The following is a 49,796-nucleotide window of genomic DNA, read 5'->3' as shown; positions in this document are numbered from 1 at the left end:
ATCACTGCCTGCGGAAGGCGGGCGGCTGCCTGTGGACGCCCTTGTAAGACCAAACCAAACATGGGTTTGGAGAGGCATCGACGGATGAAGCGGGAAACTCCGAAGACGAATAAGACCGTCATTGTTTTTAGAAGTTGGAAGCTCCAACTTCAGCGAAGCAAGTTGGGGTACTTCACCCTAAAGGAATACTGTTGTAGAAACCGTCCATGTTTGGTCTCTACATAAATGATGCGTCCTAACCGCTATGGCGATTGCTATAATTTTGCTATGGTGTTGGGTTTCACTATCGTTCAACCCAACCTACTGGACTAGAGCCTTCTGCCTTTTAGTTTTCCTTGAACAGCGAGTTAAACTGGGCTTTGAGCGACGGCATATCTGCGATTCGTGACACCAGTACATTTGCGTTCCCGGCACCCTCTAGACGATCTTTCCAGTAGCGAATCCTATCCGGGTGATTCATCCAAAATTGAATTACAGTATCCACCGCTCTATCCATATCCCATCCTTTCTGAGTCGGAACGGTTTCAACCGATTCTAAGAAGGCGTCCAGGGTACATTGATAGGTTCCTAAGTATTCAACACCTGGGGCGGTGGCTTTTTGACTAACCTGCTGTTGATGATTAAAAAAGTCTAAGACGGGCGAAACGCCTAGGATATCAAATGTATAGTTCATGGGATTCGACCTCTACTTTTACAGCCTTTATCCCCAATAATAATCAAAGCGATTGATTTTAGATTATCATTGTGAACAATTTTATAAAAAATTTATTTAACGGTCGAGGGCAAGTTCAAGTGAGTCGTAAAATTAGCACTCCATGTCATGGAGTGCTAATAAAAACCAGAACAAATTCGGTGGTTTAGCAACAACTAAAAGAGCCAATGAGCAGCAAAAGCTTAATGATGCAAGGGATGGTGCGATCAAACATCACCGCTTTGGAAGTGCGTCGGGAGGGGTCTTTCCCCTAGTTAATTAACCAGGTGAAGTTTCAGGGAAACGCCGTCACACCCTTGTGTCAGATGTATCGTCACTATTTTCGCGATCGCCTCAGAAGTTCATCAGAGATTCGCGATCGCACACTCAAGAATTTGCTACACTTAGATGAAAGTATAATTCTATCCAATTCCATGTTATTATCCAAGGCAGTGATAAGCTATTCAATGGGTAATAGTCGGGGTTGAAAGGGATACCATGAAGCTGAAGAAGGACAAAACTAAGTTTATCCTACTTGACCTTATTGCTTAAAGGACGAATTTTAATTATGAAGAAAATATTGGGTATCTTTATAAAAGAATTCAGGTTTATTTGTCAGAGTATTTGTTTTCTGTTGCTGTTAATTGTCTCGGTTTTATGGATTCATACAGATGTGGCTCATGCCCATCGACCTCACGACGATGTATATCACGTTGAACTATCGCCTACCTATAGTCAAGATCAAACTTTATTTATTACAGTTCGAGGCAACTTACTCAAGTCAACGGATGGAGGCGAGAGTTGGCAAAGGGCATGGAAAGGATTAAATAATCGAGCGAATTTATTTGCTGTATCTGTTTTCCCTGAAAACCCCAAGACTCTATTTGTATCATCTTTAGGGAATGGCATCTATAAATCTCAAAATCAGGGTGTTTCCTGGACTCAGGTGAACCAGGGTTTGGACAATCTAAGTATAGACTTACTTTCGATTTCTCCACAATCTCCAGATATTGTCTTAGCGGCGGGTGAAGAAAAAGGACTTTATAAAACTAAAGATGGTGGAGAGAATTGGTATTCGGTTATCAACAGTGACGCCAAAATCACAGCATTAGGCTTTTCTCCAGCTCAAACTAATCAGGTTTTTGTCGGCGATACTCAAGGAATTGTTTATCTTTCCCAGGATGCCGGTGAGACTTGGAAGCAAATGTCTACTTTGGCGGAGAGTGGCTCTATTACTGCCCTAGCTTTTTCTCCCAATTTTGCTACCGATAATACCGTTTGGATCGGCACGGAAAAGGAGGGTATTTTTAAAACAGAAGATAGTGGCGCTTCTTTCTCAAACGTTAACCAGGGTTTATCCGATCCATCTATTCGAGATATTACTATTGTTTCTAATGGCGAAAAGGATATAACCTTATGGGCGGCGACATGGGATGATGGTGTTTTTTACTCCCAAGATGGTGGAACCGTTTGGCAGAAGTCGAGCAAAGGTTTAACAAAAAGTCCCCAAGCGGATGAACGTCAATTTAGCAAACCTCATTTCAATGACTTAGAATTTTCCAATACCTTTAGCCAGGATAAAACCGTATTTTTGGCTGGGTTTAACGGAATATTTAAATCAAACGATGGGGGTAAAGTTTGGCAAGAACTAGATGCGTTGTCAGCACGGTTGATTGTTGGGCTTGCCATATCACCGGATTATGCCAACGACTCGACAATTGCGGTTGTTAATTATGTCGGAGAAGCCTACATCAGCCAAGACCAAGGGGTGACTTGGCAACCGATGAAGAAGGGGTTAGAAATCCCGCGTTTTACCCAAAGTTTCGAGGAACCTCTGGACGATCCACGCCGATACTTTGATATTGGATTTTCTTCTAATTATAAATCAGACAACACCCTATTTTTGGGGTTATTGAGGGATTATTTTGTTAAATCGACCGATCAGGGTAACCATTGGGAAATTGTTAATTTAAAAAGGGTTCCCGGTAAGTTTGTTCGGGGAACAATCATTGCCGTATCTCCCAATTTTGCTGTCGATCAAACGCTTTATTTATCCACCAATCAAGGGACTATCTATCAGTCAACCGATGCAGGGAGCAGCTTCTCGATTTTACAGAATTTAGACTATCGAGTGACGGCTTTTGTTATCTCACCCAATTTTGCCTCAGACAAAACCCTTTATGCTTCAGGGTTTGACGGAGTATTTAAGAGTGTTGATGCCGGAAAAACGTGGCAAAAGACAACGAATAATATTGACTCCATGGAGAAAAGTTGGCTGGAATTAGCAATTTCGCCGAACTATGCCGTCGATAAAACCCTAATTGCCGGAACAAACCAGGGTCTTTTCAAAACCCAAGATGGCGGTAAAACCTGGATCAAATTCGCCGGGACAACGTATGGAGAAGATGGATACATTGAGGCGGTTGCCCTATCACCCAATTACGCTAATGATCAGACATTTATGATTACTGTAAGAGGAAAAGGAACTTTTCAAACTGTTAATGATGGTGAAACCTTCACTCAGATTGATGATAAACTGTATTTAGCTAGAGTTGATAATGTACCCTCTGCCTCTGTGCCGATTAAGTTTTCCCCGGCTTACGCTGTGGACCAGACGATTTATGGTTTTGGTTCAGTGGCGGCGAAGGTGTTTAAGTCAACGGATGCTGGGAATACCTGGGAAACCATGGCAATACCAAGCCAGGACTATGGTTATAATCCATTCACGTTTTTGAGTCTTGCTCTCTATGTCCATAGCACTAATCTCTTAAAAATCATCGTAGCTGGTGTGATAGCTGTAATCACTTATTTTTTAACGGGGAAACTAGGCTTGGAGAAAAAATTACCGTTGAGTAAACTACAGATCAAAGCAGTTAGTTCGTTTTTGGTATTTGTTGTTTGCTTACTGCTGATTAAGATTTTGTTGTAGGCTTGCGTCTGAACCCGATTTATTAGACTAACTATTATTAGACTAACTAAAGGTTTTGCTTACACCGCTTTTCCCTCCTGCCTCTTCCCCCCTACCACAATACTTCTTCAGCAGCCCCTAATTCTTTTCTAGTTGCCATAGCCAGGGAGCATCCGCCTGATACACAGGTTTTATGGTGTAGTGCTGATTGTTTTCCAGTGTTTCTTTGAGATCATCAGAAGGTTGATACAAGAAGTAATTGCTAAAACCCTCAGCAGGTTTAACTATTTTATCTTTACTGCTCAACTGAAATTTTACGTCAGACTTTAGATCGTAGCTTAATGTCATCACTTTATCCCAACTGACATCAGTGATAACTAGCGGGTTCGTAGCCTGATTGATCAAAACAGCAATATCGGGATTTTGTATATATCTAGAAGGATCATGATTCCACCACAATTTTTTTGGAGAGATATTAGCACAAGACCAAATGCCTATCGAAAATAATGCAACCATAGTAATTTGCCCTAGCTTCTGCTTCCAGTTATTAACTGAAGTAGAGGTTATTCCGATAGTCAGTAAGTATGCAACTGATATGTCAATTACTAAGTAAAAGGGTAAGAGATATCGAGTAGTGCCGGATCGTCTCCCACCTAAAATTAGATCTGGTAGGATGAGGGGGAGTGTTGTACTACCCATCCAAATTAAGATAAATAACCAAATCTGCTTAGAAGTATGACGACAGATAAAATAGATAGAGTATCCAGTCAGAGCCAGAATTGGGATAACAGCGACCAGATAAAAAAATGGATTGACAGATATTACGTATTCAAAGTCAAAACTCAACTTTTGGAAATCTATAAAAATCAGAGTAATATTTTGAAACCAGTTAAACACTAACTCGATAATTCCATGTTCATAAGGTCTGTTTGACCAATCTGTTCTTCCGCGAATTTGATGTAACCTAAGAACAATGATGGCTAGCCATGGAGAAAAAGCGACAATTGCAGCTACAAAGGAAAATAGATATTTTCTAACGATTTCATTAAAATGAAAACGCTCAATAGCAATAACATAAATTCCATGCCCTATAATCAGAAACAAGGAAAAAGGCGATGTATACAATGCCAAGATAGCCGTGAGGGCATAAATCCCCCAACTCATTTTAGTGTTAACTCGCAACGCTCGTAACAGAACCCAGCTTGATAGTAAGCTTGTCAATGTCCACAAACTATAAGGGCGAGCTTCCTGGGCAAAAAGTACATACAAAGGTGAGACAGACATCAAAGCCATTGCTATCCATCCCACAAGTGATGAGTTGAATAATTCTCGGCATAAGAAATACACACAAGGAAAGGCTAGCAAGCTTAACAAAACAGCTAGACTTCTCGTCACGGCGATTGAACTACCGAATAATTGTGCCCACAAACGTGCCATCACAAAATAAAGGGGTGGCAGTTGGGCTTCTTCTTTCGCTAGACCTTTGAGTGTACCAATTATATTTTTTTCCGGATTAGGACTCTGATATTTCCGCAAATCTTGGATACTCAGTATTTGACCGTTGTAGATTTGCTCTTTGACTTCTTGCTCTGTGTATCCCGAAACCCGTAGCAAGGTGAAAACTTCATCTTTCCAGTAAATTTTTTGGGGTAAATTAGCAAATCTAAAAAATACTCCTAATATTAACAATATAGCTATTAATAGATTTAACCATTTCTTGTTAAATAGGTTCATTTTTTTCCTGATCACCTTTTTAATTTTATTGATAGTGCCGATTATCTGATTATAAGAGCATTATACTTAGCTTTCAATCGTGCGGCAATAGTTAGACAAAGTAGCACAACATTCTTCAAAAGAGCGCATACCCTTTTCTTCTAAATCTGGAGCAACTTGAGTTTCGAGTTTTCTCTGTGTTCTAACAATGCGACCGATTTTGATATTTCCTTTATAATCTCCTACATCGCGCATCCCGGTTGTTTTAAGGATTTGATAGTCTTCGGAAAATCCCTGTTTCGTGTCTAGAAAAATTTTCAATGCTTCAAAAACTAAATCCGTATGCTTCAAAAGCTGAGCATGAGTAATAAATAAACTACGTTTTTTGCTATTGATTAGCTTAGCATAATCTTCTAACCTAGATAAGCGTTGAACGTAATAGTCCAGGACTTGTTCCTGATTAAGATGTGGTTTAAGTTCAGCGATACTGGCTAAACTTCTTTTCGGTTCTCTTAACAAAAAAAGACTGTAGACATTTTCTGAAACCAGAAAATTATCATCCAAGAACTTGTTGTTGTGTAAAACTTTGTCCAAGATGTAGGTTTGGTACATACTTAAGCTTTTTATATCTTGGATTTTTCTAAATTCTTGGGCTTGCCAATAAACTTTTAACATTAAACGCTTAAAATCAGCTTCCGAAGTATATTGAATGTGAGTTTCTCCATAGCCGATTATATCAGGGTTAGAATTTAAAATATGAGTTAATAAGGAAGAACCGGATCGCATGTGGCTCAATATGAACAGGATACGATACGGTTTACTTCTACCAACTATAGCGTATGGATCTTGAGGGGTATTGATCCTAAATTGGTGGTAATTTTGAATGATGTCATTCTTTAAAACTCGAATGAATTGACGTATCTTTATAATCTTTTCCATTGGATTTGTATATTTTTCTTAATTGTATAATAAGAGGGAGCAAAAAACTATATGACAACCCATTTGCCTATAGCCCCATCTGTTGAAAAAAGCTAGATCAATTAATAATCTGCTGCTTCAAAATTCAGGAGTTCCGACCATTCATCTAGAACCAGGTCATAGTGACCCGCTTGTCCCTGGGGATACTTCCCTTGCTCGACGAGTTTAATTAGATTAGGCAGTGCTTGGATATAGTCAGAATCATGTTTGGGCGGATGTAACGTCCAGGCTTGAGTTGAGGATAAATCTGCCCGGACAAAACTTGTATCTTCTAGCTTTTTACTCGTCATCGGCTCGAAGGATTCAATCGCACCTTGAATGGGTTTAACCTGGCGGCGTAACTTGCGCTCAACTTTAGCACATAATGATTGAAAGGGCTGAGGTAACTGTCTCGACAGCATCGGGTAATATTTCCACATCAAGGGGATGGGGGCAAGTTGGGCAAAGCGTTTTCGGTCAACGAGGTATGCCCTCATACTAAAAAATTTGTGGGCATAAAAGCCGCGTTCATCTTTGATAAAAGGATTAGGATGAAAGGATTTACCCTCTGGGTGAGGCGGACCACAACGGGGACGTATTGTCGCGATTGTGGGGATTGATGCCATTAACTGTATGGCGTCGCTAATCCAGTCATAATCGGCGTTTTGGTGTAAAAGCATGTCTGCATCAAAATGGAGGTAATGATCCGTGGCGGATGCTTCTATACAGTACAGCGAGGCATAAACAGTTGAACCTTTCCAATTGTGTGTATGGTTGAGCATCTGCTGGGCTTGCTCAGTACCAAAATACTTTTGATAGACGTTTTTAATTTGTGCTGGACTATAATCTATCTTGACGATTTTGTCGATGAACCCTTGGTCAATGAGAGTTTGGCAGGCTAATTCCAATTGTTGTTGAGTTCCTGTATTGTATCGATGACGCTTATCTCCACTCAGCGGCGCTGTATCCATTGCCAAAACCCGTTCGGTAAAGGGGTAATGACAGGTGCGAATCAAATGGGGAATCGTTTGTAGCATGTAAGGTACATCTGTTCTAGCTACAAGCACCCATAGTGACACTGGAACATTCATCAGCCTCCTCCCCCATCGTTTTCTACGTTGGAAATTATTGGCTTAATTTTAACTGGTTTATTTGGGGTCTGTTGAATAATCCCTCGTATTCATAGCCAGGATAGATTAATACCTAATTCTAATCAAGCAAACTGGCTAACAGTGCTAGATACATCCATGCCATAGGTATACCAATAAACAGTCCGGCAATCGTCCAGCCGCGTTGATGGGCTTTGAATTGCTCAATGCTGCGCCATTTTCTACTTTTCCAAGCCCATTCATTCCCCTTTGCACCTAACATGATTGCCATTAACCATCCCACTTGGGGGACTAATGCCAACAGTCCAATCCAAACTTTATTGGTGAGGGGCCACAAGTAGGGCATGAAAAACGCACCCCAATTCCAGCCTTTGATTTCATCGGGGACAGGGATTAAGGCGTCAAATAAACCGCCACAGCCTGAATTGTTAATAAAGGCGGTGGGAGTCGCTTGAATAGAATGGCGCATTGTCTTACCCGATTCCAGGGCGTTGAGCGCAGCAGCAGCACTTTTAAATCGCTGTTCTAGTGCGGGTTCGGTTAGGGTTTGCATCCAACTGACTAGACTGGGATTGAGGTTCACTCGGTCTTCAAAGCAAATGCGTAAATTCCGTTGGGGCAAATCAGCCGGGGCTGTACCTGTGAGCAGATGAATCAGCGTCGCGCCGAGGGCATAGAGATCAGAGGAGGGAACTGCCCGACCGCCAAACTGTTCCATGGGAGCATAGCCATAAGTTCCCACTACGGTAAATGTAGCACCTTCTGTGGTTGCTCGATCCTGCACCGCACCAAAATCGACTAAATAGATATGCCCATCCTCACCCCAAATCACATTGCTGGGCTTGATATCGCGATGGAGTACGGCGGGATTAAGTTGATGCAGAAACTGGAGAATGTGCAGGAGTTCGCGGGCAATTTTACGGATATCGGCTTCAATAAATCGCTGACCCTGACTCATCAAGGTTTTCAGGGAAACGCCAGGAATATAGTCTTGCACTAAGCCGAACCACAGCGATCGCTCATTGATGTGAAAATAGTCTCTATACTTGGGTATGCGGGGATGCTTTAGCTGTTTGAGGATCTGTGCTTCCCGTTCAAATAGCCGTAAATCGTCCCATTGCACCTCACCGCCAAAGGTTAAGAGTTTCACAATCACGGGTTGAGGCACAGATAGGGTTATATCATCTGCCAGCCAGGTTTGACGCCGAGGATTGTCACCGAGTTTTTGCTTAAGTTGATAGCGATCGCGTAAGATCTGTTGGTGTAGCATATCGCCTTGGATTAGTTAAAGACTTATGTCTCTAATCTAACCCTTACCTGGGTGCGGTTCATCAAACTCACATCATCTTTGGCGTCCACGGGTTGGGTTTGTCTGGTTCCCAAAAAATTGGGCAAAATCAGACCGAGCGCAATACTGGCAATGATCAACTGGAGTAAGGTCAAGCCAGCTATACGACCATAACGCACGCGATCGCGCGATGACTGCGCCAGATTTCTCTGTGAGTCTCTACCTGATTTTAAACTCAATAGCCCTTGACGCGCCCCAATAAACCGTCGTTCTGGTGCCGGTTCTGTCAGACGTGCCAACCATTGGGAAAAATGGGGAGTGAGATTGACACAATGGCTAAATTGTAAGCGCATCTGATGTTGGGGTAAATCAGCCGGTGCTATTCCCGTTAACAAATGAATTAATGTCGCCCCTAATCCATAGAGATCCGAGGCGGGAACCACTTTTCCCCAAAGTTGTTCTGGTGGTGCATAGCCACTGGTTCCCACTACTGTAAATGTTACACCTTCTGCTGTTGCTCGGTCTTGTACGGCACCAAAATCAACCAGATAAATCTGTCCATCCTGACCTAAAATTAAATTACTCGGTTTAATATCACGGTGAAATACAGGGGGCGAGAGTTCATGCATATAAATAAGAATCTCTAAAATACTCTCGGCAATTTGACAAACGTCCGCTTCTGTAAATCGTTTTCCCTGATCTAATAGCGTTTGCAAAGAGTCCCCAGGAATATAGTCTTGGACTAAGCCAAACCAAGGTAACCCCTCGCCCAGTTGCTTTTCGATGGTAAAGGAACCGCGATAATCGGGAATTCGGAGATGATTAAGATGCTGAAGAACTTGCGTTTCTCGTTCAAATAGCTTTAACTCATCCCAATGCATCTGAGGATTAAACGCTAACAGCTTCACCACGACGGGTTGCGGCGGTGACAGGCAAATATCTTGGGCTAACCAAGTTTGACGCCCTGCATTTTGTCCTAATTTTTTTTCGAGTTGATAACGTTGTGCTAACAGTTGTTTTATCATTTGTCATTCCTTATTAGATAGGAAACAGGGAATTGATAATTGATAATTGATAATTGATAATTCAGAAAAGCCATCCTTGAAGTTCCTGAACTAGCCAGCGCCGCTCGTTTTCGGTTAAGGTTTCACCGAAGGAATAGGAAATCATCCAATTTTCGAGCCGGATCTCTGTAAAGGGAATCAATTGGATGCTTTTGATGTCAGCAACTTGACCGATATGACGCTGATAGGTTAACCCAAACAGTTCTCGTTCAATAATGAAATGTTCTTGAGTCAAGTCAAGACAATAACACCCGAACAGATGACGCAAATTATAGGCGACTTCATCTTGCACTTTGCCTAACTCCTGGTTGGTATCCCGCCAGAGCCATCCCATAAACGCAACTAGGGGGAGCAGGACAAGAAATAACGTGCCATTCTGGGATAAGGTGGAAAATAGTCCGATGCCTAATCCTAAAAAGATTAACCCGAATAGTAATAAAAGCGGGAGTGAACAAGCCGTGAGCAGTAAGTCACCCCCTAGTTTGAGAATATCCAGGAGCGATCGCTTGGGTTGGGGAATTTTCAGGCTAAGCTGCTGGGGTGATTTCTTCAGCTGAACGCGGCTACCCTTAGGTTGAGGTAGATTAGTTAGGGAACGTTGGGGATAACGATGGTGATTCAGCGCTAAGAGCGCCTCAGCCGCGCTCCTAAATCGCTCGTCTAAATCTGGTGCACTCAAGGCGTCTATCCAACGAATCAACTGGGGATCAACCGAAACGCGATCGCTCCATTGAATCCGTAAATCTTGTTGGGGTAAGTCAGCTGGGGTAATCCCAGTGAGTAAATGAATTAAGGTTGCGCCTAAAGCGTACAAATCCGAGGCGGGTACAGCCTTTCCCCAAAACTGTTCCAAGGGAGTATAGCCCGTCGTTCCCACCACCGTAAACGTTACCCCTTCTGTCACCGCCCGATTTTGCACCGCACCAAAATCGACCAGATATATTTGCCCATCATCCGCCAAAATTAAGTTACTGGGTTTGATATCCCGATGTAGCACCGGAGGCTGTAAGCCATGCAAATAACTTAGAATCTCTAACACCGATTCAGCAATACCCTTCACTTGCTCTTGGCTGAACCGTTTCCCTTGATCTAATAATTGCCGTAAGCAAGTCCCCGGAATGCATTGTTGGACTAATCCGAACCAATACAAGCCCTCTCCTACCTGACTATCCAAAGAAAAATAATCCCGATAGCGGGGAATTTGAGGATGGGTTAGCTGTTGGAGAACCTGGGCTTCGCGTTCAAACAACTTAAACTCATCCCACTGCATCTGAGGGTTAAATGCCAACAGCTTAACAATCACCGATTCTGGCGGGGATACAGAATGGTCAAACGCCAACCAGGTTTGGCGTCCAGGGTTATTGCCAAAGGGATGGTGAAGGTGATAGCGATCGCATAAGACCTGTTGTGCTTGCAGCATTTCCCGTGTAAGTCCTGATCAAGCCTATTTCTCTAATTTAACCGTATTCCTATCGGTTCATCCTCTCTCAGGAGATTATCAAAATCGCCCCTACTGGCAACTATTTTATCCCTCATTTACTTGAAAACCGCTGCAAATCGGCTATCCTAACCTAGGATATCGTTCACCAGAAAACCCACTATGAACAGGAAAAATCGCGTTAGCAGTCGTCATTTTTGGCAAATGTGTGCTAGTCAGCTAGTTACAGCGAGTTTATTCACCCTAGCCTTTCCTACTACTCCGGTGAGTGCTGGTGTCGATCAGTTTCAAATCTGCGCCGCAGAACTCTTGCGTGCGGGTATCTCTAGGGAAAATGCAGCAAGAACTTGTGCTGAGGCGCTTTATCCCAAGGATTTATCTTTGTGTGTCCTGAAAATCGAGGAGTTAACGCCAGTTGCTGCTGATGAAGCCTTATTTGCTTGTATGCGCGTCCGGCGTCCCCAGGAATTGGCAAGCTGTATGGTTAATATTAACCAGCGTACTCAAGGCTCTGATCCACTCTTGGTGCTAGCAAACTGTCGCAGCACTATTCGCCCCTTGCGTTTTTCCGAATGCGTAATTGGTTTGAGTCGCGAAATTGATTTTTCTTTGCCAAGTGCGCTAGCCACCTGTATTGATGCTGAGGATTTTCCCCGTTAACGTAGTCGCGGAAGTCCTCACCCTCAACCAAGTAGGGTGAGGATGGACAGCGGAAAATCGGAGGTACGGAGATTTTCAAATTGTACTGGTTAAATGTAATTTTTTAGTGTTAAAATGACAGCAACCCTCCTAGGTCTACCTTCTAAGGCATGGGAAGACAGATGGTCGATGCTCGGTGTGATAGAGATGTAGTCCTTGCGCGTTAATGAACTCGACCACCGTTCGCTTTTATGGCGTCCTCCAAAAGAATAGCGCAAGATGCCATTAGGCATTATTCGGTTAGCACTCTAACCATAAACCGCTCGCAACCAAGCGGACTGACAAAATATCACTGTCTGCGGAAGGCGGACGGCTGCCTGTTGACGCTGAGTAAGACCATCACGCCTATTGAGTTCTGGACTTTCTACTCTTAGAAATTAGGAAGTACCCAACGTGGCATCGACGGATGAAACGGGAAATCCCGTTCGCGTAAGCGTGGCGTAAGCCAAGACGAATAAGACCGTCCTTGTTTAGCTAAGTTGGAAGCCCCAAATAAGAGCGAAGCAAGTTGGGGTACTTCACGTAGGGGCGTTAGCGACATAAGGAGCGTCACGACTGAATGGGAATTTCAATCACAAACTCTGTACCGTTTCCCATTTCACTCGTGACAAGTAATTGACCTTGGTGCTTTTCCACGATGATTTGGTAACTAATCGTCAATCCTAAACCCGTTCCAGAACCGACTGGTTTGGTGCTAAAGAAGGGATCGAATATCCTGTTTCGTATATCTTCTGTTATTCCTAATCCGTTATCGGCAATACGGATAATAATATTTGTCTGTTCGACAATCTCTGTACTAATCCAAATCCTAGGGGTTAGGGATTGTTCCCGATGGAGTCGCGATCGCAAAAATTCTCCCTCATCCTCCTCCTCTCCCTCATCCCTTCTAATTGACCCCAAATTACTCCCCCGTCTGCCATACTTCTCATCTAAAGCATCAATAGCATTAGTCAGGATATTCATAAACACTTGGTTGAGCTGACTAGCATAACATTTGACTTGAGGTAAATTACTGTAGTTTTTGATCACGTTAATCCTGGGTCGTCCCGGTTTAGCATCTAAGTGGTACTGTAAGAGCAAGAGTGTGTTATCGATATTTTGATTAATATCAATGAATTTTAACTCAGCCTCATGCAGATGAAAAAAATTCTTGAGTAACAATACAGTTTTGCGGATGCGCTCAGCACCCACCTGCATAGAGTCCAGAAGTTGGGGTAAATCGGATTGGATAAACTCTAACTCAATCGCCTGGATTTGGGTAGTAATTTTCTCGGTCGGATGAGTATAAGTTTCTTGATAAAGCGTGATTAAATCAAAAAGTTGTTGAATATATTCATTGGCGTGATAAAGATTTCCGTAGATGAAATTGATTGGATTATTAATTTCATGAGCAATACCCGCTGCTATTTTGCCAAAGGAGGACATTTTCTCGGCTTGAATCAGTTGAACTTCAGTTTTTTGCAGCTTTTGTAGCGCCTTTTCAAGTTCCAACGCTCTCTGCTTTTCTTGCTGTTGGGATTGTAACAAGTGTTCATTTTTGACTTGCAGTTCCTTTTGCAGGTTTCGGAGGGTCAGATGAGTCTGGATTCGGCTTACAACCTCTTCCGGTTGAATCGGTTTCGTAATATAATCAACCGCGCCAATTTCAAATCCATGAACTTTTTTGAGTGTATCTGATAGTGCTGTCATAAAAATGACTGGAATATCCCGCATTGAGGGATTACTTTTCAGTCGTTTACATACCTCAAATCCATCAATTCCAGGCATCATCACATCCAGCAGGATCAGGTCAGGTTGAGCCGCTTCAACTCGCTGGATCGCCGTTTCCCCATCCGTGGCGACAAGTACCTTGAAGCCAGATTTCGTCAAATAATTAAACAGAAAACTTAGATTCGTTGGATTATCTTCAACAACTAGCAGGTTGCCTTGAGCTATTTTATGATTCATTTCTTTGACTGTTTTTTTTCGGTATTCTTACAGTAAAAATGCTCCCTTTGTTAATCTCACTGGTTACTTTTATCTCACCCCCAAAACCTTTTAAGATCTGCGTACAAGTATAAATACCCAGTCCTGTACCTGTGGGTTGATTTTCCTGTTTTTCTTCACCTTTAAAGGGTTTAGTTGTATAAAACGGGTCAAAAATTTTGGCTAGATTTTCTGGGGCTATACCACAGCCTGTATCTTGAACATCAATGTAAACGTTTTCTTCGTCTTGTCGGGTGATAATTGTTAATTTTTGTTTCGGATTACCCCACATAGCATCTAGAGCATTACTGATTAAATTATCAAAAATTTGAGATATTTCAGTATAGACTAAAGGAATTGATGGAATAGTATCATCCCAGAAATAGCATTTTTTTACCTGATGTTTAAACTGGAGATTAGCCTGCCAAAAATCGAGTTCTTTATTTAAAATTTCATTAATATTGAGTGGAGTTAGCTCCAAGGAGTGATCCATTATACTTTTATGCATGAGATTATCCAGTATTTTACTCATATCCCAGGCAGCTTCAGCCATCTTATCAACATAAGCGAGCGTCATTTTTTGAGAAATATCTTCTCCGGTCATTTCTCCAGTTGCCAAACATTTGTAAGATAAAATAAGCTGAATGCGATTTCTTAAATTATGAACAATTCCTTGAGTAAGCCGTCCAATCAAAGCTGTTTTCTCTTGTTCAATGAGTTGTTGAGTTCTCGCTTGCACAATTTCTTCCAGATTCTGATTAAGGTGCGCGAGTTCTTCGGTTTTCTTTTGCAGTTGATTTTGCAGGTTATGGAGTCTGAGGTGAGTCTGAATTCGGATCAAAACTTCTTCCTGATGAATGGGCTTAGTGATATAATCGACTGCACCCAGATTAAATCCCTGGACTTTATCTACTGTGTCAGAAAGCGCTGTCATGAAAACAATGGGAATGTCTTGAGTGGATGGATTTTCTTTCAACCGTTTGCAGGCTTCAAATCCATCAATTCCCGGCATCATTATATCTAAAATGATCAAATCCGGTTTAGTTACTTCGGCTCGTTTAATTGCACTTTCACCATCTAAAGCAACAAATATCTTGAATCCGGATTGGGTCAAGAAATCAAATAATATTCCCAGGTTGTGAGGTTGATCGTCAACGATCAACAGTCGGCTGGTTTCAGATGTTTGATTATCCATACTAATTAAGGGGAGGAGGGTAAAAGGGTAAGACTTTTTCTAAAATACCCTCTATAGGATATACGACTAAATCCGCACATAATAGGCACTTTAAATGACTTATGAATTATTATTACTTATCAGGTGTATTGATTTAGAATTTGCTCAATTTTTGGTAACTGGAAATCTTTAGCCAGAGAACGTATCTGTGTGGCAAAGGGAACCCAATCATTGTTTTCTTTTTGCCAATGCTGTGATTGGTCAATAATTCCTTGAATATCCCCCATTTCCAAGAGTTCCCACAAAATCGCTAGTTCCGAGGGGGGTGGAGGAACAAGGGGTATATCCTTAGTTTCCAGTTCAATGGTTGGGGAATCTCGATGTTCTTCATAAATTCCTTCAACACCTAAATGGACAATCAGTAATTCTAGGAGTTGCTGGATTGGCACAGGTTTTGAGAGAAAGTTTTGGCATCCAGCCGCTAAACTTTCCTGCTTAGTCGTTTCAAAAACATTAGCGGATATAGCAATGATAATCACCTTTGGGAGTTGGATCAATTGTCGCAGTCGCCGCGTTACTGTCAAGCCATCTAGTCCTGGCATGATTAAGTCCATTAATATCAGATCAGGCTGAACATCGACTGCCTTTTGTAAACAATCTTGACCATCGACGGCTTCAAAAATGTTCAACCCGAACGGTTCTAGCAGTTGTCGCAATAGAGAGCGATTAACGGCATTATCATCAACAATGAGAATATTTTGCTGTTGTCCTTTAACACCGATAAGTCGTCGAGGGCACAATTGTGCCGATGCTTGTCCTGGGGAAACGTCAGACAACTCTAAATCGAACCAGAATACACTACCTTGACCCAAAGTACTGCTAACTTGAATCGCGCTACCCATAAGCTGAACCAGCTTATGGCTGATAGCAAGTCCCAATCCAGTCCCTTCTACCGCGTGGGTGCAATCGCTAACTTGATGGAAGGGTAAAAAGATTTCGCTTAATTTGTTCGGATCTATGCCAATCCCCGTATCTTCAACTTGAAAACGAATTCTGGTAATTGGGGAAGTTTTAAGTTTTGAGTTATCTCCCTCATCTCCCCCATCTTCAAGATAGCCAACTCTAAACGTCACGCTACCTTGATCCGTAAACTTCACCGCATTGCTGAGTAAGTTGATCAATATCTGTCGCAGTCTTTTCTCATCAGCGATAACGCCTTGGGGGAGAGGAGATAAAAGTTCGTAAGTAAAGTCAATGTCTTTTTGGGTAGCACGCAGCCGAAAAAGATTGGCAATGCTGCTGAGAAAATTCGGTAAATGAAACTCTGTCGGATTAAGTTCTAATTTTTGGGATTCAATCTTGGAGAGGTCTAAAATATCATTAATCAGTGTGAGCAAATGTTCGCCACATTGGTGAATAATGCTTAAATTATCCCGTTGATTTTCGGTTAAATTGGTATCGGTTTGCAGGAGTTGAGCATATCCTAAAATGCCGTTAAGGGGGGTTCTGAGTTCATGGCTCATCGTTGCCAGGAATTCACTTTTCGCCCGATTCGCCACCTCGGCGGCGTCTTTGGCTTGTTGCAGCGCCACTTCTATCTGTTTATGCGCCGTAATGTCGCGGCTAATGCTTAACACCGACCGAATCGTGCCATCGGAATTAAACTCAGGTACGATGTGAGAGTGAAAAAATTTCATGCCGCTAGGTGTGGAAAAGTCATATTCAATGAGCTTTTCTTGTCCAGTGGTCAAGACAGATTGCAGCGCTTGATTCCAAAACTGGGCTTTCTCTGGCGGCATTCTCAACTCCAAATTGGTTTTACCGATAAAGTTTTGGGGAGAGAGTTCCGTTGCTTGTTCTATTGCCGGATTCACATAGAGATGACGCAATTGGTGGTCAAACCGCGCTATAATATCTGGTGAATTTTCCACCAACGCTCTAAATTGTTGTTCGCGGTGGTAGAGTGCCTCTTCAGTCTGCTTGCGATCGCTAATATCGCGGTTACTTGCCCGTTGACCCAACCAACGTCCATCCGCGCTATAGACGGGTTGACAGGCGTGGGCAATCCAACGGATCGCTCCCGTGCGAGTGATAATGCGAAAGTCCGTGGAATAGACATGGGGGTTGTCTAACTGTTCGCGTATATGTTCAGCAATTGTCAGGCGATCATCGGGATGGACAATTGCCTCAAGTAATCGCGCATCCTGGAGGAATTCCTCAGCGCTATAGCCGGTGATCCGTTGACATGAGGGAGAAACATAGATAAAGGTTCCATCTGGATCTCGCCAATACTCCCAGTCATAGGTAAAGTCAGCTACAGTGCGAAAGCGTTGTTCACTTTCTTGCAGGGCTTTTTCTGCCTGTTTACGTTCAGTAATATCATGAGCAACGGTATAAATTAACCGTTCCTCCAAAAATGGCGCGGCTGTCCAAGAGAACCATTTGTAAGATCCATCTTGACAACGAAACCGATTCTCAAAGGACTTGATCGTGATCCCCTCGGCGAGTTTTTTCATTTGCGCCTGAGTCGCTTCCCGATCATCTGGATGAACCCATTTGATAAAGGGTTGGGCTTTTAAGGCGTCACAAGTGAAACCCAAGGTTTTCTCTAAAGCTGGGTTAACATCGATCAAATATCCCTCAAAGTTGGCAATCATTAGTATATCCAGGGAGAGATTAAACAAGCGATCGCGTTCTCGCTGGATTTGTTGACGTTCCGTTAATTCGGCTTGAAGCTGGGAGTAAAGTTCCGCCTGCTGGATGGCGATTGTGACTTGAGTGGCTAGTGAGGTGAGCAGATCGGCTTCATCAGGCTGCCATTTTCGAGTAGCTTTATACTGATGAGCAATCAGCAATCCCCACAGGGTTTCGTTCTGAAGAATCGGCACAATGATTTTAGACTTAGCACCACACTGCCTGAGTGTATCAGCCAGACAGGGTAACATCTCATCCCGTTCAACATCCGCGACGGTATGAATTTCACCCTGACAGTAAAATTGATGACAGGCATAAGGAAAGATATACTCAGGTAGAGAATTTTCCTGAGAAACACAACAGTCTGGCGCTAAGGCTTGGGCGACAATTTTGCCCGTACCATCGCCCTGAGTGCGGTAAATCGCCACCTGATCACAAGCTAAAAATTGCTGAACTTGGGTTACTGTCGTATTGAGGATCTGATTCAGGTCTAAAGACTGGCGAATCTGTTGGGTGATCGCGCTGGTTAACCGCTCTTGTTCAGCTTGCAGGTGCAGTGCGGCTTCGGCGCGTTGGCGTTCCTGAATTTCCTGTTTTAAGTTTTCATTAGTACGCTGTAGTTCCTGGGTGCGCTCAACTACCCGTTGTTCTAACTCAGCGTTCAAGGTATGGATTTTGGCTTCAGCTTTTTTGCTGTTGCTGATATCCATCACTGTACCCAGCATCCGCACCGCTTGACCTGTTTGATCATAGATAAATTTTCCCTTTCCCTCAATCCAGTGAATACTCCCATCTGACCACACTACCCGAAATTCATTATGATACTCATGCTGCTCTAACTGAGAACGGTTCGCCGCTTGTTTAACGGCTTCTCGGTCATCTGGATGAATACAAGACTCAAACATCGCGTATGTGCCATCATAAGTACCTGGAATCAAGCCAAATAGTACTTCATGATGCTCTGACCAACGAATCTGATTCGTCAACAGATTCCAGTCCCAAATGCCCATCTGAGCCGCATCGAGAGCCAGGTTGAGGCGTTCTTCACTTTGGCGCAACTCGGCTTCTACTTGTTTGCGTTCGGTAATATCTCGCAAAACGGATAAATGGCGATGGGGGATCACATTAGCGGTTGCGGCATATTCCGTCTCCCGGATTGTCCCATCCCGACACCGGAGACGAAACTCCCCCTTTACGTGTCCCTGTTCCAGAAAAATACGCCACGCCTGAGAGAAATCAAACTCCAAGTCAGCAAAGTCTGAGATGCGGCATCCTAAGAGTTCCTCACGAGATACACCAAACAGGCGACAAGCCGCCGGATTGACCTCAACGTACTTTCCTTGATCATCCGCGATCGCCATGGCGTCGAGCGCTTGATTAAACAGCGCCTGAAATAAAGAGTGGCTGTCACTGTTGCCATACATACTTTATATTTACTGATGTACTTATAACTTTGGACGTGAACCATCACTCCGGGAACCGCTTCACCCTCATCCCCTAACCCCTTCTCCCATCATGGGAGAAGGGGAACCATCATAAAAGACTTTGCTGCTCATATCTGGAACACGACTCCCTTGCTCCCTTGCTTCTCCCTTGCTTCTCCACTCTCTCACACCAAAAGTCGTCTCCATCCTGGTTTCCCCTGCTTTATGAGCTGGCTACGACGGCGATAACTTTCCCTGATTTTCGGTGGATCAAACCCTTGTTTGTAAAGTACTATACTTTATACTTTATACTTTAGCTTTCTTCGCTCTGTAGGGGCGCAAGGCTTGCGCCCCTAAATGAAACGCTTGTACTATCATTCTGTACTATTTCCCATCTGATCTAAGCGCTTTTTTGCGTTTGCCGATCCAACCCGTTGCGCCAATACTAAATACCAATAGACTCCACACCGACGTAAATAAACCACTACAGAATAAGGCTTGACTATGGGTGTAGTACATCTGCACGGGGGGAACTTCAGTTTGGGAGTCCGGAGAAGACGCGATCGCTCCTGATGATTGGGAACACAACAGGCGCTATCGAGTAAAATTTTACTGAAAAACTTTTTGAGAGCAGGTGATCGCGCAAAACTTCCACACATCCAGCGCGTTCTACTTAGTCTCAAGTCCAGATGGTGAATAGCAAACTCTGAGGGATTGATGATCAGCAAAGATTTACCAAAGCCAGAGAAGATGAAGATCCTTGTCGTTGAAGACCACGAATTAACCATGGGTGGCACAATCGAGGTGTTGCAACGGCAATACCCAGAGGCTCAAATCCGAACCGCTCAAACGCAACAAAGTACTCTGGAGCAAGTGGAAACATTTCAGCCTGACCTGGTTATTATGGATCTTTCCATTCCAGAAGCCTCTGGAAAGACAGCTAAAACTGAGACGGGCATTAAACTCCTGCGGACAGTGATGCATCAGTACCCCGATCTCAATCTCGTCGTGTTAAGTACCCATGTCAATGCCCTGGTGCGGCTTAACCATGAGATTGACGAGCATAAAGGGGGTTTCACCGTGGTCGATAAAGGTTTCTCCAGTCAGGATATGTTAACCCGAGTTGATTGGGCATTCCAGGGATTAACCCATACCAAAGACCTAAAGATGCCAGGAGGAGAAGTCAAACCGGAGTGGCTGGAGGTACTCACCCTAGCATTTCAAGAGGGATTGCAAGATAAAGCAATTGCTGAGCGGATGCAGATAACTACCCGAACTGTGCTTCACTACTGGACGAAGATTCGAGACGTTCTGGGTGTTTATCCGGAAGAGGGGAAGAATCTCCGAATTCAAACCGAGATGCGAGCTAGAGAAGAAGGGTTTATTGATTGATCACTGAAGCAAGGAAGAAGCTGTTGCGGCGAAATCTTTGGCAAAAAATAAAAAAGGAAATTGCCATCTGGCGTGGAGGCGCACTGCCAGGAATTGTGGTGACTGGACTGGTAATACTCGCTCGTCTCAATGGTTCACTTCAAAGTCTAGAGTGGATAACACTTGATACTTTTCTGCGTCTGCGTCCTCCTGAACCGATTGATGAACGAGTTGTCCTTGTCGGAATTAATGAAGCGGATATCCGGGATGTAGGAACTTATCCAATACCGGATCAAGAAATTGCCAGATTACTTAGAACATTGCAAACCGACAAACCTAGAGCAATTGGTCTTGATATTGTGCGGGATATCCCGGTTAATCCGGGTCACGATGAACTGGTTTCGGTTTTTAAGGAGTTCAAAACTATCATTGGCATTGAAAAAGTATTACCCGTTCAAATTGCTCCACTTCAAATTGATCCACCTCCAGAATTACCGCCTGAACAAGTTGGTTTTTCAGATACTATTCTCGATAAAGATGGTAACATCAGGCGCTCTCTTCTAGTAACACCTACTTCCCCAGGATACCAGTTTTCTTTATCTCTGCGTCTGGCAGAAACTTATTTAATCGCTGAAGGTATTTCCTTAGAAAATGACATTCATGATCCTCATGCGATAAGGTTTGGTTCAACGGAACTCCCTCGCTTTTTGCCCAATTCTGGGGGATATGTGGGAATTGATGCAGGGGGGGTTCAAGTCCTGCTTAATTTTCGGAGTGGTCGAGAACGGTTTCGTACTCTCTCACTTAATGATATCAAAACCGGGAATTTTAATCCCAGTTGGATTCGCGATCGCATTGTTATTATTGGTATAACGGCTCCCAGCGTCAAAGATATTGTCAATACTTCTGCTATTACCAATCTCAATCCTCCTGGGCAGATTTATGGCGTGGAATTTCATGCTCATTCTACGAGTCAAATTCTCAGTGCTGTTCTGGATGGGCGATCGCTTTTAAGGACTTGGTCAGATGGGTGGGAATATCTATGGATTTTCGGTTGGGGTTTTGTCGCAATTAGTCTGGGTCGGCTGACTCAATCCCCGTTGAAAAGTCTGTTCGGTTTTGGCATTGTTAGCCTTGGGATAGTTGGAATTGGTTATGTGTTTATAGCTTGGGGTTGGTGGATTCCCGTAGCACCTGTTTTATTAATTTTGACCCTCAATGGTTTAGGGCTGAGTGCTTTTGCCTTTTATCAACATGACCAAGCTTTGAGGTCTGAGGTTTACGTCCGCCAATGTACTATTGAACACACATTTAATGTCATTCATAATGGTCCTTTGCAAACACTGGCTAATGTTTTAAGGGATATTCGAGACCAAGACTCACCACAAAATCCCTTTCTCTCAGAATTAGAGAACCTTAACCAGGAAATTCGGGGAGTTGGTGAATACCTGCAACGAGAAGCTCTCACTCAAGCAGAAAGCCTTCTCCTAGGAAGCGGCTTCAAACTCGACTTAAAGCTGCCAATTCACGAACTGTTCTATAAAGTCTATAGGGAGACGCTGAAGCGAGACAACTTTCCCAACTTTAAGACTCTCAAGGTTAAAGTCCGCACATTTGCTCCAATTGAGTCTAAATCTTTGAGCCTTGAGCAAAAGCGGGAACTTTGCCAGTTTCTCGAAGAAGCGCTGTGCAATGTGGGGAAACATGCCAAAGGAGTAACTCGCCTCAGTGCCATTGGCAAGCCCAATCAGGGCTGGTACACTCTGAGTATTAAAGATAACGGCTGCGGCATCTGTTCATCTTCTGAAAACCGAGGGACAAAGCAATGTAAAAATCTGGCGAAACAACTAGGAGGGACGTTTAATCGAGAGCCTGTTTCTCCCCGAGGAACTCTATGCGAGTTAACCTGGCCCCTCGTAAGTCGGCACTGGAATCTGGGTAAAATTGGAGATAGCGTTAAATCCTTTTTCTTGAGAAAAATAAAATGATTAGTCAACGTATGCTGATAAAAACTTAACGGCTGATGTCAGAAAAATCCAACCCTATTTATGGAGAAAAGGAATTTGTGAACAACTTACATCCTGACTCGCATTCATCTACGCTTGATTCAAAGAATACAAGACGTAGGATTCTGCGAGATCCGGCTAAAAGTGAAGTTCCCGTAGTGGTGTGGCACACCTTATTTGATGAATTAGAATGGGAGCCCGGAAACCGTAGGGGCGCAAAGCTTTGCGCCCGATTCAATGGTAAAATATATTCTACAATTTTAGCTGTATCAGTCCGCCATCGTGGGTTAGGCGATAACCGTAACCCGCCAACATCCAGGAATGGATTGTGTTACGTTTTAACCCAAATTGCTAGCAGCAGAGATTATGAAAACTAAAACCCTGGAATTTCTGAGCAAGCACATCAATAGTAGACTGGTAACTAGCTGTGTTTTAGGCTTATCGCTGGTCATAACTCCGGCGGCTTTAGCTGATTATGTACCCCCTGCCGATCAGGAGCCTCCAAGTGACTATACAGGACAATCAGGTCCCAGAGGTGGGTGTGAAGGTAAAGGGATACCCCTAACAGCCCTAGCGCCTCAGAGTCATGTTGGACAAACAGCTTCAACTCGCCCGACTTTTGCTTGGTTTGTTCCTGACTCGACCACCAAACAAATAGAATTCCGGCTCTATGAATATGGCTCGAACGGTGAATCCCAAATCGGTGAGCCAATTTTATGGGAGAGTTCGCCAGGGATTATGACATTAACCCTACCAGAAGACAAACCAGAACTTAAGGTAGGTCGCACTTATCTGTGGCAAGTCACCATCATATGTAACCCTGATAGCCCATCGGAGGATTTAATTACTAGCGCAGAGGTTCAGGTTGTAGAGATGCCTTCGGCTTTGGAAGGTACGTTTGTCGATGGCTCAAACAAATCTGATTTCTATGCTAAGGCAGGTTTATGGTACGACGCTTTAGGTGAAGCGCTCAAGTTAGCTGACCAATCCAGGCTGGGAGAGGTGGGTTCAACCTTGCTAGAAAACCTGGCTGAATTAGAGGAAGCAGGACTAACTGACGGGGAAACTGAGAAGGAGTATCAACGGATTGAGGACTTAAGCCAAATCGCCAGTAATTTGCAGTAATTGGGGCTTGCTGCACAAAACCGAAACCATTAGCTATCAAGGCTTTGAGTGGCATTAATATTTGCTCTAGTCTAGAAACTATTGTAGAGACCAAACATGGACGGTCTGGGCGGGTTTAGTCACATCTGGATGCAACCGAAAAGATAGTAGTAAAACCCGCCCCTACACAATTTTCCAATCTCCCCATCTCCCCATCACCTGCTCACCTCACAACTCCCGACAGCAGACCCTAGTTAAAGCCAGTTGCCAATGAGGATAAACGGTGCCCAGTAGGCGGGGTGGGCATATTGGTCATTAATCTCCTCTGTGTCCTTCGCCTCAATCAGTTTTCGCTGAGCTGCACGTAAAGCCTCGGCTTTGCTCACGCCGGGACGGCGCAAGTTGGCATAAAACTCTGTCACCAACTGAGCCGTGGAGGCATCATTGACAAACCAAAGGGAAGCTAAGGCACTGCTGACACCGGCTTGCACGGCAATGCCCGCTAAACCCAAAGCAGCTCGGTCATCTCCGACTGCTGTTTGACAAGCTGTGAGGGCAAGCAATTCGCCAGAGTCGGGTTTACGACTAACGCGGCTGATGATGTTTTCTAGATCATTGAGGGTGAGTTTGTCGTTATTGCCAGTGACGAGAAAGGTGTCCTCTCGAATCGCACTAAACTGACCGTGGGTGGCGATGTGAAGAATTGGGTAAACGGTTTGACTCAGTTCTTCTTCCATGCGCTTTGGGGTAAAATCCTCATTCAAGAGTGTTTGGCTACCGGGAAATTGAGTCTCGATTTCCTTGAGTTCAGTTTCAACATTGGTCAACGCTGAAAACGTTTGCCCATTGACTTCACTTTCTTGGGTTAAACCTAAGGCTAAAACGCGAAGGTTTTGACGGTTCAAGGCTTGGGGATTGGTCAGGTTAAGACTGGGGGTTGTGGCAATGGCATAGTTTTCCACCAAGAATTTATTACCGTCGTGAAGGGCAGCCATTGGGATGCTGCGTAAGATGCCATCCTGGATGAAAACGAGAGTTTCTATCGGTGCTGACTTTAAATCATTGGCAAAAGGAGCAATAATCTTGTTGTACAACTCCTGGGCTGGTTTTGGGTTATAGGTAATGTCACGTCTGCGCTCTAGTCCCCGGCGAAATTGGTTAATTTCATCCCGGAGCGTCTGACTATCAACGTCGATCCACTTCAGCCGCTTTTCACCGTTGGGAAGACTGACCAGAATCGCGGTGCGATCGCTTAAAATAATGGAGCTAAAGACAGCGGTGTTTTCCCCAACCAGTTCCTCCACCCGTTCCTGACTGATGAGTGTCAAGGCACAATCATTCCCAAAGTAATTTTGCAGTTCTGCGAGTTTTAGGGAATCAATGGTTTCGAGGGCAGAGTCTAGCTCCTTTTTATAATCCTGACTATCTCTTGGTTTCAAAGCAGCACGCTCTAACCTTAACTGAGCAAACTCCCGGTGGAGAGGATTAATCGCATCCCGAAAGTCAAACTGTAAGTCTCGCTGGGCAATCAGAAGCTCATTTCGGATATCATTGATTGTCGCGATCGCTCGTTCATAAGCTTTGACAGCCTCAGTTTCATTTCCTTGGGCGTTGAAAATGCGTCCTGCCTGCCACTCCCACAAATACAGACTATCTTTAGCCGATTGATTTTTGTCCGCCACCCACTGCGCCTTTTGAGTGAATTCTTGGGCGTTCTGATAGTCTTGGTGGCATTCATAGAGATGACCTAATTCACCCAAGGCAAACGACTGGGAACGGGAGTCCTGAAGGCGTTGAGCAATTGAGACGGCTTGATTGAGGAGTTCTTCTGCCTGTCCTTCTAGCAGACGCTTACCGCAGGGACTGTGTTGGGACGTGGTATCAACTGGGGTCATTGGTTGCTCCAGTTTAGCGAATTCGATGGCGGCATAGACTTTATCTTGAGAATCGGGGAGCCGCTTGAGTAAGTTCTGAGCTTGTTTGAGGGTTGTTGCCGCGTTGTTTGCGGCGTTGGGTAAGGTTGATTGTTTAGGGCGGTAATAAAGTTTAACTAAATTGCGTAACACCCGCATTTGAGCAAATTGGTCGTTTTGAGCAAGTTGGAGACTCTGTTGAAAATGGGTTTGAGCTTGCTGGTAATACTCAATCGCGTCTTGTCGAAATTCTGATGCCTTGGTATTGGCACCGCGTTGCTGGGCAGAATTGGCATAACCCTCTGTGAGCTGAGCTTGAGCCATGTAGACGTTGCCGAGATTGTTTAGAGTAGAAGCGCCAGAGGCTGGGTGATTAAGCTCTTGGGCAATTTTTAAGCTCCTGTTTAAATGGGCGATCGCTTGGTCGTAATCCCCTCTGAGGCGATAGGCTTCTCCTAGACTCCCGTGGGCGGCTATTTCTCCGTCTCGATCGTGATGCGCTTGGGCAATTTGCACAGCACTACCTTCAGGGCAACTCTCCTGTTTGCGAGAATCAGGGACGCCACATAAAAGCGCGATCGCTTTTCTCGCTTGTCCAAAGCGGCTGTAGGCTTGAGCCAGTTCGGTTTTCATTCGCCCTATTTGCTGCCAGTCACCTAGTTCTTGATAGTCAGCGATGGCTTGTTGCCAATAGCTGATTGCCTGCTCGATGTGACCGATTTTTTGATAGGTTCTTGCCAGATTTTCCCGGATAATGGCGGCGTTGAGGCGATTATTGGTCCTTTGGTAGAGTTCTAAGGCGTTTTGCCAGGGTTCAATCGCCCCTTGATAATCTCCTGTCTGGTAAGACTCAACCCCTTGTTGCACGAGTTGACTGGCGTTGCCAGATTGGGTCGTTGCTACATTTCCCGGTGCGGCTGGTTGAGCAATGGAGGGAAGATGACCGAGCCATAGGGAAAGGGTAAGGCTACTGAGAAAGAGAATTCCTAAAAGGCGATGGACGCTGGTTTTATGATGTTGACTGGGCATTTATATAGAACTCTCCAGTGCTAAATACCTGGATTTAATCCTCTTAACCAGCTTGATATGACTATCAAATTTATGCTGAATACTAGGAGCAAGCCAGTTATCTTTACGTTTGCGGTTATTGTACAATTAGTCAACTGACTCCTCCTTTTTTTATTTTCGGAAAAGAATCACCATTTTCATGGCATGAATTGCCGTGAGCGCTCAAGTGAGCTGTCCCAAAGGAGATAAAGCCCATGATGACTCAAGATAGGAGCAGTGGATACTGGAGGTTAGGGCTAGCCAGTGGTTTAACCCTAAGTGGAACAATCACTCTAATGGGATTGTTCGCTAGTGCGTTTTTGGGAAAATGTGCTGTTGCTCAGATTAAACCAGATACGACTTTAGGGGCTGAGAGTTCTCGCGTCACGCCTGATGCTGAGGTGAAAGGAAAGCCAGCGGATTTGATTGAGGGGGGAGCAGCGCGAGGTGCCAATCTGTTTCACAGCTTTAGTGAGTTCAATGTTGAGGAATTACAACGGGTTTATTTTGCCAATCCAGCAGGGATTGAGACTATTCTCTCGCGGGTAACTGGGGCAAATCCCTCTAATATTTTGGGAACGTTGGGAGTTGATGGTGCTGCCAATCTATTTTTACTCAATCCCCATGGGATTTTGTTTGGGTCGAATGCTCAACTGGATGTTGAGGGTTCTTTTGTGGCAACTACTGCGAATTCTATAGGGTTTGAGGATGGCTCATTATTTAGTGCAGCAAATCCAGAGGACTCATCGTTGTTAACGGTGAGTGTACCTTTGGGGTTGCAGTATGGGGCGAATCAAAGTGGAGAGATTGCCCATGCTGGGAATTTGGCAGTAGGGCAGGATTTGACGCTCTCGGCTGGAAATTTGGATTTGCAGGGTCAACTCTATGCTGGGGGAGATTTGACCCTGGCAGCGCAAAATACGGTGCGGATAAGGGATAGCGTGGATGCACCTTTTATGGCAGCAGCCAGAGGGCAGTTGTGGGTGCAGGGGAATCAAGGGGTGGATATTTTTGCCCTAAATCATCCCGATAGTGGGTTGTTTTCTGGCGGGGATATGGTGCTGCGAAGTGCTACTCAAGTGGGGGGAGATGCTCACTATTGGAGTGGGGGCAGTTTTCGGATAGAGCGGTTGGATGGGAGTTTGGGGGATTTGTCGAGTCCCAATGACCCGGTGATTCGGACAATGGGAGATGTGTTGATTGGTGCTTACGCGGGAAGTTCTCTGCATATTGTCGCTGGGGGTAAGGTGGAGATTCCTGGCTTTGTCTTTATTACTGGGGCAGATCCCACGAATGGTTTACAGGAAACTGTTACCTTATCGGATGGCACGACTGTAAATATTGACGGTAGAAGCGAACCGACGTTGGATATTCGGGCGGGAGTAGACCCAAGTGCGATCGGAGTTCCACTTTTCTCTGAAACTGGTAATGATTTTTTCGTCCCTCCTTTAGATTTTCCGAATACCCCAACCCGTGCAGATATCACTATCGGCGATATCTTAGTCTTTGACTTCACCGATGGGGGCAAAGTCCTATTGACGAATCAGTATCAGCCTAACTTATTACTAGACACCCCGAACGGTATTACTGTTGGCTCGATTGACGTAAGAGATGATTTTGGCGGGGGTTCTGTCTTTATTGATTCTCGCAGCAGTATTACTCTTAATGGCACAGTTAGTGCCTCTGCCTTTGAGCTTTCTGATACTTACTTTGGCAATGGTGGCGATGTCAGGCTAAAGGCTGAGGGTGATATTACTCTCAATCGGGGGGCTAATATCGTTTCCAGTGGTTTATTGGGAGGGAATATCACCTTCAACAGCGAGGGGGATATTTCTATCGCCGACAGCTTGATTGGGAACGCCAGCTTTACCAATGTAGCGGGTGTTACAGGGGGTGAGATTCAGGTGACGGCTAAGTCCCTCTTCTTGACCGAGGGAGCGGTATTGGCTACCTTTACCTTCGGGGCTAGGAATGCGGATGCAGTTAAAATTACCGCCACTGATTCGATGCGGCTGGATGGGGAATCGAGCGATGGACGTCTCAGTGGTGTATTCACCATAGTGGCTCCTGGAGCATCAGGGAACTCTGGGGGGATTGAACTAACCACTGCCTCCTTGGAACTGACCAATGGCGCTCAAGTGAATGCCTCTACTATCGGGAGTGGGAATGCGGGGGCGGTGAAAATTACGGCAACTGATTCGGTGCGCTTGGATGGGGAAGGTAGCAATGGATTTTCCAGTGGTGTAGGCAGTGTGGTGGGTGTGGGAGGTAGGGGAAATTCGGAGGGAATTGAGCTGACCACTGCCTCCTTGGAACTCACCAATGGCGCTCAAGTGAGTGCCTCTACCTTCGGGTTGGGGAATGCGGGTGCAGTTAAAATTACGGCAACTGATTCAGTGCGCTTGGATGGGGAAGATAGCAATGGATTTCTCAGTGGTGTATTTAGTAGGGTGGAGCCAGGAGCTGAGGGAAACTCTGGGGGGATTGAACTGACCACTGCCTCCTTGGAACTAACTAATGGCGCTCGAGTGGATGCCTCTACAGGAGGGGTAGGGGATGCGGGTGCAGTTAAAATTACCGCCACTGATTCGATGCGGCTGGATGGGGAATCGAGCGATGGAATTTCCAGTGGTGTATTCACCGGGGTGGGTGGGGGAGCTAGGGGGAATTCTGGGGAGATTGAACTGACCACTACCTCCTTGGAACTAACTAATGGCGCTCACGTGAATGCCTCTACAGGAGGGGTAGGGGATGCGGGTGCAGTTAAAATTACCGCCACTGATTCGGTGCGCTTGGATGGGGACTCAAGCGATGGATTTCCCAGTGGTGTATTCACTATAGTGGCTCCTGGAGCTGAGGGGGACTCGAGAGGGATTGAACTGACTACTGCTTCCCTAGAACTGACCAATGGTGCTCAAGTGAATGCCAATACCTCTGGAGGGGGAAATGCTGGTGATATCTCGGTGCGAGATGCTCAATCGGTCTTCCTAGACAACAATAGCTCTATTTCCACAGCGGTCAACCCTGATGCTAAAGGCATTGGTGGCGATATTGATATCCAAACCGACTCCCTTTCCCTGGAAAATAATTCCCAGATATCGGCTCAGAGTCAAGGACAAAGCAGAGCTGGCAACATTACCCTCCAAGTCTTGGACACCTTAACAGCGACTGACAGCGATATTATTACCGCCACCACGCAATCTGCTGGAGGCGCTATCGACATCACAGCTCAAGACATTCGTCTGCGCGGTGACAGCGACATCACCACCAGTGTCTTCAGTGGTGTCGAAAATGGTGGTAATATCACCATCACCACCGACTCGCTCATTGCCTTCGCTGACAGCGACATCCTCGCCTTTGCCCGTGATGGTCGAGGCGGCGATATTACCTTCAAAACCCCTGTTTTCTTCGGCTTCGCCTTCCGTCCAGCCCCCAAAGGCACTGACCCAGCTACTTTAGATAATAATAATCGAGTCGATATTAATGCCAGTGGAGCAGTCGATGGAGTCATCACCTTACCCAACCTTGACTTTATCCAAAACAGCCTGACCGAGTTACCCGAAAATCTGATTGATACCGACAATCTGCTTGCCAATAGCTGCATTGTCCGAACCGATGAACAAGAGGGAACATTCATCATCACCGGCGCTGGGAACTTACCCACCCGTCCTGGCGACGCTTCAGCTTTACCTTATCCGACTGGAGAGGTACGCGCTGTACCGAGTGAGAGTACCTCTCGTCCTTGGCAGAAGGGTGACCCAATTGTAGAACCAACTGGAGTGTATCAACTGCCAAATGGACGGCTGGTGATGGCGCGGGAGTGTTCTTAAGGCTGGGGGAATGTTTGGCAAAAGGTTTGAGCCACAGTATGTAGTTAGGGTCTGCTGAATAAGTCGGCTAGACAGAACTGATAGATTAAGTAGTTAGAGCTGGCTGCAAAAAGCCGAAACCCTTAGATATCAAGGCGTAGAGGATGTTTGCAGGCTGGTAAAGCCATTTATGGTAGGGGCACGGCAATGCCGTGCCCCTACAGGTAGTGCCTGTGCCGTCAATTTGCGTAAGTCCTAACTCAACAGAGGGTTGAAACTGTTGCCTGTTGCCTGTTGCCTGTTCCCTCTCCCCACCACAAGACTCCCTACAGCAGACCCCACTTATGTAGTTTTCAGCAATCTTACTGTAGTTTTCAGCAATCTTACTGACTCAATCGTGCAAAGAGCTTTGTTTATCCATACTATCAAACTGGTAGATATGGTGAATGCATTATATAAGTCTTACTTTTATTCTAAAAATTAGCGTATTTACGCAACACGATAACAATGACGATTTGGAGATAATCATGGCACATTCTAATCCCTATATCGATGGTATTCTCTGGGGAGGAAATAAACTTAATGACAACACAATCACCTACTCTTTCTGGAGTGATGCTTCCCTAGATGATGATTACTACAATAACGATACCATTAATACACCTTGGTTCGACTATGAAGAGGCTGCAATGCAGCAAGCCTTGACCACTTGGTCTAATGTCGCCAATATCAACTTTGTCCAAACCGCCGACAATGATGCTAATGCCGATTTTGGATTTCTTTTAGTCAACAATTTTGAGGTTGACTACTTAGGAGCATTCTCTCCCCCAGGTACCGTTGGAGAAGGAATTGGTTACTTTAACTGGCAAGGAACGGGTTGGGATGCAGAAGGTTTGCAACAAGGAGGCTTCGGATTTATTACCCTGATTCATGAATTAGGTCATGGTTTGGGATTGGCTCATCCCCACGATACAGGGGGGGGTTCCAGTATCTATCCTGGGGTTTCTTCTCCTTGGGATACGGGAGATTACGGTCTCAATCAGGGTGTTTGGACGACGATGACTTACAACGATGGTTTAGATACCAACGACTATACCGGAATTACGGATTATGGCTATCAAGGTGGTCCTATGGCTTTCGATATTGCCGCAATCCAGTATCTCTATGGGGCAAATATGTCCTACAAGACTGGCAATGATACCTACTTCTTACCTACTAGCAATACCTCCGGCACATTCTACTCCAGCATTTGGGATGCAGGCGGCATCGATACAATTTCAGCGGCTACTGCCACCGCTGATGCTACTATCAATCTCAATGATGCGCCACTAGTCGGACCCAATGCAGGTGGTTACATATCTGCCGTTGAAGGCATTTATGGCGGTTTCACTATCGCCAATGGTGTGGTGATTGAAAACGCGATTGGTGGTGCTGGCGACGATACCATCATCGGCAATGAGGCAGACAACTATCTCTCTGGTGGTGCTGGCAACGATTATCTCGATGGCTGGACTGGGGATGACAACCTGTATGGTAGTTCGGGTAACGACACCCTTTTAGGTTTCTCTGGGGACGATTACTTAGATGGCGGTTCGGGTAATGATAACCTATACGGTGAAGCTGACAACGATTATCTCGATGGCTGGACTGGGGATGACAACCTGTATGGCGGTTCAGGTAACGACACCCTTTTAGGTTTCTCTGGGGACGATTACTTAAGTGGCAGTTCCGGTAACGATAACCTATATGGTGAATCTGGCAATGATACATTACTTGGCGGAACGGGAACCGATACATTAGTTGGCGGTTCCGGTAATGACAGCCTCAATGCCTATGGTGGCAATACGGGAGAATACGATATCCTAAGCGGAGACTACAGTTCATCCCAACCCGGCGTTGAAGGTGCTTCTGATGGAGCGGATACATTTGTTTTAGGGGATACCTCTGGGGCGTTCTATCTAGGCTTGGGATATGCTACAGTTACGGATTTCTACTGGGCTGAGGGAGATATGTTCCAGGCTTATGGTAGTGAGAGTGACTACTCATTGGGCTTCCAAAACTGGTCTGGCAGCAGTGCGACCGATACCTTAGTCTACTATCAGAGCGATCTGATCGCTGTAGTACAAGACACTACCAATGTTATTGTCTCTTGGGACTTTACGTTTGTTTAATACCAAATCCGCCCTTGTAACCCCCTTTATACCTTGGTTTACCTGTTGCCTGTTGCCTTGTCTCCACCATAAAGGGGGTGGTTAACCCGGATTTAGTAATTCAGCCTCTAGAGACATGAATTATACACTGAGATGGATGGCAATTTTAGGCTCTAGCATTTCTACCATCACGGGTCTAACTCTGAGAACAATTGCTCAGTCTACTCCACCCCCAGGCGTGAACCTTCCTCCCACCACCCCAGAGAGGATTGAGCAAACCATTCCCAACCCCTCCGACTCCCCCCCTCCTCTCCCGGAAGAATCCCCAGCATCGCCACCAGAACCAAGTCTACAAACTCCTTCCTCTCCCCAACTCCCTGAGGTGACAACTCCATCCAATGTGCCGTTTTTTGTCAGAAAAGTAGAGGTGCTAGGAAATACCGTATTGCACGATGAGATTGCCATGTTAAAAGCCGAATATGAGAACCGTGAGGTAACATTTGAAGAATTGCTGGAGCTGCGCTCTCGGATTACTCAGCTTTACCTTGACCAAGACTACATCACCTCCGGTGCATTTTTACCCCTCCAAGACCCTAGTAATGGTGTTGTGCAAATTCAAGTCGTCGAGGGTGACTTAGAACGGATCGAGATTGACGGCTTAAATCATCTGCGGGAAGGCTATGTGCGTAGTCGCCTTGAACTCGCCACTGACGCACCCTTAAATCGAAACCAATTAGAAGAAGCACTGCAACTGCTGCAACTGGACCCCTTACTCAATCAAGTGGATGCCGAGTTAACCGCAGGAAGCCGTTCTGGTAGCAATATTTTGCAAGTCGAACTCAAAGAATCACCCACCTTTCACGCTGGCGTTTCTACCGCCAACAACCAATCTCCCAGTATCGGTTCCCTACAAACCAGCCTATTTGTTGCCCATGATAATCTCTTGGGTTTTGGCGATCGCCTCAAAACTCAATACAGCCTCACCGCAGGACTCGACCTCTACGATATCAACTATGCTATCCCCATCAATGCCCGCAATGGCACTCTGAGTGTACGCTACGCTAACAGCGACAGCAGCATTATCGAAGATGAGTTCGAGGAGTTTGATATCGAAAGCGAAACTCGCACTTTTTCTGTCAATTTTCGCCAACCGATATCGCGATCGCCAGAGAGGGAATTTGCCCTGAGTTTAGCCCTAGACTTGCGTCGCAGTCAAACCTTCTTACTCGACGAACCCTTTTCTTTCTCAGTTGGCCCAGAAGACGGTGAATCCAAGGTAACGGTACTCAGATTTTCTCAAGATTGGGTAGACCGTAGTGAACCCAGTCGCATCTTAGCCGCCCGGTCTCAGTTTAGCCTCGGGCTAGATGCCTTTGATGCAACCATCAACAACACCGGGACTGACGGGCGATTTTTTTCCTGGCTTGGACAATTCCAATGGGTGCAACGGTTGTCACCGAGAACGACGCTGATCACGCAAGTGAATGCTCAGTTAACCCCAGATTCTTTACTCTCTCTAGAGCGGTTCAGTATCGGTGGAGTCGATTCAGTCAGAGGCTATCGGCAAAATCAGCGGGTTGCGGATAACGGCATTTTAGGTTCACTTGAGGTTCGCATTCCCCTCACATCAGACCCTAGCCAGCTACAACTTGCCCCTTTTTTTGCGATCGGTACAGCTTGGAATAATCAAGATCCTGACCCTGACCCAGCCACAATTGCTAGTCTGGGATTTGGTTTGCGGTGGCAAATTCGTTCAGGTTTGGATTTGCGCCTAGATTACGGCATCCCCTTGGTGGAGGTAAACAATCAGGGGGATTCGCTGCAAGAGAATGGTCTTCACTTTTCTCTACGCTACCAGCCTTTTTGAACCCACTTTGGACTTTGGACAAAAAAATAAATCTGCGTATATTATACCCAAATGCATTGAGAGACAAAAGTTCCTCTATCTCAGCTCAAAGAAAGTTCCCCTGTTTTACCTGAGAAAGCGCAAGCGGTTCTGCGATTAATTAGGGTAGTGCAGCGGATGAAAAATGCTCAAACGTTTTCAAATTCAAGATACAGAACTTGAGCCAATAACATCCAGCACAAAACGCCGTACCAACACCAAAACTTCTGGCAGAATCTGATGCGCCATATCAAATTCTTGATACGTCACCGCGATTCCCAACCCCTTTAAATTATCTCTGGCGTGTTGCGCTTTACTCACAGGCACAACCGGATCTTGTCTACCATGCACGATCAAAACTGGAGGTAACGATTCCCGCGTCAGTTGAGCTGAATCATGCCAGTAGCCACTCATTGCAACTAAGGCGGCGCAGGGTAATCTTAACCCCACATCTAGTGTCATCGCTCCCCCTTGGGAAAATCCACTTAAAACGGTGCGGGATAGGGGAACACCTGTACTTTCTTCCAGAGACGTTAACCAATCGATTAACTTTTGGCGACTTTCCTCTAGCCCCCAATGATTTTCGCTTTCTAAGGCATACCAGGCATTGCCCCAGGGGACATTGGGATGAGGAAACGGAGCATCGGGAAATAGAAACTGGACATTGGGTAAGTCTAATGCCGAGGCTAATGGGACTAAATCCTGAGAGTTAGCCCCCCAGCCATGCAAGCACACCATCAAATGGGTTGGGGATTGACCATGGGTTGGTCCAATGGTGACGGATTCTAAAGACAAAGACCTAGATCCTAAATCAGAGGTTGTTGGAGTTCTAGCAGATGGAGAACGGTTTTGGCAAGCGTTCACCCCCAAAACTGTTCCCAGTGCGGCACAGCCTTGTAAGAAAAATCGCCGTCCGATTGGTGTCATATTGCAAGATGAAAATGAATTTAAATTATTCAACTCCATTCATCAACCTTGGATAGAAGTATTTCGATTAGTTGCTGAACTATTGCCCAATCCAGATCAACTATTGCTTTTGATCAAACAGCACAAAGAAGTAGATGCATTGATAATCAAATGTAAACAGCAGCACTTTCGACTAGCCAATGCTCTGATAACCCAAAGATGATACCCTTTAATCTAACTCACAACTATCGCCACAAAACTGACACATCCTTAACGCTGCAACTAATTTATCAACTGCCAATGGCTTACTCAAACATTCATTCATCCCGGCTTTTAAGCATTCCTCACGCACCTGTGGCATTTCATCAGATGTTACCGCAATAATACAAGGACGCTGTTCCGGTAACCATTCTTGGCATAAGCGGCGCATCATTGCCAAACCCCCCATCTGTGGCATTTGCACATCAGTTAAGACAACATCATAATGGTTTTGGCGTAAGGCTTCTAACGCTTCCAATCCATTTCCGACAACATCCGCCTGATAGCCTAGCGATCGCAAAACTCGTAACGCCACGGTGCGATCGCCCCATTGATCTTCCGCCAGGAGAATCCGCAGGGGTAATTCCTTCGCTAACGGTGCAACCGATTCAGCACTTGGCTGCGGATTTTGATTAGTCTCCGATGGCTGACTAAACATCCGCGTCCAAATGTTATCCACCTGAGACAGTTGCAGCAATTGATCGATGAATGTAGCACCGTGGGCAGTGGTTAAACTAGACATTGTTACTACCTTTCAGTGGTAATGTACAGGTTGAGCAAGTGCGATCGCCTCTGTCACAGTAGTGCGATCGCCTCTCCCTATCATCAAAGCCGATGGTTGCTTGAGATTCTGCTTGAGAAATGCTTGAGTTTGCTTGACTTATGCCACGTCAGAAAAAAAGAGCAGTATTATACAATAAAGTGATCTCGATGGGATAATGCCACGGGGAATCAAAATTGCTCCAGAACATAAAAAAACCGTTAGACAGGCATTAAGGCGTCGCGGTTACTCCAGTCAGCAGGATTTGGCGAATACGCTGGGATTATCGCTGTCTACAATTCACAGCTTTTTTAATGGTAAACCTGTAGACTCGATCAATTTTGAGGAAATTTGTGAAACGTTAGGATTAGAGCGACAAACCATCCAAGACTACAATATAGAAACTCTAGTACAAAATGTCCGCCAGAAAATACGTCCCCTCATCCAACAACGGTGTGGCACAATGCGAGTTCTGGATATGACTCACCCGATAGGCATTAGTGACATCTATACAAACGTCAACATCTTAGAGAAAATCACTGGGAGGAGACGACTAAAAATTGCCGATTTACTCCGAGGGTTTGACCCCGAAGCGGAAGACTTTGATCACTGGGGACTTAATCATATCAACACCAAACGATTACCGGGACTTGAAGCGGTGGAAAAATATCCGAAACTGATGGTTTTGGGTAAACCCGGTTCGGGAAAAACTACGTTTCTCAAGTATCTGGCAATTCAGTGCAGTTTTGGTACATTTATGAACCAATTTGTCCCGATTTGCCTGACGATTAAAGATTTTGCTGAAGCCACCGATCAACCCGATTTCCTCGACTTCCTAATTCAACACTTTTCTAGTGTTAACATTACCGGGAATGAAATCACCCAACTCATTCAATCGGGACAGTGCTTAATCTTACTCGATGGCTTGGATGAAATGCTAGACGATGATGCCAATCGCTGTATTAAGCAAATTCGATATTTTTCTCATCAATATTGTGACAATCAATTTGTGATCACCTGCCGTATTGCCGCCCAAGACTATACCTTTGATAAATTCACCGAAGTTGAGGTAGCTGATTTTAATGGAAAACAGATTAAAACCTTTGTGGAGAAGTGGTTTAAAACCAAAGACTTAGATCTAGGCGAACGATTCATCGAACAGCTTAAAGTTAATCCCCAAATTCAAGAATTAGCCACCAACCCCTTACTCTTAACCTTACTCTGTTTAGAATTTGAAGATTCTGGCGACTTTCCCGCAGACCGAGCGGAATTATATAAACGCGGGATTGCTACGCTTTTACTGAAATGGGACGCTAAACGGGGAATTATCCGAGATCAGGTCTATAAAAAACTATCCGTTCAACGCAAACAAAACTTACTCAGTCAGATTGCCTTTACCACCTTTGAACGCAAAGATTATTTCTTCAAGCAACGCCAAGTTGAACATTATATTGCTGACTATATCCGTAACTTACCCGATGCCGAAACCGATCCCGATGCCTTACAATTAGATAGTGAAGCCGTTCTCAAATCCATCGAAGCCCAACATGGACTCTTAGTGGAAAGAGCCAGAGAAATTTATTCCTTTTCCCATCTCACGTTTCAGGAATATTTTACCGCCAGAAAGATTGTCACCAGTTCAAATCCCCAAACCTTAGAAAATGCCCTGCGATCGCTTGTTAGCCACATCACCGAGAAAAGTTGGCGAGAAGTCTTTTTCCTCTCGGTGGGGATGTTACAGTCGGCGGATTATTTATTACAATTGATGAAACAGCAAATTGATCAATTAGTGGCTACAGATGCGGAATTGCAACGGTTATTGCAGTGGGTGCATGGGAAATCAAATACCGTTCACGTTCCCTATAAACCAGCAGCGGTGCGGGCATTTTATTTTAATTTAGCCCGGAATTATTATTCTCAACACAACCCCACTCCTCCGCAACGGAAATCAGACTTGATTGGTGTCCTGGATTGCCATTTCCACCATCTTCTACTGTTAGGATCTAGCCAAACCCAAGATATTGGACTGGATGAACTGCTATCCTTGACCTTTGAACGGGCGTCTAAGCTGGTTCTGGGATTAGCGGATCGTCCCTACGCCATGAGAGGAGCATTATTTTTGGCGTGCGATCGCGCCCTGAATCTTGACCCCAGGTTGGACAAAGCCTTACAGGAACTCAAGCAACAACTCCCTAATCCAGATTTCAATCTACATGGGAATGAGTGGCAGTTTAAGCAATGGTGGCAAACTCATGGTATCTCTTGGACAGAACAATTGTCGGCTGCGATTATTAAGTATCGCCAGATTGGTTATCCTTGGCAATTTAACTCTCAGCAAAATAAACTTCTCAAGCACTATTATGATGCCAATCGATTATTAGTGGACTGTCTCAATAGTGATTGTTATGTCAGTCGTGAGGTGCGACAGGAGATTGAGGATACCTTATTATTGCCGATGGCTGAAATAGAGAAATGTCGAGTCACTTAGGCAATCTATCTATAAATCTAAGTACCTGAACATAAACTCTGTCCACTGTACTAAGAAATGTTAACAAGCGTCAAATCCTTACTGTTAAGAGTTCCCCGTTCCCTGTTCCCTAATTTCAACCGTCAACGTTAATTTTATCCGACTACTTACCGAACCAATAATTATACAATTATAGAAAGCACTCATTTGCTGCCAATTCTACTGAACCTATGTTTCCAGTTATTTACTCCGACGAATTTCTTAATCATGACAACGGTAAATTCCACCCTGAACGCCCAGAACGATTGACAGCTATTGTCAATGCCTTAAACGCTGCACCCTGGGCACATCTTGTGGATTGGCAGTTACCTACACCCGTAGAAAGTCGTCCTGTAATGCCTTTGTTGCAAAAAATTCATGACCCGGATTACATCAATTTAGTCAAACAACTTGCCCACGACGGTGGAGGGATGATAGATGGCGACACCAGGGTTTCTCCACGCAGTTATGATATTGCCCTGTTAGTCATCAGCGCTTGGTTAGATGGGGTTGATCGGGTTCTCACTAGCAACAACCCGGCATTTGTCCTCGCACGTCCTCCTGGACATCATGCTGAAGGTCCACGGGGGATGGGATTTTGTATCTTTTCCAATGCTGCGATCGCGGCTTACTATGCCCTAGAACAACCGGGTATCCAAAAAGTCGCCATTTTGGATTGGGATGTTCATCATGGTAACGGCACTCAAAGCCTGGTGGAAAACGATGCCAGAATTGCCTACTGTTCCCTCCATCAATATCCTTGCTATCCTGGCACCGGTCACCCTCGCGAACGCGGCTCATACAATAATGTCCTGAATGTACCCATGCCACCAGGCAGTGCATTCACAGAATACCAACCCATGTTTGAGCAGGGGGTTATACCCTTTCTCAGGGAATTTCAGCCCGATTTACTCATCGTTAGTGCAGGTTACGACGCCAACGCCGATGATCCCCTAGCCAGCATCGCTCTGAAACCCAAAGATTTTGGCGTATTCACTGATTACTGTTTGCAACTGACTCACCGCATTTTATTTGGCTTAGAAGGCGGTTATGACCTTACTGCCTTAGCCAAGTCCGTTATTGCCACCATTGAACCCTGTTTAAACCTTGGTGAATAGTTGCCACAAATAGCTCAATCGATAACCTATCATTTCTGGCTGGGCGAGTGTGTCTATCATACCAGTAGTTATTCGGAAGGGAGCGTTACCCTTCTATCTTCTACCCCTAAAACAGCTTCAGATTGTAACCTACACCTAAAACAAGTCCCACATCCGTCTCATCATCCTCAGGAAATACCACATTGACACGCACTGTTCCGGTAAATCGGGGAGGGATGGGAATATCGACACCACCGGAAACCAACGGATCAGCTTCCCAGTCCTTATCGGGTTGCAGCAGCACACCTCCTCCAACAAAAGGAATCACAATCGTTTGTCCGGTAACTGGAGCCTTGATTGGAAAATTCGCGCTAAGGGCAACGGTTGTAGTGGTTTCGTCACCAAACATGACCGCATTGTGCAAGGAGAAATTATCAGCAAACCCTGCTTTAGTGACAATAACCAAAGACCCTTCCCCTAAGTTGGTTTCCTCACCATCCAGACCAATATTCCCGCCTACGCCGATATAACTGCGTCCCAGTATTTTTAGGGGATTAATCACAGGGACTTGTGCCACCTCTGGAGTGGCGGCGGCGACAGTTTGGGGTTGAACTAAAACCAGTGTGGGCTGGGCATTATCGGTCGCTGAGCCAGAAGATTGAGTCGAGTCAGAGGGAGTAACGGTTATATAACCATAGTAGGCGGAGTCTGGCGTCTGGGCTTGAGCGGATAAACCACTACAAAGCAGGGACGAAGCGGTGAAACCGAATAGCCACGAAAAAAGTTTTGCCAAGTTCGGTTGCATGGTTGTTCACTTTTGGGTTTAGGAAAATCATGCCACAATTCAACCCACATTGGAAGGTGAAGATGAATAAATTGAACCTTTCATCCCCATCTAACATTCCGATAGAATCCCTGGTATTCATACCAAGAAGATATCAAGCTGCTTGTAGTAACTCCCTACTACTATGCTGGATTTGAGCCAGAATCTGCATCGCTTCTGTCAAATTCTCACAAAGATAGTTGGTTTTGAAGTAAAAGGGTTTCAGGCGCTCGTTAGTTATTTCAGCCGGTTCCCAAATGATCAGCTTTAAGGGTTTTTGGGGATTGTTCGTTGCACAAAGTGAGTGGAGTATCATCGTAGTATGCACCTCAATCGGTAGAATGCTCTGGGTTCGGAATCCAGATTAAGCCTCCCACAGCCAGATGGCTGACAGCTATCAGGAATTTCCCAGGGTCTTTACAAAACTACATTCACTCCGGTGTCTATCAGGACGTTTCATCAAATCTTTACAACCGGGGAGTAGAGGAAGCAGGGGGAGCGATTTCCTAATCAACAAAGGACGAATGACGTAGCTTGCTTCTTGTCGGATGACGAATGACGAATCCCCAATCACCAATCCAAAATATTAAGTAAAGTAAATATATGGCAGCAAAATCGGAGTCGTAATTCTATGGTGTTATTTGGATTTGGCGGATTTGGCAAAAAGCTCAGCTTACCTAAACCCGAAGAGGCGTTACCGGGGCGGGAAGAGCCCATAACTGTCCCAGCAAACCACTATGTCAACGGCAATCCTCTCAAACCCCCTTACCCCGATGGTATGGAAATGGCAATGTTTGGGATGGGCTGTTTCTGGGGGGCTGAACGCAAGTTTTGGCAACAAGAGGGAGTGTTTGTTACGGCTGTGGGTTACGCAGGCGGGATAACGCCTAATCCCACCTATCAAGAAGTCTGTACAGGGATGACAGGTCACAATGAAGTCGTGCGCGTCGTATTTGACCCCCAGGTGATTACTTATGAGCAATTGCTGAAAGTTTTCTGGGAAAGTCATAATCCCACCCAAGGGATGCGCCAAGGAAATGACACGGGAACTCAATATCGTTCGGGAGTTTATACCTATTCCGAAAGTCAAGGGAAACTCGCAGAAGCCTCACGAGAAGCCTATCAAAAAGCGCTGAGCGATGCGGGTTATGGAGAAATCACGACAGAAATCGTTGATGCTCCAGAGTTCTACTATGCAGAAGGCTATCACCAGCAATACTTAGCCAAGAATCCTAATGGGTATTGTGGGCTAGGCGGAACTAACGTGACTTGTCCGACGCCAGTGGCACTGTAGGGATAATAGAAGAGTAGGGGCACGACATTTCGTGTCCCTACTGATGGTTGTAGTGGTTCAACGAGCAAGCCAGCCTAAGATCAGGTTTGTCTCTCACCGTTATCATTTCCTTTTCCCTTACACCTTATTTCTTACTGCAACTTGGCATAAGGATTGAATAGCAAGACTTCATCAGTCTTAAGTCGTATAATTGAAGCAACAGGATAAATTTTCATTAAGTCTTGAACTCAATTGTCCCGCCGTTTATCTTCATCAAAGTTAGGATTGCTTCCTGGTTAAGTTAGGGTGATTTAGGTGGTTTTCTAGAGAATCATCACAGCTTAATTGTGATTTAAATCAATTGAGCCAGTGATTAAACATACAAAAAAATACTGGATTATTTATAACAATAGAAAATAAGTAAAAGGTGGGCTAGGTCAAAATGGGGAGCGCTCGCCGAACCAACGACCAAACAATGGCGATGTTCCAGGTCAGTGACAACTAGGGGCTAGACAAAACATTTCCCAGTCAAGACTCTAAGGATCAGACACTGAGGAACTAAACATCTGACCCAACCGACTCATAGCTCAAAATTTTCCAGCTAAGGCTGGATGTAAGGGTTGCATCTATCGTAGAGCATCAAACAAGTGCGATTATTCACATCGATATCAACATCGATCGCGATCGCGCCCGGTGAAAGCATCTATGATAAAAGGGTTTTAGTGCATGTCCAAACAACTCCGTCTGTTGCAATCTCTGATTCCGGCGATCACCAACGTTCCAGATTTTCACTCAGCACTGGATCTGGTGCTGCATCGCGTCTGTGAAGTGACCCATTGGGATTATGGTGAAGCATGGCTTCCGACTTCTGATTCTCGTCGTTTAACCTGTAGCCAAGCCTGGTATGGTGATCCCTGTGATCTGCTACCATTGCGACGCACCAGAGAAATGCTAACATTTCCCCCCAATATCGGCTTACCTGGACGGGTGTGGACATCAAAACAGCCAGAGTGGATTGACCAAACAAAGACAGATGGGATTGATCCTGATGCCGAATTCACTCTTGTTAGCGCGACGGATCAGCCGCAAGAGTTTCAAGCTGGAGGCGCGATCCCCATTCTCCTCGATGATCGCTTACTCGCTGTCTTAACATTTTTTACCCGCCACTCTCATCCCAGCGATCGCCAATGGATGGAATGGGTGGCTGCGATCGCGATGCAGTTGGGGTTGGTGATGGAACGCCAACAATTAACGGAACAACTGCACCAGCAAGAGGAATTTAATCAAAATTTAGTCGAAACCCACGGTGGCTTTTTTGTCGCCATTGACCCCCAGGGAAAAACTCGGATGATGAATCCCAGATTACTGGAAACGTTGGGTTATACCCTGGATGAAGTGAGGGGAACAGATTTTGTGACCACGTTTCTTCGAGACGTTGACCGCAAACCCTTTGCCAAATTAATCAAAACCCGTGGGGAAAAATCAGAATTAAAATCGCCCACTGTACATCAAACCGGAGTCCTGACCAAAGAGGGTCAAGAACTTTGGGTAGAATGGCGTAGCCAACAGGTTTTTAAGAAAAGCGGTGAACTTGACTTCTTGTTTGCCATCGGACGGGATCAAAACGAACATTGTCTCACCCATCAAGAAACAGCCCGTTTAGCCTCGTTTCCCCTATTGACCCCCAATCCCATTGTCGAAATTGATTTAGCAGGGCGTGTGCGTTATCTCAACCCAGAAGCCATGCGCTTGTTGCCCGAATTATTAGATAGTGAAGCTGAACATCCATTTTTGGCAGAAATGCCCTCAATGATTCGGTTGATGCAGCAGCAAAGTTCCTTGAGACGCGAAATAAAAATTGGGGAAATTGTTTACGAACAAGTCCTGCATTACGTTCCCGAAATTGAGTGCATTCGCATTTATGCCTTAGATATTACCGATCGCAAACGAGCAGAAGAACTATTATTGTTTAATGCCTTTTATGATCGCCTCACCGGACTGGCGAACCGTGCCTTATTCATGGATCGCTTGCAGCAAGCCGGACGACGCGCCCAACCGGGTCAAGGGGAGAACGGGAATTCTCCATCCTATCGATTTGCCGTGGTGTTACTCAATCTCAATCGCTTCAAAGTCGTGAACGAAAGTTTGGGGAATCATTTAGGGGATCAAGTGCTGCAAGAGTTTGGAGAGCGCATACAAAACTGCTTGCGTTCCACGGATACCGTTGCCCGTTTAGGTGGTGATGAGTTTGCTATCCTGCTAGAGGGGATTCAGGGGGTTTGTGATGCCATTCAAGTGGCAGATGCGATTGAGCAAACTTTGACATTACCCTTTAACCTGGAAGGGCGGGACGTGTTCATGACAACCAGCATTGGCATTGCCCTAAATACGAGTCGCGATCGCAGAATTTTGTCGGCTGAAGACATACTCCGTAACGCTAATACTGCTATGCATCGCGCCCGTTCCCAAGGCAAACCGGGCTATGCCATCTTTGATAACCAGATGTTGAGTCCCACGGTTGATCGATTACAGATTGAAACCGACATGCGGCGTGCGATCGAACGGCAAGAATTTCAAGTTCATTATCAACCAATTGTATCCCTACTCACCCATCAAATTACCGGCTTTGAAGCATTATTACGTTGGCAACATCCGCAACGCGGGTTAGTATTTCCCGCCGAATTTATTCCCATCGCTGAAGAAACCGGATTAATTATTCCCATGGGGTGGTGGATACTGCGGGAAGCTTGTCGCCAACTCAGTGTTTGGCAGCAGCAATTTCAAAGTCCCCAACCCTTGACGATGAATGTTAATTTGTCCTGTAAACAGTTTATGCAACCGGATTTATTAGCGCAAATTGACCAAATCTTGGAGGAAACCAATATTGCCGTTGGCAGTTTAAAGTTGGAGATTACGGAAAGTGTGGTTATTGATAATCCGGAACTGGTCAAAGACTTACTGTTGGAATTGAAAAAACGGCAAATTCATCTATGTATTGACGACTTTGGCACTGGCTATTCCTCCTTAAGTCGCCTGCATAATTTTCCGATTAGTACGTTGAAAATTGATCGCTCATTTATCAGTCGGATTGGTGCGTTAGGTGAAAACTCGGAAATTGTTCAAGCGATTATCACCCTCGCCCGAACCATGAGTATGGATGTGGTGGCTGAGGGAATTGAGTTATTAGAACAAGTTTCGCCTTTAGTGGCGTTGCAATGTCATTATGGTCAAGGATTTTTATTCTCAAAACCCGTAGACAGCGATTGCGCTAGAGAATTACTTCTAGGAAAATCGGTTCAGTTGGAGCGTCAGTTGAATCGCTCAGTGAGCGTTAAAAATGAAGTCAAAACTTCTGTATCTGTAGAGGATGAGCGAGTACAATGATTTTATCAATGGATAATTAATAATTGATAATTGACAAAAAGATTTTCCTTAATTTCAATTCTCTTCTTTTAAGGAGAGGTCATTATCCATTGTCAATTTGTGAACGACGTTTCCTGATATTAGCCGACATTATAGCTCCCCAGTATCACTTTCCGGCTCAACTTGAGGATGTACAGGCGGCTCTATCCTATATCCAAAGCCATGCTCATGAGTTAGAAATTGATACGGAACGAATTGCTCTCATCAGTCTCATCAGTCCAGCTTCGGAATACCGCAGCCACATGATCCCGCATTTCTCACAAAAGGCGCGATTGCGAATAGCAGAAACCTTGCCAGACAAGGATTTAAGCCCATTTATTCACTCCCAGTTGCACAGAACAGTGTGTTGCGCCTGAAGGGGTGACAAGCAGCTCAATAGCTTGGCTTACATTGCATTTCCCCCCTCAAGCCTCGAAAAGATGAGAGCTTATTGACAGGTTTATTGCGAATGAATCAGTGAATGAGAATGATAATCACCTGGGTGACGATCCAAGAGTCAGTTGGTTATCTTTAATCCTTAAATACTCCCCCCTTCAGCAGCACCCCTTCAGGTCACAAGGTTTTGGGGGCGGCGTGCGATCGCGTCGAAGAAGCGGGCGATTCAAACCCCTTGTCAGGCATGGGTTGTGGAGAAAGGCAATCTGGAGAAAGAGAGGTTTTGCGATCGCGCAATTAAAGGGAATAGAAAATATTGCGCTTGAAACCCTGATACAAACAAAGCACAGAGCGATTAAACAGGAGAAAAGACGACAGAAAAATCCCGAAAAGTCTCACCGTGAGGGAATTTCAATTTTGGGGCTGAGTGGAATTGCTTCCGTTAGGACATTTTGGAGTTTTTGCAAAAACTTAAATAAAAATGTATGTATTTTATGGTAAAAAAAGAGCGGTCTATCTCGGTTCAAGTTAACCGCCCAATAAATAATGCTACCCCAATTCTATCACAGTTGTCTTAAGAATTATCTAAGTGAGTCTCAACTCCTCACCCTAGAAATTTTACTTTGGCTGCTGCAAGTACATAAACAAGTCAAGATTGAGAGATTAGCCGCGCTCTTTCCTGTACCCATCCTTTATCAAAGTAGGAGGAAACATCTGCAAAGGTTTTTAGTTCTTCCCAATCTTAGTCTACCATTAATTTGGTTTCCGATACTTAAATATATATTAAGAACTCAAGTTCCTCTCGGAAGTCGTGTTATTCTGGCTATAGATAGAACCCAATGGGACAGTAATAACTTATTAATGATTGCTGTGATTTGGAAAAAACGTTCCTTCCCTGTATATTGGCAATTTTTGGAGAAAGCGGGCAGTAGCAATATATCCGAACAAATAGCAGTTATTCGTCCAGTCTTAAAATTGCTTTCCCGTTATCAAATTGTTATCATTGGAGATCGGGAATTCCGCAGCGTTGAACTAGCCTACTGGCTGAAGACAAAGAAGGTATTTTTTGCATTGCGGATCAAGCAAGATACTTATATCCGTCAATCAAAAGGAAACTATCAACAGCTAAGTGAGTTGGGTTTAACTCCGGGGATGAAGTTATTTCATTCGGGAGTTAATTATACAAAGAAAAAGGGATTTGGTCGTTTTAATTTAGCCGCTTATTGGAAACGGAAGTATCGAGGTTCATGTGAAAAACAAGGCTGGTTCATTTTGACTTGCTTTAGTAGTATTGATGAAGTGATTCAGGTTTATCAATCTCGCAGTGGTATAGAATCCTTGTTCAAAGATTGTAAGACGGGTGGCTATAACCTAGAAGGAACTAAGGCATGCATAGAACGTTTAAATCGTTTAGTCTTGTTAATTGCAATGGCTTATACTATCGCTTCTTTAAAAGGTGACAAAACTCGCTGTCAAAAGCAACAAAAATATGTCTGTCGTCTCAAAGAGGTAGCAAGAAGCCAGAGACGACACAGCAACTTTTGGCTTGGTCTTTATGGATTGACCTGGACTATTGGATGGGATTTTTGTCAAGTCATGATTCCCATTCTATTCTTGACTAATTTTAACCCAAAATATTCAACAATTCAAGAGTCTGGGTAGCAATATTCTGCTCTTAAACTTGAGCAGTAACTAAAAAACTGACGCGATTCGCTAACGCGATAGCGAGAGCTTCACGCACGGATAGACCCGAAATCCATCTAGCCGTTGCTGGGTAATGTTTTGGCAACAAGAAAAAGATTAAAGACAATCAATATACTCCTGGAGTGTCACCTGGGTGATTATCATTCTCATTCGCTTATTCATTCTCAATAATCCTGTCAATAAGCTACCATCTTTTTGAGGCTTGAGGGGGGAAATGCTTTGCCTGCCAAGCTTTTGAGCTGCTTGTCACCCCTTCAGGTCGCCATCACTTGAAGTGCTGCCAAGATAAACTGAAAAAAAACAATGATGAAACACCTTGTAGGTAAAATCACATTAGTCACAGGGGCAACGCGGGGTCTAGGTAAGGGAATTGCGATCGCGCTTGGTGAAGCTGGGGCGACGGTCTATATCACAGGGCGTACCCTGGAGCGTTCGACCTCTGACAATGGTGTCGGGAGTCTCCAGGAGACCCAATCAGCCGTTGAGGAAGCAGGTGGCGTATGCATTCCCATCCAAGTGGATCACAGTGACGATGAGCAAGTGCGTTTGCTGTTTGAGCGTATCCAGGATGAACAGGGACAACTTGACCTACTGGTTAATAATGCTTACGCTGGCGTACAAGCCTTAACAGAGGCGGCGGGAAAGCCCTTCTGGGAGAGTGAACCGAGTTTGTGGGATGCTTGCAATAATGTGGGGCTGCGTAGCCACTATGTCGCCAGTATTTTCGCCGCCCGGATGATGACCCCACATCAGCAAGGACTTATCTGTATTATCTCGTCTTGGGGTAGTCTATCCTATATTTTTAGCCCACCCTACGGTGCAGGTAAATCAGCGTGCGATCGCCTAGCCGCAGATATGGCGATTGAACTCAAACCCCATAACATTGCATCCCTCTCAATTTGGCCCGGAATTGTGGGTACGGAAAACTTTTCCCAATTTGCCGCCAATATGGATGAAAGTGCGGCGGCTGACCCGAAAAAGTCAGCCATAAAAGAGGGGTACAACTGGGAAACGCCTTTACTCACCGGACGGGTTATTGCTGCGCTAACCGCAGATTCCACAGTGATGGGACGAACCGGTCGGGTGCAGATTGTGGCGGAATTGGCTAAACACTACGGACTGGTAGACAAAAACGGTGAGTCTCCTGTATCTTTACGGTCTCTGCGTTTCCTGCTTCCCCTGGTTTTTCCCGCCCTGAGAACGTACCCCGGGCTGATACCTAATATTAATGTGCCTTGGTCACTGCTACTGCTACAATCACTAAGTTCACCTAAAATATGATAGTCTCGGCTGATCAGACGGGATTAGTAATGAGTTCTCCAAGAAATTAAAACGTGGTGAAAGTTAGTCGTTCTTTTCCCATGCCATCCGTCTGGTTTATTCCTAAAACAATATCATGGTCAGATGAAACCGGAATATCTGGTCTTTAATGCCAATTTGCAAGAATTTGATCAGCTTTTGCATAGCAAAGATTAAGCCCAAAAGTAGTGATATAAATCAAGAAGTTAGGGTGATATGACAACAGAAACTGATAACTATACTCTAAGTCAGTAGCGATTGAAAACTTATTCGTCTGATCGAGACAAAGATAAACAAAAGTTACGTCGATTTAGCATGGAGAATTCGGCAATCTGGCGTATGTCTAAACAGCCTTCTTTCCTACACAATAAAGAGAGGAATAATCCAGCGTAACAGACAGAACACCATGCAAAGCACGCCTTTAACAAAAAACCATCAAACACGGATATTGCTGGCGGAAGACAATCGGGTGAATCAGAAGTTTGCCGTACTTTTGCTAAAGAAACTGGGCTATCAGGCTGATGTCGTGAGTAACGGTGCAGAGGTTTTACAGGCTTTGCATAGTCACTCTTATGATGTTGTGTTTATGGATGTGGAAATGCCAGAAATGGATGGTTTAACAGCGACTCGTCAGATTTGTGAGCAGTGGTCTGTTCACGAACGTCCTCGGATTATTGCGCTTACAGCTTATGCTCAGCGGGGGGAATGGATGACTATATTACTAAACCGATTGAGTTGCCAAAACTGGTTCAGGCGTTGCAGAAGGTATTGGATAGTAATCATATGATGTCCGGCAAATGCCCCATAATATAAATCAGTGCGCTTTTTGTATTCCCAAAGCATAAAACCCTCTTTCCATTACGAAAAGAGGGTTCTATGGATTTCAGTGAAATAAAATGAGAAGCCTGGCATCGAGCTATTTTCCCAGGGGGCTACCCCCAAAGTATCTTCGCCGCAGCAACGTTTCACATCCGAGTTCGGGATGGGTTCGGAGTGGTGCCATTGCGCCAGAGACACCAGACAAGCTTGTGGTTCTGATTAGTTGAGAGAAGAACCCTCAAGACTGCACAGCGAGAGAATATAGAAGGTCAAGCCCTCGGTCGGTTAGTACGTCTCGGCTGCACTCATTACTGAGCTTCCACCTGACGCCTAAGAACAGGTGTTCTTCCTGTGACCTTACCT

36 protein-coding genes and 2 rRNA genes are annotated in these 49,796 nt (G+C 45.0%); 19 read left to right on the top strand and 19 right to left on the bottom strand.

Going from position 1 to position 49,796, the window contains the following annotated elements; all coding sequences use genetic code 11:
* Positions 1-325: 325 nt before the first annotated feature.
* Positions 326-673, bottom strand: a complete 348-nt coding sequence (locus tag RID09_RS20800) for a hypothetical protein (RefSeq protein ID WP_446337824.1) — start codon at positions 671-673, stop codon at positions 326-328.
* A 305-nt stretch (positions 674-978) separates the two neighbouring features.
* Here RID09_RS20800 and RID09_RS20795 point away from each other — a divergent pair, with 305 nt between their 5' ends.
* Positions 979-1,179, top strand: a complete 201-nt coding sequence (locus RID09_RS20795) for a hypothetical protein (protein WP_446337823.1) — start codon at positions 979-981, stop codon at positions 1,177-1,179.
* An 80-nt stretch (positions 1,180-1,259) separates the two neighbouring features.
* Positions 1,260-3,620: a WD40/YVTN/BNR-like repeat-containing protein gene (locus RID09_RS20790; RefSeq protein ID WP_446337822.1), complete on the top strand. Its 2,361-nt coding sequence runs from the start codon at positions 1,260-1,262 to the stop codon at positions 3,618-3,620.
* Between the two features lie 117 nt (positions 3,621-3,737).
* Here the strand turns inward: RID09_RS20790 and RID09_RS20785 are convergent, their stop codons facing one another.
* The 6 genes from RID09_RS20785 to RID09_RS20760 form a co-directional block, all read right to left on the bottom strand.
* Positions 3,738-5,333 (bottom strand): glycosyltransferase family 39 protein, encoded by a 1,596-nt coding sequence (locus tag RID09_RS20785; protein WP_446337821.1) that lies wholly within the window; start codon positions 5,331-5,333, stop codon positions 3,738-3,740.
* A 66-nt stretch (positions 5,334-5,399) separates the two neighbouring features.
* A complete protein-coding gene (locus RID09_RS20780; RefSeq protein WP_446337820.1) occupies positions 5,400-6,251 on the bottom strand; it encodes a sulfotransferase family protein in 852 nt (283 codons plus the stop codon).
* A 101-nt stretch (positions 6,252-6,352) separates the two neighbouring features.
* Positions 6,353-7,360 (bottom strand): hypothetical protein, encoded by a 1,008-nt coding sequence (locus tag RID09_RS20775; RefSeq protein ID WP_446337819.1) that lies wholly within the window; start codon positions 7,358-7,360, stop codon positions 6,353-6,355.
* Between the two features lie 118 nt (positions 7,361-7,478).
* Positions 7,479-8,648, bottom strand: a complete 1,170-nt coding sequence (locus RID09_RS20770) for a serine/threonine protein kinase (RefSeq protein WP_446337818.1) — start codon at positions 8,646-8,648, stop codon at positions 7,479-7,481.
* Positions 8,649-8,671: 23 nt separating this feature from the next.
* On the bottom strand, positions 8,672-9,691 hold the full coding sequence (locus RID09_RS20765; protein ID WP_446337817.1) for a serine/threonine protein kinase: 1,020 nt from the start codon (positions 9,689-9,691) through the stop codon (positions 8,672-8,674).
* A 61-nt stretch (positions 9,692-9,752) separates the two neighbouring features.
* Positions 9,753-11,150: a serine/threonine protein kinase gene (locus RID09_RS20760; protein WP_446337816.1), complete on the bottom strand. Its 1,398-nt coding sequence runs from the start codon at positions 11,148-11,150 to the stop codon at positions 9,753-9,755.
* 180 nt (positions 11,151-11,330) lie between these two features.
* On the opposite strand from RID09_RS20760, the gene RID09_RS20755 reads away from it, so the two are divergent.
* Positions 11,331-11,828, top strand: a complete 498-nt coding sequence (locus RID09_RS20755) for a hypothetical protein (protein ID WP_446337815.1) — start codon at positions 11,331-11,333, stop codon at positions 11,826-11,828.
* 588 nt (positions 11,829-12,416) lie between these two features.
* On the opposite strand, the gene RID09_RS20750 is transcribed toward RID09_RS20755, so the two are convergent.
* The 4 genes from RID09_RS20750 to RID09_RS20735 all read right to left on the bottom strand — a co-directional run bounded on the left by RID09_RS20750 (position 12,417) and on the right by RID09_RS20735 (position 19,712).
* A complete protein-coding gene (locus tag RID09_RS20750; protein WP_446337814.1) occupies positions 12,417-13,814 on the bottom strand; it encodes a hybrid sensor histidine kinase/response regulator in 1,398 nt (465 codons plus the stop codon).
* Complete coding sequence (locus RID09_RS20745) at positions 13,804-15,027, bottom strand: hybrid sensor histidine kinase/response regulator (protein WP_446337813.1); 1,224 nt, start codon at positions 15,025-15,027, stop codon at positions 13,804-13,806. The genes RID09_RS20750 and RID09_RS20745 overlap by 11 nt, the downstream gene beginning before the upstream one ends.
* Before the next feature lie 119 nt (positions 15,028-15,146).
* Positions 15,147-19,124, bottom strand: a complete 3,978-nt coding sequence (locus RID09_RS20740) for a PAS domain S-box protein (RefSeq protein ID WP_446337812.1) — start codon at positions 19,122-19,124, stop codon at positions 15,147-15,149.
* A gap of 384 nt (positions 19,125-19,508) precedes the next feature.
* Complete coding sequence (locus RID09_RS20735; protein ID WP_446337811.1) at positions 19,509-19,712, bottom strand: hypothetical protein; 204 nt, start codon at positions 19,710-19,712, stop codon at positions 19,509-19,511.
* Positions 19,713-19,841: 129 nt separating this feature from the next.
* Here RID09_RS20735 and RID09_RS20730 point away from each other — a divergent pair, with 129 nt between their 5' ends.
* From RID09_RS20730 to RID09_RS20720, 3 genes are all read left to right on the top strand, one after another.
* Positions 19,842-20,516, top strand: coding sequence for a response regulator (locus RID09_RS20730; RefSeq protein WP_446337810.1), 675 nt, complete (start codon positions 19,842-19,844; stop codon positions 20,514-20,516).
* Positions 20,517-20,539: 23 nt separating this feature from the next.
* Positions 20,540-22,483, top strand: a complete 1,944-nt coding sequence (locus RID09_RS20725) for a CHASE2 domain-containing protein (protein ID WP_446337809.1) — start codon at positions 20,540-20,542, stop codon at positions 22,481-22,483.
* Between the two features lie 384 nt (positions 22,484-22,867).
* Complete coding sequence (locus RID09_RS20720; RefSeq protein ID WP_446337808.1) at positions 22,868-23,626, top strand: DUF928 domain-containing protein; 759 nt, start codon at positions 22,868-22,870, stop codon at positions 23,624-23,626.
* Between the two features lie 233 nt (positions 23,627-23,859).
* Here RID09_RS20720 and RID09_RS20715 read toward each other — a convergent pair whose 3' ends face one another.
* Both RID09_RS20715 and RID09_RS20710 read right to left on the bottom strand, forming a co-directional pair.
* Complete coding sequence (locus tag RID09_RS20715; protein WP_446337807.1) at positions 23,860-26,547, bottom strand: CHAT domain-containing protein; 2,688 nt, start codon at positions 26,545-26,547, stop codon at positions 23,860-23,862.
* Positions 26,548-26,673, bottom strand: coding sequence for an RRXRR domain-containing protein (locus RID09_RS20710; RefSeq protein ID WP_446337806.1), 126 nt, complete (start codon positions 26,671-26,673; stop codon positions 26,548-26,550).
* Between the two features lie 107 nt (positions 26,674-26,780).
* Here RID09_RS20710 and RID09_RS20705 point away from each other — a divergent pair, with 107 nt between their 5' ends.
* The 3 genes from RID09_RS20705 (at position 26,781) to RID09_RS20695 (ending at position 34,391) form a co-directional block, all read left to right on the top strand.
* Complete coding sequence (locus tag RID09_RS20705) at positions 26,781-30,395, top strand: two-partner secretion domain-containing protein (RefSeq protein ID WP_446337805.1); 3,615 nt, start codon at positions 26,781-26,783, stop codon at positions 30,393-30,395.
* Positions 30,396-30,901: 506 nt separating this feature from the next.
* Entirely contained in the window at positions 30,902-32,545 is a 1,644-nt protein-coding gene (locus RID09_RS20700) for a M10 family metallopeptidase C-terminal domain-containing protein (RefSeq protein ID WP_446337804.1), read from the top strand.
* Between the two features lie 115 nt (positions 32,546-32,660).
* On the top strand, positions 32,661-34,391 hold the full coding sequence (locus RID09_RS20695; RefSeq protein ID WP_446337803.1) for a ShlB/FhaC/HecB family hemolysin secretion/activation protein: 1,731 nt from the start codon (positions 32,661-32,663) through the stop codon (positions 34,389-34,391).
* Between the two features lie 183 nt (positions 34,392-34,574).
* On the opposite strand, the gene RID09_RS20690 is transcribed toward RID09_RS20695, so the two are convergent.
* Entirely contained in the window at positions 34,575-35,204 is a 630-nt protein-coding gene (locus RID09_RS20690; protein WP_446337802.1) for an alpha/beta hydrolase, read from the bottom strand.
* Between RID09_RS20690 and RID09_RS20685 the strand changes: the two genes are divergently transcribed.
* The gene (locus RID09_RS20685; RefSeq protein ID WP_446337801.1) at positions 35,182-35,538 is read left to right on the top strand and encodes a hypothetical protein; all 357 of its coding nucleotides are present in this window, start codon (positions 35,182-35,184) and stop codon (positions 35,536-35,538) included. The two genes, RID09_RS20690 and RID09_RS20685, sit on opposite strands and share 23 nt — an antisense overlap.
* A 6-nt stretch (positions 35,539-35,544) precedes the next feature.
* Here RID09_RS20685 and RID09_RS20680 read toward each other — a convergent pair whose 3' ends face one another.
* On the bottom strand, positions 35,545-36,096 hold the full coding sequence (locus RID09_RS20680) for a response regulator (RefSeq protein ID WP_446337800.1): 552 nt from the start codon (positions 36,094-36,096) through the stop codon (positions 35,545-35,547).
* Positions 36,097-36,117: 21 nt separating this feature from the next.
* Here RID09_RS20680 and RID09_RS20675 point away from each other — a divergent pair, with 21 nt between their 5' ends.
* The 3 genes from RID09_RS20675 (at position 36,118) to RID09_RS20665 (ending at position 39,738) form a co-directional block, all read left to right on the top strand.
* On the top strand, positions 36,118-36,279 hold the full coding sequence (locus RID09_RS20675) for a hypothetical protein (protein ID WP_446337799.1): 162 nt from the start codon (positions 36,118-36,120) through the stop codon (positions 36,277-36,279).
* Positions 36,280-36,292: 13 nt separating this feature from the next.
* The gene (locus RID09_RS20670; protein WP_446337798.1) at positions 36,293-38,602 is read left to right on the top strand and encodes an NACHT C-terminal helical domain 2-containing protein; all 2,310 of its coding nucleotides are present in this window, start codon (positions 36,293-36,295) and stop codon (positions 38,600-38,602) included.
* Positions 38,603-38,811: 209 nt separating this feature from the next.
* Complete coding sequence (locus RID09_RS20665) at positions 38,812-39,738, top strand: histone deacetylase family protein (protein WP_446337797.1); 927 nt, start codon at positions 38,812-38,814, stop codon at positions 39,736-39,738.
* A 106-nt stretch (positions 39,739-39,844) separates the two neighbouring features.
* Here the strand turns inward: RID09_RS20665 and RID09_RS20660 are convergent, their stop codons facing one another.
* Positions 39,845-40,522 carry a hypothetical protein gene (locus tag RID09_RS20660; protein WP_446337796.1) on the bottom strand — a complete coding sequence of 226 codons (678 nt, stop codon included), beginning with the start codon at positions 40,520-40,522 and terminating at the stop codon, positions 39,845-39,847.
* Positions 40,523-40,655: 133 nt separating this feature from the next.
* On the bottom strand, positions 40,656-40,856 hold the full coding sequence (locus RID09_RS20655) for a hypothetical protein (RefSeq protein WP_446337795.1): 201 nt from the start codon (positions 40,854-40,856) through the stop codon (positions 40,656-40,658).
* A 315-nt stretch (positions 40,857-41,171) separates the two neighbouring features.
* Between RID09_RS20655 and msrA the strand changes: the two genes are divergently transcribed.
* The 6 genes from msrA (at position 41,172) to RID09_RS20625 (ending at position 49,401) form a co-directional block, all read left to right on the top strand.
* Positions 41,172-41,834 (top strand): peptide-methionine (S)-S-oxide reductase MsrA, encoded by a 663-nt coding sequence (msrA, locus tag RID09_RS20650; protein ID WP_446337794.1) that lies wholly within the window; start codon positions 41,172-41,174, stop codon positions 41,832-41,834.
* A gap of 705 nt (positions 41,835-42,539) precedes the next feature.
* Positions 42,540-45,197, top strand: coding sequence for an EAL domain-containing protein (locus RID09_RS20645; RefSeq protein WP_446337793.1), 2,658 nt, complete (start codon positions 42,540-42,542; stop codon positions 45,195-45,197).
* Positions 45,198-45,286: 89 nt separating this feature from the next.
* Positions 45,287-45,592 (top strand): alpha/beta hydrolase fold domain-containing protein, encoded by a 306-nt coding sequence (locus RID09_RS20640; RefSeq protein WP_446337792.1) that lies wholly within the window; start codon positions 45,287-45,289, stop codon positions 45,590-45,592.
* 565 nt (positions 45,593-46,157) lie between these two features.
* Complete coding sequence (locus tag RID09_RS20635; protein WP_446337791.1) at positions 46,158-47,273, top strand: IS4 family transposase; 1,116 nt, start codon at positions 46,158-46,160, stop codon at positions 47,271-47,273.
* A 348-nt stretch (positions 47,274-47,621) separates the two neighbouring features.
* A complete protein-coding gene (locus RID09_RS20630) occupies positions 47,622-48,596 on the top strand; it encodes an SDR family NAD(P)-dependent oxidoreductase (protein ID WP_446337825.1) in 975 nt (324 codons plus the stop codon).
* Positions 48,597-49,020: 424 nt separating this feature from the next.
* Positions 49,021-49,401 carry a response regulator gene (locus RID09_RS20625; RefSeq protein WP_446337790.1) on the top strand — a complete coding sequence of 127 codons (381 nt, stop codon included), beginning with the start codon at positions 49,021-49,023 and terminating at the stop codon, positions 49,399-49,401.
* 116 nt (positions 49,402-49,517) lie between these two features.
* Here RID09_RS20625 and rrf read toward each other — a convergent pair.
* Positions 49,518-49,635 (bottom strand): 5S ribosomal RNA (gene rrf / locus RID09_RS20620).
* Between the two features lie 63 nt (positions 49,636-49,698).
* Positions 49,699-49,796 (bottom strand): 23S ribosomal RNA (locus RID09_RS20615); the annotation flags it as partial.

Origin of the sequence: Coleofasciculus sp. G1-WW12-02 (assembly GCF_040219735.1) — a bacterium.
GTDB lineage: Bacteria > Cyanobacteriota > Cyanobacteriia > Cyanobacteriales > Coleofasciculaceae > Coleofasciculus.
Note: the sequence above shows the minus strand (reverse complement) of the source record. Positions and strands in the feature narration are given on the sequence as shown.

Bases quoted from the DNA above. Each gene is read 5' to 3' on its own strand.
- RID09_RS20800 (WP_446337824.1), bottom strand. From the start codon at position 673: ATGAACTATACATTTGATATCCTAGGCGTTTCGCCCGTCTTAGACTTT.
- RID09_RS20790 (WP_446337822.1), top strand. From the start codon at position 1,260: ATGAAGAAAATATTGGGTATCTTTATAAAAGAATTCAGGTTTATTTGT.
- RID09_RS20785 (WP_446337821.1), bottom strand. From the start codon at position 5,333: ATGAACCTATTTAACAAGAAATGGTTAAATCTATTAATAGCTATATTG.
- RID09_RS20780 (WP_446337820.1), bottom strand. From the start codon at position 6,251: ATGGAAAAGATTATAAAGATACGTCAATTCATTCGAGTTTTAAAGAAT.
- RID09_RS20775 (WP_446337819.1), bottom strand. From the start codon at position 7,360: ATGAATGTTCCAGTGTCACTATGGGTGCTTGTAGCTAGAACAGATGTA.
- RID09_RS20770 (WP_446337818.1), bottom strand. From the start codon at position 8,648: ATGCTACACCAACAGATCTTACGCGATCGCTATCAACTTAAGCAAAAA.
- RID09_RS20765 (WP_446337817.1), bottom strand. From the start codon at position 9,691: ATGATAAAACAACTGTTAGCACAACGTTATCAACTCGAAAAAAAATTA.
- RID09_RS20760 (WP_446337816.1), bottom strand. From the start codon at position 11,150: ATGCTGCAAGCACAACAGGTCTTATGCGATCGCTATCACCTTCACCAT.
- RID09_RS20755 (WP_446337815.1), top strand. From the start codon at position 11,331: ATGAACAGGAAAAATCGCGTTAGCAGTCGTCATTTTTGGCAAATGTGT.
- RID09_RS20750 (WP_446337814.1), bottom strand. From the start codon at position 13,814: ATGAATCATAAAATAGCTCAAGGCAACCTGCTAGTTGTTGAAGATAAT.
- RID09_RS20745 (WP_446337813.1), bottom strand. From the start codon at position 15,027: ATGGATAATCAAACATCTGAAACCAGCCGACTGTTGATCGTTGACGAT.
- RID09_RS20740 (WP_446337812.1), bottom strand. From the start codon at position 19,124: ATGTATGGCAACAGTGACAGCCACTCTTTATTTCAGGCGCTGTTTAAT.
- RID09_RS20730 (WP_446337810.1), top strand. From the start codon at position 19,842: ATGATCAGCAAAGATTTACCAAAGCCAGAGAAGATGAAGATCCTTGTC.
- RID09_RS20720 (WP_446337808.1), top strand. From the start codon at position 22,868: ATGAAAACTAAAACCCTGGAATTTCTGAGCAAGCACATCAATAGTAGA.
- RID09_RS20715 (WP_446337807.1), bottom strand. From the start codon at position 26,547: ATGCCCAGTCAACATCATAAAACCAGCGTCCATCGCCTTTTAGGAATT.
- RID09_RS20705 (WP_446337805.1), top strand. From the start codon at position 26,781: ATGATGACTCAAGATAGGAGCAGTGGATACTGGAGGTTAGGGCTAGCC.
- RID09_RS20700 (WP_446337804.1), top strand. From the start codon at position 30,902: ATGGCACATTCTAATCCCTATATCGATGGTATTCTCTGGGGAGGAAAT.
- RID09_RS20695 (WP_446337803.1), top strand. From the start codon at position 32,661: ATGAATTATACACTGAGATGGATGGCAATTTTAGGCTCTAGCATTTCT.
- RID09_RS20685 (WP_446337801.1), top strand. From the start codon at position 35,182: ATGGTGACGGATTCTAAAGACAAAGACCTAGATCCTAAATCAGAGGTT.
- RID09_RS20680 (WP_446337800.1), bottom strand. From the start codon at position 36,096: ATGTCTAGTTTAACCACTGCCCACGGTGCTACATTCATCGATCAATTG.
- RID09_RS20675 (WP_446337799.1), top strand. From the start codon at position 36,118: ATGTACAGGTTGAGCAAGTGCGATCGCCTCTGTCACAGTAGTGCGATC.
- RID09_RS20670 (WP_446337798.1), top strand. From the start codon at position 36,293: ATGCCACGGGGAATCAAAATTGCTCCAGAACATAAAAAAACCGTTAGA.
- RID09_RS20665 (WP_446337797.1), top strand. From the start codon at position 38,812: ATGTTTCCAGTTATTTACTCCGACGAATTTCTTAATCATGACAACGGT.
- RID09_RS20660 (WP_446337796.1), bottom strand. From the start codon at position 40,522: ATGCAACCGAACTTGGCAAAACTTTTTTCGTGGCTATTCGGTTTCACC.
- RID09_RS20655 (WP_446337795.1), bottom strand. From the start codon at position 40,856: ATGATACTCCACTCACTTTGTGCAACGAACAATCCCCAAAAACCCTTA.
- msrA (WP_446337794.1), top strand. From the start codon at position 41,172: ATGGTGTTATTTGGATTTGGCGGATTTGGCAAAAAGCTCAGCTTACCT.
- RID09_RS20645 (WP_446337793.1), top strand. From the start codon at position 42,540: ATGTCCAAACAACTCCGTCTGTTGCAATCTCTGATTCCGGCGATCACC.
- RID09_RS20635 (WP_446337791.1), top strand. From the start codon at position 46,158: ATGCTACCCCAATTCTATCACAGTTGTCTTAAGAATTATCTAAGTGAG.
- RID09_RS20630 (WP_446337825.1), top strand. From the start codon at position 47,622: ATGAAACACCTTGTAGGTAAAATCACATTAGTCACAGGGGCAACGCGG.
- RID09_RS20625 (WP_446337790.1), top strand. From the start codon at position 49,021: ATGCAAAGCACGCCTTTAACAAAAAACCATCAAACACGGATATTGCTG.